Below are 57350 nucleotides of genomic sequence, written 5' to 3'. Positions count from 1 at the left end.
GTCTTGTCGCGGATGCGGTCGAGGTAGCCGCGGACCGTCCGGACGCCGATGCCGAGGATCAGCGCGATGTCGACGTCCCGCTCCCCGGCCGCCACCAGGCGCAGCACCTGCTCCTCGCGCGGGGACAGCTCGGCTTCGGCCGACACGGCGGGCCGGTCGGCGTTGTCCTTCATGATCATCCCGGCGACCACCGCCGAGACGTACGCGCCGCCGCCGGCGACCGTCTTGATCGCGATCAGCAGCTCGTCGGCGTCGACGTCCTTCGACAGGAACCCGCGCGCCCCCGCCGCGATCGCACCGAGCACGACCTCCGGTTCCGCCTGCGCGGAGACGACGAGCACGTGGTGCCCGAGCTCGCACACCTCCAGCACGGCCGCCGCCCCCGCGACGCCCGGCAGGCCCAGGTCGAGCAGGACCACGCTGCCCGGCGGCTGCCGGTGCACGTGGAACCGGGCGACCGAATCGACGACCGCGCCGAGCTCGACGAAGTCGGCTTCGGCCAGCACGCGTTCGACGGAGACGCGGTACAACGGGTGGTCTTCGATGACCGCGACCCGGACCCGCCCCTGGTCCAGCTCACCCTCGGTCGGACGCTCTTCTGTCATGTGCACGACTTTCACCCCGTTCCACCCGACGGAGCCGGCCGCCCGGCCGTGGCCGGGTCCAGCGCGGGGCCCGTCGGCACCAATGCCAGCAAACTACCTGTGACCGGCGGTTTGGCGACGCCTCCGTAGCCGAGCGAGGCCAAGGCCTGCGCATTCACCACCGGGTACTTCCGGCCCGTGTCGGTCACCAGGTACGCGGTGGCCGAACCGGCTTCGACGACGACGGCTCCCCCCGAAGGAGGTACGAAAACCTCGTCCGCCACCCTTGCTTCGGTCCGGGTGGCGACCTGGATGGCTTTGGCCCCAACAGGAAGCGGGAATTCGGCCGAAACGAGCAACCGGCTGCCCTGAACGCACAGCGCCACGGAGTTCCCGGTGATCGGCGCCTTGCCGGGGATGCGGTCGGGGTAGGCGGCCGGATCGGCCCCGCCGACCCGCGGCGCGCCGGCCTTCGCGACCGCGGCGACGTCGGCCGCGCGCACGTCGACCGGCTTCGGCGTCCCTTCGTAGGCGGACGCGTTCGCCTCGGTGGTGACCAGCAGGCTCGCCTCGGTCTGCCCGACCGGCTCGAGCCCGTCCCGGCGCACGAGGTAGTACGAAGTGGCGGCGCCGGGCGCGGCCATCGCGTCCACGACGGCGAGGACCTGGCCGACCCGGGTGTCCCGGCCGCCGACCCGCGGCCCCCGGTCGCCGGCGCCGTCGACGGGCAACGCCGTCAGGTCGCGCCCGGCCGGAACGGTGTCGATCCACCGCGACGACACCGCGATCGTCGGGTAGCTGTCGAACTGCAGCGCGGTCGCGGCCTCGTCGCTCAGCTGGTAGCGCCGCCCGCCGGCGAGCAGGAAGCGCTCCCCCTGCGGCAGCCGCACGATCACGCCCTGGTCCCGCGGCAGCTCGACACCGGATGCGGGTGCGGCGAGCAGGACGGCGGTGCGCGGCTCGGCCGACGCGGGCGCGTCCTGGGTGGTCCGGCTGCAGCTCGTCCAGGGGACGGTCACGAGCGCGTTCGACGACGGCAGCGAGTCGGGCGCGCCGGGGATGCCGATCTGGGTGCCGCGGCCGGCCTTGCCGAGGTTCTCCGGCGAGACGGACACGGTGGTGTCGCCGTTGCCGCCGGCCAGCAGCCGCGCGGAGGCGTAGTTGAGCACCGGGTGCAGGACGCCGTCGGCGCCGAGCACGAACCGCGCGCCGGTGCCTTCCTCGACGATCACCTTGCCGCCGGCCAGCCAGTCCTTGCCGCCGGAGGGGTTCAACAGCCCGATGATGCCGAAGACGGCGGTGACGAGGAGGGCGGCCACGACCCCGAGCACGGTGCCCAGCACGAGCCGTCGGCTGGGTGAGACGGGGTGGTTGGCGTCGGCGGCGACGAGCGCGGAAACGAGCCTGCGGCGGAGGAACTGGTACGCCTGGATCTGGTCCCGCTGCGTCCACACGCTGTTGTGCCCCCGGATGTGTGCGTCATCCTCCCGAGCAGCCGATGCTAGGCACCGGACCGGGGTGCGGCGAGGGTAATTTTTACGCCCACGCGCTATCCGGGCAGGCAGTAGCGTCGGGGCCGGGGAAAGGGGAGCCCGTGTCCGTCGATACCGCCGTCCACCTGGCACCGTCCCGGCCCGCGGCGACACCGCTGCCGTGGCTGCTGCCGATCCGCCCGCTCCAGGCGGCGCTGTGGGAGCTCGCGGCGATCGCCGTGCTGCTCGCCTGGCTGGTCGACGGCGTCGCCCAGCCGGTCAAGCTCGGGGTGAGCATCGGCGCGGGATTGCTGGTGCTGCTGACGTCGGTCCGCTTCGCGGGGCGGCACCTGGCGGGCTGGGCGGCAACGTGGACGGCGTTCCGGTTGCGCCGCCACGACACCCGCCGCGAAGGCCCGGACCCGCTGTTGAACGTGGCCGGACCGGTGAAGGTGCGCCAGCACGTGGACCGGGCGGGCAACCGGTTCGGCGTAGCGGAGATCGACGGCGGCTGGAGTGCCCTGGTCCGGTTGACGCCGGGCCCGGGAGCGCCGGGCCCGCTGGTCGAGGCCCTGCGTGCGGCCTACCGGCGAGCGGACATCCCCCTGGCGTCGGCCCAGCTGCTGACGTGGGCGATCCCCCGGGGGGACCAGGTGCTGAGGGTCCGCTGGCTGGCGGTCCGCTACCGCCCGGACCAGGCCCCGATAGCGGCCCTGGCCCGCGGAGGCGGCGAGCTGGGAGCACTGCGAAGCACCGCATCGGCGGCGTTGAGCTTGATGGGAACGCTGGCCGAGGCCGGGTACCAGAGCACAGTGCTCGAGGCAGGAGAGCTGGCGAAGGAGCTCCGGGTGGCCTTGGGCGTCCAGGGAGCGGCGACGGCAGCGCCGGACCGCTGGAAGTCCTGGGTGTGGGGTGATTCCACCCAGGTGTGCTTCACCCAGAGGTCACCGAGGGCACTGGATTTGGCGGTACCGGGGGCGGCCTTCACGGCGACGTCGTACACGCTGACCCGGACGGCGGGAGGCAAGGAAAAGGCGGAGGTGACGATCCGAGTGGGCGCGCGCCCGGGTGCTCCGGTTCCCGTGCCGTCCTCGGTGGTCCCGCTGCACGGGCGGCACGGGGCCGGGGTCCGGAAGACGCTGCCCCTCGCGCTGGACAGCTGACTCAGTTCACCACGAACGTCCTGATGCTCCGATCAGGCAGCTGAGCGGTGAAAGCCCCGTTCGACAGGGTCACGTCGGTGGACCGCGCCAGGGTCGCGCTGCCACTGGTCACCCAGCTCTGCGCGGTCCCGGAACCGATATCCCGCACCGTGAACGCAAGATCCACCGCAGCGGTGTTCTTGTTGATCGCCACGATGACAACCCGAGACCCGCTCTTGAACGCGGAAACATAGACATTCGCCTGCGGATTGGCGGTAGCCGTGACCCGCGAGTACCCGGGCCGGACCCACTTCGAGAAGTGCGCCATGCAGGCACCCCGCTTGCTGATCTGCCCATCCTCCCGCATCGGCCCGTACGACCGCCGGATGTACCACCAAACATAGGTCTGGAACCGCCCATCGACCAGCGCCCGATGCAGGTGCTCACCCACATCGAGAGCCTGCGGCCACAGATCGGCGGAGTCGGTGCTGTTCGGGTAGTAGACCTCCGTCATCCACAGCTCCTTACCGCCGCCCTTCTGCTGAAAAAGCGGATAGGGCAGATCGGCGAACCGGGTCCCGTAGAGGTGCGCACCGATGATGTCCACATTCGCCAGAGCGGAAGCATCATTCAAAACAGGATCGGACATGGCCTTCCGGTACTGGAACGACTCGGGCGCGATGACCCGGGTGCTCAAGGACCCGGCATTCTCCCGCAGGAACCGCACGATCTCCGCGGCGGTCCAAGCCGTCCAGTCGTGCGCATAATCCGGCTCGTTCTGCACCGAAATCCCGTACAGGGGCACCCCGTTGTTCGCCATGAACGCCGTGAAGTCGTTGAGGTGCTGCGCATAAGACCCATAGGCGTTGTACCGCAACCGCTTCCCCCCGGAGAAGCTCTCGGTCATGGAGGCGGGCGGGTTCCACGGCGAGGCGATCACCTTGGCCCCGAGCTGACTGGCCCGCTTGGCCGTGGCGACCTCGCGACTCCAGTTGTTCCGATCCTCGTGCACCGGGATGCGCAGCACGGTGAACCCCAGCTGCCCGGTCCCGTTCCCGAACGCGGTCTCCCGCTGAGCGGCGCTGAGATCACTGATCCAGAGGGTGTGGTTCATCCCGCCGAAGCCCAGGATCGTCTGCTGCACGTTCGCGGGCTCGACGACCACCGCACTGGCCGCCGCGGCCGGTGTCCGGCCCGCCAGCACCGGCAACGCGGCTCCCGCCGCCAGCACCGTCCGCCGCCGCAGCGGCGACCCCTCGATCCCGGCCCGGTCTCGACGTGAAGTCATGAGCATCTCCCTGAGTCGACTGCGTGAACAGTCTGGGAGCGCTCCCACCGATCAGTATTAACAGCGTTCACGCGCCGGCGTCAACCCCGGACGGCTTCGTACACCCCCGCGATCATCGCCACCACCGGCACGAGCGACAGCAGAACCAGGAACTCCGTCACGTCCAGCAGCCGTGACCAGTACGGCGAACGCAGCCCGCGCGCCACCCGGGTGGCGTACACCAGGCAGAGCACGGCGGCCAGGACGACCGCGCAGCCCGCCGCGAAGATCGCCGTGCGGTCGCCCGAAGCCACCAGCCACACCCCGGCGCACACCAGCGTGGGCACGCCGAAGCCGACCAGCACCAGCCGCTGCGCGCGGCCGGCGTACGACCGCGACCGCAGGATCCAGGCCACGCCCAGCAAGGCCGCCAGGCCCGCGTCCCACGGCCCGCCCGAAGAAAGCACCACCGACGCCGCCAGCACCACCAGCCCGAGGGCCACCAGCAACCCGGTCAGCACCGCCTGGGCCCGGGACGTCCGGCCGATCATCTCCGTGCCCAGCGACGGCTGTTCGTCCGCCCGGAACGCCTCCATGTCGTCCGGGACGCGCGGCAGCGGCAGCCGCGCCAAGCGCAGCGCCAGCATCGGGGCCACCGCCGCCAAGGCCGTGCACAGCACCGCGACCACGGCGGCGGCCGAACCCGCGGAGACGCCGGCCAGCAGCACGACCCCGGACGTCACCGCGCCGAAGCCCGCCGCGCCCGTGATCGCCACGAACCACGGCAGGCGGTCCGCCACCGAGACCGCCGCCAGCACGCCGTACACCGTCACGGCCGCGAAACCCGCGGCCAGGGGGCCCGCCGAGAGCGAGAACAACGGATGCGGTGGCAGCACCGACATCCCCGCCAGCAGCGCCACGCCGACGCCGGCCAGCGACCCGGCCGCGCCCGCTTCGGCGTCGCCGTACGCGCGGCTCAACGCGCCGCCGCCGAGCAGCAGCACCAAAGCCAGCAGCCCGGTCCCGATCGGGGCCAGGACGCTGCCGGACGCCGCCGCCTGGACCAGCAGGCCGCCCGCCAGCAACAGGACCACGGCGGCGACCAGCCCGGACCGCCGGGCCACCGACGGCCCCCAGCCCCCGGACGTGTCGGCGACGCTGGCGATCGAGTCGACGACGTCGTCGAACAGCAGCGGACCCCGCGGGCGCTCCCGCGGGGTCAGGTGCAGCACTTCGCCGTCCCGGATCTGGGCCGCGGCGACGCTCAGGCCCAGCGCCAGTGGTGCGCCGCCGAGCCGGGAAAGCACCCAGCCGGGGTGTTCGGCCGACGCCTGCCCGGACGCGCCGGCGAGCCGGACCAGCTGCGGCACCAGCTCGGCGAACGTCGACTGCTGCGGCAGGGCGACGTCGACGCGGGCCCGCGGCGTGACCACCGTGACCCGCCGGGTGGTGCCGGTCAGAGAAGCGGTCATCACACGTCTTTCGCGGCCGCGATGACCGGCGCGAACTTGGCGCTCGACGCCTCGGCCAGTTTCTGCAGCCCGGCGTTCACCGCTTCCAGGACGATCTCCGAGAGGTTGCGGGCGTCGTACTCGCGAATCGCGCGCGGGTCGATGTCGATCGAGGTGAAGCGGCCGTCGCCGCGGAGGGTGACGGTGACCTCGTTCTGCCGCGAGTGCGCCTTGATCTCCATCGCCTCGACCGTGCGCTGGATCCGCTGGACTTCCTCGGTCTGCTTGCGCACCTGGGAGAGGAGCTCGTCCATGTCGGGCACCGCGTACGGATCGGTCACTGTTGCTTCCCTTCGTGCTGGCGGACGTGGACGCTGGCCACGAACCGCTGGAAACCGGGTGAGAGCCGCCGGGCGGTCGCGGGCGCGGCCGTGCAGGCGAGCTCGAGCACGAGCCGCTCCGCCGGCGTGGCGCCGGGGACCGTCAGGTGCACCTGGGTCTGGATCAGCTCGGTGCCTTCGCCGGTGCGCAGCCGCAGCAGCTGCATGACGGCGGGAGCGGCCGGGTCGCCGACGTCGCGGCGGCTCAGCACCTCGAGCCCGGCCAGCGTCCGCGAAAGGCGTTCGACGGCTTCGTCCGCGATCGCGTCGATCGTCGTGTCGTCCGGCCGCTGTTGCACGCTCACCGTGATGTTCGGGACGAACTCGCCCGGTGCGGCGTCGTGCACGGCGACGAACACCGCGCCGGAGTCGCCCGGGTCGACGGCGGTCCAGCCGTCGGGGATGACGAAGTCGAGGGGAAGGGTCATCACAGCCCCACGTACGCGACCGCGTCGTCCCAAGCGGCACCGACGGCGTCGGCCGCGTCCGAAGCCGCGTGGCTGACGGCGTCGACCGCCGCGCCGCCGTATTCGCCGATCGTGTGGCCGAGTTTCGGCAGGTCGATGTCGATCTTCGCGCCGACCCCCAGGCCGAGGCCGAGCGCCGCGCCCGCCTTGAAGTTCACCTTGAGGTGCCCGGCGTCGTAGACGGCCTGGGCGTCGAGCTGCGCGCCGAGGCCGTACTGCAGCGTGCCGTTCGCGCCGACGCCGATGCCCGCGACGTCCGCGGCGACTTCGCCTTCGACCTTCCCGCCCACGAAAGCGTTCGCGTGCGCGCCGACGCCGTGGGCGCCGATCGTGCCGGACGCGCTCGCCTCGCCGCCGGCGAACACCGTGCCCTTGGCGTGGGCTTCGGCGACACCCCACGCCTTCTTGGCCTCGGCTTCCCCGTGCAGCGCCGCGAGTTCCGCGTGCCCGGACGCGGAGGCGTCCCAGCCCTTCGACGTGATCTTCCCGTCGTACTCCGGGGACCAGCCGTCCTGCTCGTGCTGGAACTTGTAGTAGGTGATCTCGGTGTTGCGGCCGATCTTCTCCTTCAGCCCGGAGGCTTCCGGCTGCCCGAACGGCGTGTCCGCCTTCTTCGGCGCCCGGGTGCCTTCGAGGCCGTCCCAGGTGAGCTTCTTCCAGCCGGAATTGCCGAACCACGACGGCACGGTCCGCGGCCGCTTCCGGCCGTCGAGGGGCTCGCCGTTGAGCCAGTGCAGCGGCCCGCGGGCCCACTTGCCGAGCTCGTGCTCCAGCCGGCCGACGCCTTCGGGCGGGAACAGCTCGGCGAGCGCGTCGGAGAATTCCTCGACGACCTCGCGGGCCGCGGCGACGCTCTGTTCCCCCAGCTGCCGCGCGGCCTGGATGAACGCGCCGACCGAGGCGGAGTTCACCGCGCGGGCCTGCGCCGTCAGCTGGGCGGCGTACTGATCGAACTGCGCGAGCACCGAGTCGATGGCGGCTTCCGCGGACTGCACGAGCCGGGCCGCGGTGGCGAGCCGGTTCGCCTGGTCGCCGAGTTTCGCGGCCGTGTCGGCGAGCTCCTTGCCGAGCTCGCCCGCGGCCGTCGCGAAAGCCGTGTAGGCGTCGCCGTCCCAGTCCGCGTGCAGGGCCTTCGCGGACTCGTCGATTTCCTTCGCCTGGCCGGAAACCGCCGACGCGCGGGTCGCGACTCGCTGCGAGGCCGCGCTCAGCGCCCCGGGGTCCCCGGTGACGCGCCGGCGGCATTCGACGAGCACGCGCCGGTAGCCGGACAGCACGGAGCTGACCACCCCGGACGCGTCGACCACCCCCGAGCCCGCCACCGGCTAGTTCCCGGCCGCGTCGTAGCCGACGTGCTGGCTGAAGTGCTTGCCGTTGAAGTCCAGGTCGATGTCGAGGTCGAAGTCCTGGCCGCCCGGAGCCTCCACAGTGGACTCACCGGTGGTCAGGTTGGTGTGGATGACGACCTCGTCGGCGTGCCCGGCCGCCGGGGCGGGGATCGACGGCGCGGGCGCGGGCGCGGGCACCGAAGGCGTCGTCGCCGGGTGGTCGACGGGGATCCAGCTGTTCGCGGGCGTGGCACCGGTGGCACCGGTGGCACCGGCGCCGCTGGAACCGCCGCCGGTGGCGAGCGCGGGCGGGGTGTAGTCGGTGAACGAAGGCTGCTGCGGGATCCCCCCGCCGCTCCCGCCCGCCACCGCCTGCTGCCCCGACGGGCTCGCCACCGGCGGCGGGGTCTGCGGCGCGGTGACCGGGGTGCTCCCGATCGACGGCGCCGTCGCACCCGAGCTGCCGGAGGAGTGGTGGAAGAGCTTCTCGATCTCGCCGATGACCTGCGCGAGCGTGGTGACCTGCTGGGCGAGGTCCACCGCGCCGAGCGCCTTGAGCAGCGCGCCGATCGCGGTGATGAACGCCCGCAGCGACGCACTCGTCGCGGTCGACAAAGCGACCGCCGCCCCGTAGGTCCACCAGTTCGACATCAGCGCGGCGACCGTGGGGTTCACCGCGGAGACGACCGCGCGGTAGGCCTCCTGCGCGGTCTTGATCAGCGTGCCGGAGACGCCGAGCAGCTCGGCGCCCTTCTGGACGACGTTGATGATCTTCGTCAGCTGGTCGAGCGAGTCGCTGATCTTCTTCAGCGCCGACTCGCTCGCCGCCCCCGACCAGATCTTGCCCAGCTGGTCGGCGGCCTTCGTCAGCTCGTTGTACATGCTGATGAACTGCTCGGCCTTGCGGACCAGGTCCACCACGTGCTTCGCGATCTGCTCCGGCTGCCCGGTGACGATCTGCGGCAGGATCGTGATCGGGCCGCCCGAAGACGCGGTCGCGTCCATCGCGCTGGAGTTCGGGAAAGTCAGCATCGGTCCTCACATCAGGTTCGAGGGGCGGACGATCAGACGACGGAGGCGGGCCGGTAGACGCTGACCTTCGCCAGCCCGCCGGTGCGGGCGTCGAGCAGCCCGTGGTTGTAGAGGCGGCCGCCGTCGCCGGCGACGCCGATGACCGGCTGGCGGTCGGAGAACAGCAGCGGCTCCACCACCACGACGTCGCCGCTGTGCACCCCGCCGGGCACGTCGGAGAACGTCCGCGCGGTGCCGGCGTAGACCTCGATCAGCCCGACCCGCGCCTGGTTGTCGGCGTCGCCGGCCAGCCAGTCGTTGAAATCGGCGACACCGTGGAAGCGCGTGTCGGTGATCGGGTGGTCGCCGAGCCGGCCCAGCCGCGCGTCTCCCAGGTAGCGCAGCACGTTCCCGACCGACGACGGCTCGCCGTGGGCGCCCGCGCTGTCGTTGATGGCCAGGGTGGCGAGCTCGGAAGCGTGCGAGCTGCCCCAGATCGACGACGCGGTGCTCGCCGGGGCGTGCCCGCCGCCGTAGCCGGAGGCGACGTCCTGGTCGGCCGCCTGGTAGGCGTCGGCGCTGGCCTTGACCAGCCCGTTGATCTGCTGCAGCAGCTGCAGCAGCGTGCGGACGGCGGTGATCTGGCCGGAGTGCAGGGCCGCGTTCGCGGCGGCGACCGCGCTGCCGAAGGTCGCGAACGACATCGGCTGCACGACGAGCCGTTCGAGGTCGGCCACCGCGTTGATGCCGTGCGCGATGATGCCCCCGACGTTGCCCACGGCGGAGCGCATCGCCTCGGGCTCAGCCCGGTACTCGCCGGCCATGGGTCTCCTTCCGGGGTGTGTGCTCGGCTGAGCGTAAGTTCGGCCCCGGAAGCGGGCGGACGGCAAAAGTACCCACCGCGGTGTGTCGGCAAGTGGCCAAAATACCGGTCAGAGCCGCCCCGATCCGCTGGAGCATTGCCGCATGAGCCTCATCCCCGAGCGCCCGTCCGAGATCGTGCTGCAGTCGCCGCCGATGCTCCCGAAGAGCTCGTCCGGCGGCATGGTCCAGCTGATGATGTTCCTGCCGATGATGCTCGGCATGGGCGCGATGTCGTTCGTCTACATCGGACGCGACGGCGGCGTGATGACGTGGATCTTCGGTGCCCTGTTCCTCTGCGCCATGGGCGGCATGGTGGTGATGTCGCTGGGCCGCGGCGGGATGGCGAAGAAGGCGCAGATCAACGACGAGCGCCGGGACTACCAGCGGTACCTCTCCGGGCTGCGCGCCCAGGTCCGCGAGATCGCCGACGGCCAGCGCGCGGCCATGGTCGCCGTCCAGCCCGACCCGGCCGACCTGTGGGCCTACGTCGAGACCGGGAAGCTGTGGGACCGGCGCCGCACCGAGCCGCAGTTCGCGCAGGTGCGCGCGGGCACCGGGCCGCAGCGGCTCGCGACGCCGCTGAAGGCGCCGCAGACCGTGCCGCTGGAAGACCTGGACCCGGTGTCCTCCACCAGCCTCAAGCACTTCATCCGCACCTACTCGACGGTGGACGGCCTGCCGGTCGCCCTGTCGCTGCGGTCGTTCGCCGCGGTCACCGTGGCCGGGCGGCGGCCGGCCGTGCTCGGCTTGGTGCGGGCGCTGCTGTGCCAGCTCGTCACCTTCCACTCCCCCGCGGACCTGCGGGTCGCGCTCTGCGTGTCGCCGGACCGGCAGCACGACTGGGAATGGGCGAAGTGGCTGCCGCACGCGACGGCGGCCGGGGCGGCCGACGCCGTCGGCTCGCGGCGGCTGGCCGCCGACACCGCGGCCGGGCTGGCCGAGCTGCTGGGCGCCGACCTGGGCGAACGGCCCGCGTTCAGCCGGCGCGCGGCGGCCGAGCTCGACCTGCCCCACCTCATCGTCCTGGTCGACGGCGGCAACGCCCACGGCGAGCCCCGGCTGATCGGCTCGGACGGGCGGCTCGGCGTCACGGTGATCGAGGTCGGGCAGGAGCACCCGCGGACGTCGTCGTCCGAGAAGCTGCTGAGCCTGCACACCGCACCGGAGTCCCTCGGCATGGTCGTCGGCGAAGGCGGCGAGCAGCGGCTCGGCTTCCTCGGCCGCCCGGACGTCCTCGACCGCGGCGCCGCGGAAGCCCTCGCGCGGATGCTGACGCCGTTGCACACGCCCGCCGCGGTCGTCGGCGAGAAACCGATGTCCGCGACGTTCGGGCTGGCCGGGCTGCTCGGCATCGGCGACCCGCGCGACACCGACACGGCCGTGACGTGGGCCCCGCGGGCGGCCCGCGACCGGCTGCGGATCCCGCTGGGCGTGAACCCCGAGGGCCGTCCGGTCGAGCTGGACCTCAAGGAGTCGGCCGAGGGCGGCATGGGCCCGCACGGCCTGGTCATCGGCGCGACCGGGTCGGGCAAGAGCGAGCTGCTGCGGACGCTGGTGACGGCGCTGGCCGTGATGCACTCGTCCGAGACGCTCAACCTGGCGCTCATCGACTTCAAGGGCGGCGCGACCTTCGCCGGGATGACCGGGCTGCCGCACACGTGCGCCGTCATCACCAACCTCTCCGACGACCTCGCGCTGGTCGACCGGATGGCGGACGCGTTGAACGGCGAGCTGCTGCGGCGGCAGGAACTGCTGCACGCGGCCGGGAACTACGCGTCGGTGCGCGACTACGAGAAGGCCCGCGCGGACGGCGCGCCCCTGGACCCGCTGCCGTCGCTGCTGGTGATCATCGACGAGTTCAGCGAGCTGCTGTCCTCCCGGCCGGAGTTCATCGACCTGTTCGTCGCGATCGGCCGGCTCGGGCGGTCGCTCGGGATTCACCTGCTGCTGGCTTCGCAACGGCTGGAGGAGGGCCGGCTGCGCGGGCTCGACTCGCACCTGTCCTACCGGATCGGCCTGCGGACGTTCTCCGCCGCGGAGAGCCGCGCGGTGCTGGGCGTCGCGGATGCCTACCACCTGCCGCCGGTGCCCGGGTCGGCGTACCTGAAGTCCGACACCGAAACGCTGATCCGGCTCAAGGCGGCCTACGTCTCCGGGGAACTGCCGCCGCGCAGCACGGTCGTGCGCGAGGACGGTCAGGAGCTCGGCGTGCTGCCGTTTTCCCTGGCGCCGGTGGAAATCCCGGTGACGACCGAGGTGTCCGCGGCTCCTGCGGAGGGCGGTACCGGCGAAACGATCATCGGCGCGATGCTGTCGCGCCTGGAGGGCCGCGGCCCGGCGGCGCACCAGATCTGGCTGCCGCCGCTGGCCGAACCCCCGACGCTGGACCAGCTGCTGCCACCGCTCGGCGAAGACGCGGCGCGCGGCCTGTGCCCGCTCGGCTGGGGCGGCAACGGCAAGCTGACGATCCCGGTGGCGCTGGTGGACAAGCCGTTCGAGCAGCGCCGCGACCTGCACTGGGCCGACTTCTCTGGCGCGGCCGGGCACGCGCTGATCGTCGGCGCGCCGCAGAGCGGGAAGTCGACGCTGATGAAGGACATCGCGGGCATGCTCGCGCTGACGCACACCCCGGCCGAGGTGCAGCTGTTCGTGCTGGACATGGGCGGTGGCGCGCTGGCGCCGATCGCCGGGCTGCCGCACGTGTCGGGGTACGCGACCCGCCGGGACGCGCAGCGCTGCCGCCGGGTGGTGGCCGAGCTGACGACGTTGCTGGAGCAGCGCGAGGAGTTCTTCGCGGCGCAGGGGATCGAGTCGATGGCGGCGTTCCGCGCCCGCCGGTCCGAGTTCACCGAGAGCACGGACGAGCGCGAGTTCGGCGACGTCTTCCTGTTCGTGGACAACTGGACGACGATCCGCCAGGAGTACGAGCAGCTGGAGGAGCAGATCACCGGCCTGGCCGCGCGCGGGCTCGGCTTCGGCATCCACGTGATCGTCTCGCTCAACCAGTGGATCGGCGTCCGCGCCCAGCTGCGCGACGCCATCGGCACCCGCTTCGAGCTGCGCCTGGGCGACCCGATGGACTCCTCGATCGACCGCAAGGTGGCGGCCAACGTCCCCGCGGACCGCCCGGGCCGCGGCATCACGGCGGAGAAGCTCCACTTCCTGGCGGCGTTGCCCCGCATCGACTCCGACCAGCGCCCGGACACGATCGGCGCCGGCGGCGTCGACCTGGTGCGGCGGATTTCCGAGGCGTGGCAGGGGCCGCGCGCGCCGCAGGTCCGGCTGCTGCCGCCGGAGGTGCCCCTGGACGGGTTGCCCGCGGCTCCGTCGCGCCAGGTCACGCTGGGGATCGCGGAATCGACGTTGCGCCCGGTGTACCTGGACTTCGCGGCGGACCCGCACTTCGTCGCGTTCGGCGATGTGGAGTCGGGCAAGTCGTCACTGCTGCGAGCGATCGCCACCGGAATCACGTCGGCGTACACGCCGGAGGAAGCGGCGATCATCGTGGCGGACTACCGCCGCGGTCTCCTCGGCGCGGTGGCCGAGCCGCACCTGCTCGGGTACGCGGGAGCGGAAGGCAAGCTCACGGACCTGATCGCGGAGTGCGCGCAGGCGATGCGCAACCGCCTGCCGGGGCCGTCCGTGACGCCGGAGCAGCTGCGGAACCGCTCGTGGTGGCGCGGGCCGGAGCTGTTCGTCCTGGTGGACGACTACGAGCTGGTGGCGACGGTGGGCCGCAACCCGTTGCAGCCGTTGCTGGAGTTCCTGCCGCAGGCCCGCGACATCGGCCTGCACCTGGTGATCGTGCGTGGGTCGGGCGGGGCCGGCAGGGCGTTGTTCGAGCCGGTGCTGCAACGGCTGCGCGAGCTGGGTTCGCCGGGGCTGATCATGTCGGGGACGAAGGACGAAGGCGCGTTGCTGGCGGACGTGAAGCCGTCACCCCAGCCGCCGGGCCGGGGAACGCTGGTATCGCGACGGCACGGGACCGGGCTGGTCCAGGTGGCGTGGACGAAACCGGCGGAGTCCTGAGCACCCGGGTGGAGCTCAGCGCGCGGGCCCGGTGGTCTCGGCGGCGAAGTGGTAGTAGCAGATCGCCCGGTGCTCGCCCGCGGCCCAGTTCGCCGACGTCGGCGTCATGACCTGCACGCGGACGTCGGGGACCGCGCGCGGGCGTCGGCTTCGCAGCGGGCCAGGGTGTCCCGGTAGAGCTCGAGGATGTCGGGCATCGGGCCCTCGCCCAGCGGGAGCACCTCGAACGCCTCACCGGTGTGCTTCTCCGCGCACGACAGCCGGAACACGTCGGCCGCACCCGAGGCCGCCGGGGCCCGGAAGCAGTCGCCGACGGCGAGGTCGAGGCCGTGCGCCACGCCCTCGGGCAGCCGTTCCTGAGTGGCCGGCCGCTGCTGCCACCACGCCGTCCCGGTGCCGATCCGGTACGCGAGCACGCCCATCCAGGCGGTGAAGGCGACCAGGCCGCAGACGACGAGCACGAGCCCCCGCTGCCGCTGCTTCCGGATGCGCGAGAGGGCGATGAGGCCGAAGACGGGCGCGAGGAGGCCGCCGAGGAGCCCGGAGACGAGCGTGGCGACGGCGTACCGGCTGATCGGCTGCTGCCGGAGTTCGGCACGCATCAGCTCGTCGAAGAGCTCGGGGTCGTGCTGTGGTGCTGTCATCACTCCGGGCCCGCAAGGGCAAGAATTGCGACACGCCGAAAAAGCGTGCGGAAATGAAATCGAACTCCCCTCTTCCCCGCCGCCGCAGCGACAGGCTTTCACACACTAACCCACCACACTGGCAAGCCGGAATGTGAGGCACATCACGGCCCATACCGGTAATATCCGGAGTTTGCTGTCGATGGGACCACGGGGCGGATGAACGCCCCATGGGGGCCTGACCTGCGCGGCTGCGACCACCGTCACGGCGGTTGCGACGTTCGGCGTCTGGACAGGCGGGGAGGGATCGACTAGGGGAGGAAACACCGGTCGGGGGGCCGGCTGGCGCGCGGGGAAATCCATTCCCCATGATGCGCCGTTTTTCCGCTGAGCGGGACACGTCTGAAACCACCGATTCGCCATTCCGCGAACCCATTCATCGAGGGCGCACCCCACCGGGGAGAAAGCCGCCCTGATCTGTTCCGCACACGAGGGGAGAACACCCGCATGTCCATCCGTCCCAGGGCCGTGGCCATCACCACGGCCTTGCTGGCCGCCGGGCTGCTGACCACCGGTCCCGCCGAAGCCGTTTCCGGCGGGACCGCCGCCGCGCCGGGGGCCTATCCGTACGCCGCGAAACTGACCGCCGACGGGCGCGCCTGCGGTGGGGCACTCGTCGCGCCCGACCTCGTCCTCACCGCCGCCGGCTGCTTCCCCGAGAACCCGCAGGGCGGGGTACCCGCCAAGGCGACCACCGCCACCATCGGGCGGACCAGCCTGAGCGGCACCGGCGGGCACGTCGTGGGAGTCACGAACGTCTTCGTCCGGGCCGACCGGGACGTCGCGCTCGCCCGGCTCGCCACGCCCCTCACCGACATCGCTCCCCTGCCGCTCAGCACCATCCCGGCCGGCTCCGGCGGCGGCGACGAAACGTTCAGCCTGGCCGGCTACGGCCGCACCGAAAGCGAATGGGTGCCCGACACGCTGCACGTCGGCACGTTCAAGGCCGCCTCGTCGACGGCGACCACCCTGACCCTGACCGGCACGAACGGCACCGACGCCTGCAAGGGCGACGCCGGCGCGCCCGTCTTCCGCGACGCCGGCGGCCGCACCGACGTCCTCGCGGTGACCAGCACGTCGTGGCAGCACGGCTGCTTCGGCGAAACCACCACCCGCCAGGGCACCGTGGCCGCCCGCATCGACGACATCGCCGGCTGGATCCGCCAGCAGACGCTGGCCCCGGTCGCCAAGGCCGTCGGCCACTCGATCACGCTGACCTGGCACGCGGTGGCCGGCAGCATCGGCTACCGCGTCTACGCCGCGGCCACCCCGGACGTGCCCGTGGACAGCGCGCACCTGCTCGGTAGCGTCGGCGGCACGTCGTACACGCACACCGGCCTGCCCGCCAAGCAGACCCGCTACTACCGGGTCGTCGTCGCGACGGCCGACGGCTGGACGAGCACGCCGACCGACGTCGTCTCGGCGACCACCCCGGTCTCGGCGGGCAACGACTTCACCGGCGACGGCAAGGACGACACCGGCGCGGGCTACGACCTCAAGAACGCGCGTACCGGCGTGTACGTCTGGCCGACGAGCGCGGACGGCGGCGTGGGTGCCCCGCAGCTGAAGTGGAACGCCGACGGCTGGGAGGCCGCCAAGGCCCGCTGGGTCACCGGCGACTTCAACGGCGACGGCCGCACCGACCTCGGCGCCTTCTACGACTACCTCGACGGCGGCTCGAACCTGTTCCTCTGGTACGCCAACGCTTCCGGCGGGTTCGACAGCCAGGGCATCAAGTGGAGCGGCGCCTTCCGGCCGCTCAACGCCCGGTTCACCACGGGCGACTTCGACGGCGACGGCCGCACGGACATCGCGGCCGCCTACGACAACGGCAGCGCCGACCTGAGCATGCTGACCTGGCACGCGACGGCGTCCGGCTTCGACGCCCCGGTCACGCAGTGGCGCACCGGGCCGGGCAACTGGAACCTCGCCCAGTCGAGCTGGCGGGGCGGCGACTTCAACGGTGACGGCCGGGCCGACCTGGCCGCCTTCTACGACTACCGCGACAACTCCGCGAACCTGTTCCTCTGGTACGGCAACGCTTCCGGCGGGTTCGACGCGCAGAACGTCAAGTGGAACGGCGGCATCCCGTCCGGCAAGGCGAAGTTCGTCTCCGGCGACTTCGACGGTGACGGGCGCACCGACCTCGGCGCCGCGATCGACCTCGGCGGCGCGAACCTGACGTTCCGCACCTGGCACGGCACCGCCACCGGCGTCGACGCGCCGGTCACGCAGTGGACGACCGGGACCGGGGTCTGGAACCTCGCCCAGTCGCAGTGGACCACCGCCGACCACGACGGGGACGGCCGCACGGACCTGGTCGCCTCCTACGACTACGGCGGCTCGAACACGAACCTGTTCCGCTGGCACGCCAACGCCTCCGGCGGGTTCGACTCCGAAGGCGTCAAGTGGAGCAGCAACGGCACGTTCAACGCCGCCCAGTCGACCTTGTTCTGACCGTGCCACCGGTGGCGGCGTCCCGCCGGGGCGCCGCCACCGCACCCACCGAGGGGAAACCGATGCACCCACGCGGCCGGACCCGGCTCACCGCGCTGTCCGTCACCCTGCTCGCCGGCGGTCTGCTGACCGCGACCCCCGCCGAGGCGCTGTCCGGCGGCACGGTGGTGCCCGTCGGCACCCACCCGTTCCTCGCCCGGATCGCCACCCCGGCGAAGGCCTGCTCGGGCGCGCTGATCGACCCGTCCTGGATCCTCACCTCCGCGACCTGCCTGACCGCGGGCAGCGCGGGCGCCCCGACCGAAGCCGCGACCGTCGTGGTCGGCGACGTCGACCTGGGCACCGGCGCCGGGTTCACCGCGAAGCTGACGAAGGTCGTGCGCCGCACCGACCGGGACGTCGTGCTGGCGAAGCTGGAGAAGCCGGCGACCGGCGTCCAGCCGATCGCCCTGGGCACCACCGCGCCGCAGGCCGGGGACACCCTGCAGGTGGCCGGGTTCGGCCGGACCGCCACCGAGTGGGTGCCCGCGCGGCCGCGTGTCGCGCCGTTCACCGTCTCGGGCGTCAACGGCGCCACCGTGACGGTGTCGTCGGCTGACGGCACCGACACGTGCAAGGGCGACGCCGGCGGTCCCGCGTTCCGCCTGGCGGGCGGCACCGCCCAGCTGGTGGCGCTGAGCAGCACGTCGTGGCAGCACGGCTGCCTGGACGTCACCGAAACCCGGTCCGGCGGCACCGAGACCCGCGTCGACGACCTCGCCGGGTGGATCCGCGACACCACCGTGCCGACGCCGGTTTCGTGCCCGGAGGGGGCGGCGATCTGGACCGCCCGCGCCGACGGCAGCCTCTGGCGCTACGTCCACCTCGGCCCGGCCGACGGCGCGGTCAGCTGGTCGCAGCCGAGCAGCGCGATCGGCTGGGGCTGGGACGGCCGCACCCTGGCCGGCAAGGGCGGCGTCATCTGGGACATCCACCGCAACCACGGCTCGGGCGACCAGTTCGCCTCCGGTGCCCTGAAGCGCTGGACGTACTCGACGGTCACCGGCTGGAGCGGCGGCGGCCAGGTCGGCAACGGCTGGGACCGCTACCTCACCGACGAGTACCAGCGCCGGATCACCGTCGACGAGAAGAACCGCATCTTCATGATCGACGACCAGGGCCGGCTGAAGTACTACCTCTGGAACGACACGACGGGCTCGTGGGTCAACGGCGCCGGCGACGTCCTGGACACCGGCTGGTCCCGCTTCGACTCGATCACCGCGGCCGGTGACGGCGTGCTGTACGCGCGCAAGCCGAGCGGTGAGATGTTCCGCTTCGAGTACGACTTCACGGCCTCGGCGTGGGCGGACAAGGACCGCGCGGTCGGCGTCGGCTGGCAGATGTTCAGCGAGGTCTTCTCGCCGGGCGGCGACATCCTGTACGGCCGCGGCAGCACCGGCACCAGCCCGTTCGACGGCCGGACCGGCCCGGTCCTGCGGTGGTACCGGTACTCGGCCAACACCGAAACGTGGGCGCCGTCCGGCCCCGACCACATGGGCGTGACGATCGGCTCGGGCTGGAACACCGAGATCCACGTGACCGCCGCCCCCGACTCCTGCAAGCTCGCCGGCTGACCGAGGAGAAGAGCCGATGAAGAGGATGACAGCGGTTTCGGCCGCCCTGCTCGCCGCGACCGCGGCCGGCATCGTCCCCGCGGCCGCGGTTCCCGGCCCCACGGCGGTGAACTTCGGCTTCGCGGCCAAGCTCACCGCCGAGGGCCGCGCCTGCAGCGGCGCGCTCGTCGAACCCACGCTCGTCCTCACGGCGGCGAGCTGCTTCCCCGAGAACCCGCCGGCGACGCCCGTCAGCGTCACCGTCGGGACGCACACCGCCAAGGTGCTCACGGTGCTCCCGCGCACCGACCGCGACGTCGCACTCGCCCGGATCGACACCACGATCACCGACGTCCCGACGCTCAAGCTCGCCGCGACGACCGGCGTGCCCGGTGCGTCGGACGAGCTCTCGCTGCTCGGCTGGGGCCGGACGGACACCGAGTGGGTGCCGAACGAGGCCCATGTCGGCAAGTTCACCGTCTCGGCGTCCACCGCGACGACCCTGTCGCTGACCGGAGCCGCCGACGCCTGCAAGGGCGACGCCGGTGCGCCGGTCTCCCGCGCGGACGGCACCCTCGCCGGGGTGGCCGGGACGTCCTGGCAGCACGGCTGCTTCGGCGAGACGGAAACCCGCCAGGGCACGACCGCCGCCCGCGCCGACGACCTGCGCGACTGGATCCGTGGCCAGGCCATCATCGGCACGGCCAAGGCGGCCGGCCACGGCGTCACGCTGTCCTGGACCCCGCTCACCGCTTCCGACGACGTGACGTACTCGATCTACGCCAGCTCGAACGGTCCCGTCGTGATCAGCGCCGAACAGCTCGTCGGCACCACCAAGGCGAGCACGTTCCTCCACTCGGCCACGGCCCGCAAGACGTGGAACTACCTGGTCGTCGCGAACGGCGCCGCGAGCCCGCAGTTCACCGCCACCACCCGCGGGCGCTCGGCCGGTGACTTCACCGGCGACGGCAAGGACGACATCGCCACCTTCACCCGGGCGAACGGCGCGGACGTCTTCGTGTCGGCGTCGGACGGCACCAGGTTCACCGGCACGTCGCAGCTGTGGCACGACTCGTTCGGCATCGGCTCGGAGATCCCGCTGAGCGGGGACTTCAACGGGGACGGCAAGGTCGACGTCGCCACATTCACCCGCGGCTCGCTCGGCGACGTCTACGTCGCGCTGTCGGACGGCACCAAGTTCACCGGCAACGGCGTCAAGTGGCACGACAACTTCGCCTACAACAACGAGGTTCCCGCGGTCGGGGATTTCAACGGCGACGGCAAGGACGACATCGCCGTGTTCACCCTCGGCGGCCCCGCGGACGTCTACGTCGCGCTCTCGGACGGCACCAAGTTCGTCGGCGACGGGGTCAAGTGGCACGACCACTTCGGCATCGACAGCGAACTGCCCGCCGTCGGGGACTTCAACGGCGACGGCAAGGACGACCTCGCCGTCTTCACCCGCGGCACGACCGGCGACGTCTACGTCGCGCTCTCGGACGGCACCAAGTTCGTCGGCAACAGCGTCAAGTGGCACGACAACTTCGCCTACAACAGCGAGGTCCCGGCGATCGGCGACTTCGACGGCGACGGCAAGGACGACCTCGCGGTGTTCACCCGCGGCAGCATCGCCGACGTCTACGTGGCGTTGTCGGACGGCACGAAGTTCACCGGCAACGGCGTCCGCTGGCACGACAACTTCGGCTACAACGACGAGATCCCCGGCGTCGGCGACTTCAACGGTGACGGCAAGGCCGACATCGTGGTCTTCACCCGCGCGAGCAGCGCCGACGTGTACGTCTCCCTCTCGAACGGCACCAAGTTCACCGGCAACAGCATCAAGTGGCACGACAACTTCGCCTACAACAGCGAAGTGCCCGTGCCACGGGCGATCACCATCCTGTAGGCGGCGGACCCGCCCCCGGCGTCCCGGGGGCGGGTTACCGACTTCGGTAGGTTCCGAAAATCCTTCACGGCTCTTACGTTGGGCCGGTCGTCCCGTTCGGGGCGGATATCCGGATCACCTGGGCCGAAGGGCATTTTCATGCGAATGTCGAGGGCTTTGGCCGCGGTCGGCGCGGCCGCCGCGGCGCTGGGCGTGGTCTCGGCGGGAGTCGCGGACGCACAGCAGGACATCATCGGCGGGACCACGGTCTCCTCCGCGCCGTGGGGCGCCCAGATCTACTGGAACAACGTCACCACCTACGGCGGTTTCGAGTGCTCGGGGACGATCATCGCCCCGCAGTGGGTGCTCACCGCCCGGCACTGCCTCAACTCGCCCGGCATGCACGTCAAGGTCGGCAACGTGGCCCTCCAGCAGGGCACGAACGCCGCCGTCGACCAGCAGAAGGCCTCCCCGAACGGGGATATCGCGCTGCTGCACCTGTCGACCGCGGTCAGCACGACGTACATGAAGCTCGGCACCGGCAATCCGCCGACCGGGTCGACCAACCAGATCTACGGCTGGGGCCGCACGCAGGGCAGCAGCCCGCCGTCGAGCACCCTGAAGACGGCCAACGTGCGCGTGACCGGCCTGAGCTCGGACGCCTACGGCGGCACGGCGATCGCGAGCCAGGGCGTCACCGGCTCGGCGTGGCACGGCGACTCGGGCGGCCCGCAGCTCTACAACGGCCTCCAGGTCGGCGTGTGCTCGACGGGCAGCAACTCCGGTTCCAACACCCAGGGCACGCAGAACTACGCGAGCATCGCCTCCAGCCGCAGCTGGATCCGCACGACGACCGGCGTCTGAGCCGGCGGACCGTGGGCCGGCCGTCCCGCCCGGGCGGCCGGCCCACGGCATACTCGGGGCATGAAGTTCCGCACCCGGGTCCTGCTCGGCGGCAAGACCGCGACCGGCCTGCCGGTTCCCGCCGACGTCGTCGAGGCGCTCGGCGCCGGCAAGAAGCCCGCGGTCACCGTGACGCTCGGCGGCCACACGTACCGCACCACCGTCGCCAGCCGCGGCGGGCAGTTCCTGGTGCCGCTGAGCGCGGAGAACCGGGGGCAGGCCGGGGTCGCCGCCGGGGACGACGTCGAGGTCGAAATCGCCCTCGACACCGCGCCCCGCGAACTCGAGATCCCCGCCGACCTGGCGGAGGCGCTCGCCGCCGACGAGGCCGCCCGGACCCGGTTCGAGAGCCTGTCCTACAGCGCGAAACAGCGGTTCGTGCTGCCGATCGGCCAGGCGAAGACCGAGGAGACCCGGCAGCGGCGGGTCGCCAAGGTCATCACGGACCTGCGCGCCGGGAAGTAGTCAGTCCGCAATGGACGCCCGCAGCGCCGCCTTGTCCGGCTTCCCGGACGGTGCCACGGGAACTTTCCCCACGAAGCTGAACCGCGCCGGCACCGCCGCCTCCCCCAGCTCGGCCGCCACCGCCTTGCGCACCTCGTCCAGGTCCGGCGAGCGGCCCGGCGCCGGGACCACGAACGCGTGCGCCGCCTCCCCGGTCAGCGCGTCCGGGACCGCGACCACGTACGCCTGATCGACGTCCGGGCACGCCGCGATCGCCCGCTCGATCGGACCGGTGTAGTGGATGATCGCGTTCACGATCACCACGTCCCGCGCGCGGCCGGACAGGTGCAGGTAGCCCTCGGCGTCCACGAACCCCAGGTCCTGGGTGCGCACCCAGCCGTCGCTCAGCACCTCGGCGGTGGTCACGTCGTCACGCCAGTACCCCGAGAAGGCCGACGGCGTCCGCACCCACACCTCGCCCTCCCGGACCGCGATTTCGACCGTGTCGCAGGCCTTCCCGACCGAACCGGCCCCCTCGTCCGCCCGGCAGATGGTCAGCATCCCGGTCTCGGTCTGACCGTAGGCGTGGTGCATCGCGGGCCCGATCCGCTCGGCCGCCTCGGCGAGCGTGTGCGGCGGCACCGGCGACCCGGCCACGATCAGCGTCCGCAGCGCGCTCAGGTCGACGTCTTCGGTCCGCAGCACGTCCAGCATCCGGTGCAGCCGCGGCACGGTCGTCAGCGCCGCCGTGATGCCCAGCCGCGGGAGCACCCCCGGGAAGTCGGGCAGCGCCTCGGGGATCACCGCCGTGCCGCCCGCGAACAGGCAGACCCCCAGCTGTTCGACCATCACCGCGCTGGCGAGGGATCCGAACAGCAGGTACCGGGCGAACCCCGTCCCCAGCCGCTCGTGCGCCGAGCCGGGCACCGGCGGCTGCCACACGCGGCCTTCGGTCAGGGCGCGGTAGCTGTAGGCCACCCCCTTCGGGAGGCCGGTGCTGCCGCTGGTGAACACGACCGTCGCGATGTCGTCCGGCCGCCCCTGCGGCACCGGCTCGACCGGGGACGTCCGCAGCAGCGATGCCACCGGCAGCATCGGAACCCCGGCCTCCCACGGATCGTCGGCGACCACCGCGGCGACGTCCCCGAGGATGTGCCGCAGCTGCGCCTCCGGCAGCCCGGCCCGCACGGCGACCGCGCGGGCGCCGAGGACGTGCACCGCGACCAGGGCCGCGAACCCCTCCGGGGTGACGGCGGTGGCCAGCCCGACGCCGTCGCCCGGCCCGAGCCCGGCCGCCCGCAGGCCCGCGGTGCACCGGCCGATCAGGTCCCGCAGCTCGCCCCGGGTGGTCACCCGCGGCCCGTGTTCGAACGCGGGGACCTCCGGAGCACGCTCCAGCTCGTCCAGCAGTGCCTGCGGGTGGACCATCGCGAACCGCCTCTCGCCCGGGTGTCCCGGTCTACCGGGCGGATCTCAGAATTTCGGCAGAGACGACCGCCTCCCGCGGGAGCGACCGCAGCGACAGCGTGCCCGCGACGGCGACCGCCGCGATCAGGCCGGTGGCCGCGGCCAGCGTCCAGAAGTCCGGGTGGACGATCGACTGGCCGCGCTCGGCCTGCCAGGTGAGCAGCCCGATCAGCCCCAGGTAGCCCGCGCCCGCGGTCCGGACCAGCCGGCGGCGGACGACGTCGGATTCGAGCACCCGGTACCGGCGGGCCAGCAGGAGCAGCCCGAACGCGGCCAGCGGCAGCACCTGCAGCGCGTGGATGCCGACGAAGTGCGGGATCCGCAGGTCCCCGCCGACCGTGCTCCAGCCGACCACCGGCAGCCCGGGGCCGCCGTCGTCGACACCGACCGAGTGGGCGCCGAACGTCGAGTACCTGCCGGTCGCCTCGAGCGTCGCCTGCTGCGCCGGCGTCGGCGAGAACATCAGCGTCGCGACGTACATCCCGACCACCGCCAGGCCGGTGCCCCAGCGCAGCGCCGAGCGCAGCGCGCGGTCCGGGATGCGCTGGAACAGCAGCAGGACGGCGACGGCGGCGGTCATCGACCACGCCGTGTAGGCGCCGCCCGCGACGACGTTGTTGATCGCGGCGTCCATCGGCGTGGACTGGTTGAAGTGCAGCGTCCGGCCGCGGACGACGATCTGCCACACCAGCAGCACGAAGTCGAGGCCGATGCCGACGGCGAACAGCGTGCCGAACCACCAGCCGGTCCGGCGGGCGCGGCGCACGTGCGTCAGCAGCCAGGCCAGCGTCAGCGCGTACAGCCCGATCGACACGGAGAACTTGAAGGGCTTGAGCCAGATCGGCGCGTTGACCAGCGTGCGATCATCGAAGAGGAGCCCGAGCAGCGAGACCGCGCACAGCACCCCCATCGCCCCGGCGAGCACCACCAGCGGGCGGTGCCACGAGCGGAGCGTGACCAGCGGATTTCCCTTGTCTGCCATGGTCTCGAGCGTGCCGCGGAAGCGGTGGGGAAACACTGGAGCGCACCACCGGACCGGGGTGGGGAGCGCCCTACCCCCACTCGCGTGGGTAATAGTGCCGTCACCGCGACCGGCAGTTGTGCCGTTTGACCACACTGGCCTCTTTTCTAGCGTGACTTTCACACCGCGCGGACCACCGCGCCAGGGGTATTCGCTTCAGGAAGGAGGTGGCCCGTCGATGTCCAGTCCGGGATTCCAGGCAGATTCCGCTGCCATGACGCGCGCCGTCCAGGGTTTCGAGGAAACCGCGACGAACGCCAAGTCCACGATGGCCAGCTTGGAGTCCGAGCTGACCGAGGCGCTGCGCAACTACAAGGGTGACCAGGCCGTGGCCTTCTGGGACCTCCAGCGCCGGCTGCAGGAAAAGATGTCCGCCGCGGTGAAGGAGCTCGACACGATGTCGCAGCTCGTGCACACCAGCCACGCGAACTACGGCCGCGGCGACGCCGACGTCCACCAGAGCTTCCAGGGGGTCGGCAACACCCTCGAGGGCTCGGGCGTGCTCCCCCGCCTCAACCCCTGACCGAGAGGACGCCCACCATGGCCGACGTCGTCGAAATCAACTTCGCCGCGCTGCAGCACAGCTCGGCATCCCTGGCCGCCAAGGCCAAGGCGCTCACCTCGCAGCTGGAGCAGCTGCACCAGAACCTGCAGCCGATCACCGCGACCTGGTACGCCTCCGGCAGCTCCGCCGGTGACGCCGCCCGCCAGGCGGAGACCCGCCTGCGCCAGGCCACCGCGGACATCGTCGCGATCATCGCGCAGTTCGGCGGGAAGGTCGGCGAGGCGCACGACCTCCAGCAGTCGCTGGAAAACCGCAACCAGGGACTGTTCGCGGGCTGACCCGCGCCCCAGACGTCGGTCGGCCGGTGCGGGAAACCCCCCGCTCGCACCGGCCGACCGGCTTTCCCCATGTCAGCCCCATCGCGCCAGAGAGCCGGGACCGATGCCAGACCAGTCGTACTACGTCCACCTGGAATCGCTGAAGGACTTCGTGCGGGAGCTGGAGACCCAGATCCACGCGATGTCGAAACCGAACGACTTCCTGCTGACCCTCGGCGAGGAACCGCTGCTGTTCGGCGAGTTCGGCGAGGCGGGGTCGCTGGCCGATGCCCACCGCGCCGCCGTCTCGGAGATGCAGGGCCTGCTCGACCAGGTCCGCAGCGCGATCGGGTTCGCCCAGGACGTCACCACCACGGTCGCCGACGGGTACCAGCACGCCGACCAGTCGGTCGCCGGGGACCTGCACGCTTCGGGTGCCGTCACCGGCCTGCTCGACCCGGTCCTGGGCCTGCTGGGCGGCGGAGACACGGACGGGAGCCGCAAGGGATGACGAACACCGCGCACACGAACTTCGCCGCGTACAGCCACCAGCAGCTGTACGCGATGCTGCAGGCCGGCGACCCCAACAGCGCGCGGCACGCCGCCGACAAGTGGAAGTCCGCCGCGCTGCACCTGCACGAGCAGGCCCACAACCTCAACGCGGAGCTCACCGAGTTCAAGGACCAGTGGACCGGTGGCGCGGCCGACCAGTACCAGCGGATGATCATCGACCTCGCGAACGGCATCTCGAAGGTGGCGCAGACCGCGGAGGCGATGAACGTGACGCTCGGGGACGCCGCCGACGCGCTGGTCAAGGCCAAGAAGGAGATGCCGCCGCCGGTTTCGGTGCCGGACGTCGCCCCGGCCGACGTCGCGCTCGCGGTGAACCCGCCGCTCCTGCCGCCGGACGCCTCCCCCGCGGTCGTGCAGGCCGCGGCGCAGCAGCGTCAGCAGGCCATCGCCAACGTCGAAGCGCAGCAGGCCGCCGCGAACGCCGCGGGCTCGGCCCACGGCCGGGCGATCGTCGTGATGACCCAGCTCGCCGGCGAGTACACCGCCGCGGAGGAGTCGATCCCGGCGTCGCCGAACGCCGTCCAGACGCCGCCGGTGCCGCCGGCCGGCGGGGGTGCGGGCAGCGCCGGTTCGCCGGGGCTCGTCGGCAACGGCATGACCGGGGGCGGCGTCGTCGTGACCCCCACCGACGGGCACCCGCTGCCCGGTGGCGGGACGACGACCCAGCCGGGGACGACCGTGCCGACGTCGAACCCGCTGTTCGGCGACATGTTCACCGCCGGGCTCGCCGCCGCTTCGGCGGCCGCGTTCGGCCGGTTCGGGTCGATCATGCCGAAGGTGCCGTCGTGGGCGAGCGGCAAGGACCCCAAGGACGGCAAGGAGGAACCACCGGGCACGAAGCTCGGCGGGGGCGGGGCCGGCGTCGAAGGCGGTGCCGGGGGCGGCATCCCGATCGGCGGCGGGGACGCGCCTTCGCTCGGCGGCGGCGGGGTCCCGGTCGGCGGCGGGCTCACCGGTCCCGGCGAAGTCCCGGCGGCGCACTCCGGCCTGGCCGGCGACGGCGGCGCGGGCAACGCGCTGAGCGGCCTCGCGGGTGGCGCGGCCGGGGCCGCGGCGGCGTCGGCGGCCAAGGGCGCGATGCCGATGATGCCCATGATGCCGATGGGCATGGGCGGCGGCGGGGACATGGGCTCCGGGCGCCGGATCCCGGCATGGCTGGTGGAGACGGAGAACGTCTGGGGCCAGTCGGCCCCGGTCGCGCCGCCGGTCATCGGCGAAGACAGCGTCTGATGGCGGCGGCGGGCTACCGCGTCGCCCCGGCGCGCCTCGACACCGAGGCGGGCGAGTCCGGCTCGCGTGCGGACGCGTTGGGTGCGGCGCAGGCGGCGGTGGCGGGCGAGAAGCTGCCCGCCGCCGCGTTCGGCCAGGTCAGCGAGTCGGCCGCCGCGGCCAAGACGTTCGAGAAGACCATGACCGAGCTGGGCGCGAAGCTCGAGTCGAGCGTGTCCCGGCTGCGGACGATCCAAAGTGGACTCACCGCGTGTGCCGCCGGCTACCGGCGCACCGACGCGCAGGTCGCCGCGATGTACCGGGCGCTCATGCCGGAGGATCCGTTGCCCCGCGCGGGAAATCCCGCCGGCATCGGCGGCTCGGCGGACACCGGGACGTGGGCGCACGCGATCGCGGACAACCGCGTCAAGGTCACCGACGCGCTGACGGCCGAGCGGTTGCGGCTGGCCGCGTCGACCGACGCCGGGGACATCGCGCGATCGCAGGCGCGGATCAAGCTGTACGAGGACATCCTGGCCAACAACCGGCAGATCCTCCGGTTCGACCCCTCGGGCAACGGCCGGATCGCCGAGCTCGTCGGGCACATCGAGCCGGGGACGCGGAACGTCGGGCTGTTCGTCCCCGGCGTCAACACGCAGATGGCGAACTTCGACGCCTACGCCGGTCTCGGCCGGAGCCTGGTGGCCGCGGACCCGTCCGGGCGCACGGCGGTCGTCGTCTGGGCGGACGGGGTGTTCCCGCAGGGCCCGGTGGCGCAGGGACCGGACGCTGCGTACGCCCAGGCGATGGCGCCGGACCTGAAGGGTTTCGCCGACGACCTGCGCGGCGAGATCGCGAGCCACGCGGGTTCCGGCGTCACGCTGACCGCGATCGGGCACAGCTACGGCGGCGCGACGGTCGGGCTGGCGGAGACGCACGGCCTCGACGTCGACCGCGTCCTGCACGTCGAGTCGGCGGGCATGGGCCACGGCGTGTGGTCGCCGGCCGACCTGCCGGCGAGCCAGGCGGGCGTCCAGCGGTTCTCGATGACGGCCCCGCTCGACCCGATCGTGGTGGCGCAGGGCAACGCGTGGGGCCTGGAGTGGACCGGCATCGGCCACGGCGCGGACCCCGACGTCTTCCCGGGCGTGACGGAGCTGCCGACCGGCAACGACGCGTCCGGTGCGGCACTCTGGGGCGTGTCATCCCACAACGACGTGCTGAAGCCGGGCTCCGATTCGTGGACGAACATGTACCGCGTGCTCACCTCGGGCGGTGACGTCCGATGACGCCGGAACTGACCCGCCTGGCGGCCGAGCTGACCACGGTGATCGACGACGTCGCGGCGGCCTTCGGCGGCCCCGCGGACCCGACGCTCTCGGGCGAGCTCGACTGCGACCCCACCACCCCGGGCCACCTGCTGTGCTGGCAGTACGGCGTCCGCGTCGACCACCCGGCCGCCCCGGAAACCACCCTGACGACGCTCCTCCCGGCGTTGCGCCGCGACGGCTGGGAATCCCACGACCGCAGCACCCCCCGCGAGCAGATCACCCGCTTCACCCGCGACGGCGCCGACTTCACCATCCACATCGCCGGCCCGGTGACGATCATCGGCTCCACCCGCCCAGTCCCCGCCTGACGCCGTGTCGTCCCTTCAATCACGCGAGTCGACCCTCCAATCACGCGAGTTGACCCTCCAATCACGCGAATCCCGGCCGCGGATCACGCCAGCCGACCGGCCAAGCCCGTGATCCGAGGGTCGACACGCGTGATTGAACAGTCGACACGTGTGATTGGGGGGTCGACACGGCCTACGGGGTGAAGCGGGTGGGGCGCCAGCCTCGGCGGCGGGCTCGGCGGACCGCCGCCACCGTCACGCCGGCGGCCGCGGCGAAGGCGACCCCGGCCAGGGCGATCGTGCCCGCCGGGACGTCGGAGCGGCGGGGGGCGGGGGCCGCGGCCGGGACCACCATCGGCGAGGAAGCGGACGGAAGAACCGAGCCCGGCGGCGGGACGTCGGCCGGCAGGGTCGAGGACACCGCCGCGTAGGCGTCCATGACTCCCCAGCCCAGCCGCGGATCGTGGCCACCGGACGGCGGCCGGTGGGCCGTCAGCGTCAGCCGGGTCACGACCTGGTCGCCCGACAGCGCCGGGTGGTACGCCCGCACCAGGGCCGCGACCCCGGCGACGTACGCCGCCGCGAGGCCCGGGTCGGTCACCGGCCAGCGGTGCGCCACCGCGCCGCCCGCCCCCGCCGACGTGCTCACCAGCTCCGCTCCCGGCGCCGCGACGCCGACGTAGTCCCCCGCTTCCGTCTGCACCGGCTCCCCCGCGGGGTTCACCGAGCCGACCGCCAGGACTCCGGACGTCGCCGTCGGGTACGTCCGCGCGCCCTGCTGGGTCGCCGACGCCGCCGAGACGACCACCGCGCCTTCCGCACGCGCCCGCGCGACCGCCCCCGACAACGCCGGGCTGTCGACCGCCGCGGGCACCGCGACCAGGATCACGCTCGCGCGCCGGTCCACGGCCCGGTCGATCGCGTCGGCCAGTTCGGCCGGGTCACCGCCGTCGCCGGTGGTGTAGCGGATCGGCAGCAGCCGCACGCCGGGGGCGACCCCCGCGAACGTCGTCGCCGGATCGGGCTGCGCGCCGACGATCCCGGCCGCGATCGTGCCGCGGCCGTCGCAGTCCGTGCGCTCGGTGCCGGGGCCGCCTTCGAGCTGGCCGGGCGCGAACTGCGTGTTCTGCCCGTCGACGCCGGTGCCGATCACGGCCACCAGCTGGCCGTCGCCGCGCGTCAGCGGCCACAGCCGCGCCGGGTCGACCAGGCGCAGGCCCCACGGGACGTCACCGGCGTAGGTGCCGGACGGGTTCGCGCACCCCTGCGCCGAGGCGGCCGGCGCACCGAAGACGCCCGACGCCGCCACAAGGCCCGCCACCGCAAGCACCGCCGGTAACCGCACCCGCACCCCCGAACCGAAAGACGGTGGCGGAAAAGGGATTCCGCCACCGCCAGTCTAGCCCGGACGACCGCCTCAGCGAAGGTCCATGCCGAGATCCAGTGCCGGCGAGGAATGGGTCAGCCCGCCCACCGACAGATAGTCCACACCGGACAGTGCGTAGGCCTTACCACGGTCGAGGGTCAGTCCACCAGAGGATTCCAGCCGCGTCTTCGGCGAAACTTCGTCGCGGCGCGCGACCGCCCGGCGGCACTGCTCGGGTGTGAAGTTGTCCAGCAGCACCTCGTCCGCCCCGGCGGCCAGCGCTTCCTCCAGCTGCGCGAGGGTGTCGACCTCGACCTCGCAGGCCAGTTCCGGGGCGTGCGCCCGGGCCGCGGCCAGCGCCGCCGTCACCGAACCCGCGGCGACGACGTGGTTGTCCTTGATCAGCACCGCGTCGCCGAGACCCAGCCGGTGGTTGACCCCGCCGCCGCAGCGGACGGCGTACTTCTGCAGCAGCCGCAGCCCCGGCAACGTCTTGCGGGAGTCCCGGATCGCGCACACCGTATCGTCCACTTCGGACACCCAGGCGGCGGTCGCGGTGGCGACGCCGGAGAGGTGGCACAGCAGGTTCAGCGCCGTGCGCTCGGCGGTGAGCAGCCCGCGCACCGGCCCGGCCAGCACGAGCGCCGGCTCCCCCGCGACCAGCCGGTCGCCGTCTTCGCGCCGAGCGAGCACCTCGTACCCGTCGCCCAGGACCATGTCGAACACGGCGAGCGCGACCGGCAGCCCGGCCACGACGCCGTCGACGCGCGGGGTCAGCTCGGCGACCGCGGTCGCGTCGGCCGGCACCGTCGACGCCGTCGTCGCGTCCGGCCCGTACCGCAGGTCTTCGCCCAGCGCCGTGGAAACCACGCGCTCGACGTCGTCGACGTCGAGCCCCGCGGCCGCGATCAGGCGGCGGACGGGTTCGGAGATCGGGAACGTCATGCCACGCCTTCCAGGGGGATCGGGTCGGCCAGCACGGGCTGGCCGGACGGGCTGAGCCGGATGAGCTGGCTGCGTCGCCGGCCGTCGTCGCGCGCCGGGAAGTCGGTGCGCACGTGACAGCCCCGCGACTCGGTGCGCCGGACGGCCGCGGCGAGCAGCGCCTGCGCCACCACGGTCAGCGCCGCGTCCTCGACCGCCGCGTGCGTCCACAACGGAGTGTCCGAAAGAGACAGATCGAGCACCGAACCGGCGGCCGCCAAGCCGTCGGCGTCCCGGCCGATCGCCGCGTACCGGCTCATCACGCGCTGCAGGGAGTCGCGGTCCGCGGCGGGCGCGGTCGTCCACGAAGGCAGCCGCCCCCGCGAAGGATCGGCCAGCAGCCCGGCCGCGAGGTCCGCCGCGACGGCCTCGGCGACCCGCTGCCCGACGACCAGGCCTTCGAGCAAGCTGTTGGACGCCAACCGGTTCGCGCCGTGCAGCCCGGTCCGCGCGACCTCGCCGGCCGCGTAGAGCCCGGCCACCGACGAGCGTCCGTCCACAGTGGTCACGATGCCGCCGCAGGAGAAGTGCGCCGCCGGGGTGACCGGGATCGGGTCCACGGCCGGGTCGAGACCCAGCGCCGCGCACGCCGCGAAGACGGTCGGGAACCGCTGCGCGAAGCCCGCGACGCCGGTCGCGTCGAGGAAGACGTGGTCGTCGACGCCGCCGGGCGCGGTCCCCATCCGCCGGGTGATCGCCGCCGAGACGACGTCCCGCGGCGCGAGGTCGCCGAGCGGGTGCACGCCCCGCATGACCGGCAGCCCGGCGCCGTCGACCAGCGTCGCACCCTCGCCGCGCACGGCCTCGGTGACCAGCGGGCAGCGGCCGCGCGCGCCCGGGGTGTAGAGCACCGTCGGGTGGAACTGCACGAACTCGATGTCCGCCACGGTCGCGCCGGCCCGCAGCGCGAGGGCGAGCCCGTCGCCGGTGGCGATCTCCGGGTTCGACGTCGCCTGGTAGAGCTGCCCGAGCCCGCCGCTGGCCACGAGCACGGCCGCGGCGCGGACGACGCCGGGCACGCCGTGGCGGTCGAGCACCGTCACCCCGGCGACCCGGCCGCCGGGCGTGCGCAGCGCGTCGACGGCGATGTGGTGCTCCAGCACCGGCACCCCGACCTGCCCGGCCTGCGCGACCAGCGCGCGTTCGACCTCGGCGCCGGTCGCGTCGCCGCCCGCGTGGATCACGCGGAACGCGCTGTGCCCGCCTTCGCGGCCTCGCGCGAGCAGCCCGGAGGCCGCGACGTCGAACCGCGCGCCGTCCGCCCGCAGCCGGGCGACCGCGGCCGGGCCGCCGTCGATGATCGAGCGCACCGCCGGCTCGTCGCACAGGTCGGCGCCCGCGGTCAGCGTGTCCTCGGCATGCTTGGCGGCCGAGTCGTCGAGGTCGTGCTGGTCTTCCAGGACGACGGCGACGCCGCCCTGGGCCCAGCGCGTGTTGCCGTCCGCGACGGCGGCCTTGGTGATCACCAGGACGTGCAGCCCGAGGGCCTGCGCGCGCAGCGCCGCGGTCAGCCCCGCGACACCGCTGCCGATCACGACCAGGTCGGCACGAGCTTCCCAAACCGGGGTTTTCGCCCGTGGGTCATTAACCGGCGTGGTCATTCGCCGCCGCCGGGCTGCCCGATCTCGATCATCCGCTGCACCGAAGCGCGGGCCTTGGCGGCGGTTTCGACGTCGACGTGCACCTCGTCGAGGCCGTCACGCAGGCACCGCAGCAGCGCGGCGGGCGTGATCATCTTCATGTACCGGCAGGACGCGCGGTCGTTCACCGCGCGGAAGTCGATGTCCGGCGCGGCCTTGCGGAGCTGGTGGATCATGCCGATCTCGGTGGCCACCAGGACGGTCTTGGCCTTGGTGTCGCGGGCCTCGTGGACCATGTCGCCGGTGGAGAGGATCTTGACCCGGTCCGGCGCCACGGCACCCTCGCCGGCCAGGTAGAGCGCCGAGGTCGCGCAGCCGCATTCGGGGTGGATGAACAGGTCGGCGTCCGGCTCCTCGGCCGCGCGCTCGGCCAGCTCGGCGCCGTTGATGCCGGCGTGGACGTGGCACTCGCCGGCCCAGACGTGCATGTTCTCCCGGCCGGTGACGCGCTTGACGTGCGCGCCGAGGAACTGGTCCGGCAGGAAGAGAACTTCCTGGTCAGCGGGGATGGAGGCGACGACGTCGACCGCGTTCGAGGACGTGCAGCAGATGTCGGTCTCGGCCTTGACCTCGGCCGTGGTGTTGACGTAGGACACGACCACCGCGCCCGGGTGCTCGGCCTTCCAGGCCCGCAGCTCGGCGCCGGTGATGGAGTCGGCCAGCGAGCAGCCGGCCCGCGCGTCCGGGATCAGGACGGTCTTTTCCGGCGAGAGGATCTTCGCGGTCTCGGCCATGAAGTGCACGCCGCAGAAGACGATGGTGGAGGCGTCGCTGCTCGCCGCGATGCGGCTGAGGGCGAGGGAGTCGCCGGTGTGGTCGGCGATGTCCTGGATCTCCGGAACCTGGTAGTTGTGCGCGAGCAGGACCGCGTCACGCTGCTTCGCCAGGCGCCGCACCTCCTCCGCCCAGGCCGCGTTCGCCTCGACCCCGCCGTAGGGGGTGAGGTCCTGTTCGAGCGTCGAAGTCATGGTTGGCCCTCCTGGACCTGTCTCCGGTTTTCGCCTTACAATCGAAAACCGTGCGAAGTCATCTTAACACCCAGGCCCCCCTGGCCCACGAGGTTTTGGGCGCAGTCCTTCAAGTGCGCTCGGACACACTGCGGGTGCTGCTGTGGCGCCGGGCGCTGGACCCGCACCTCGGCCGCTGGTCGCTGCCGGGCGGCCGGCTGCGGCCGGACGAGGACGTCGAGACGTCGATCCGGCGCCAGCTCGCCGAGAAGGTGGACGTCCGTCAGCTCAAGCACGTCGAGCAGCTCGCGGTGTTCAGCGCGCCGGACCGCGTCCCGGGGCCGCGCGTGGTGGCGACGGCGTTCCTCGGCCTGGTCCCGTCCGACGTCGACCCGGAGGTGCCGGAGGACACGGAGTGGCACGACGTCGCTTCGCTGCCGCGGACGGCGTTCGACCACGAGGCGATCGTGCTGCGCGCCCGCGACCGGCTGCGTTCGAAGCTGTCGTACACCAACCTCGGCTTCGCGCTGGCGCCCGACGAGTTCACGATTTCGGCGTTGCGCGGCCTGTATTCGGCGGCGCTGGGTTACCGCGTCTCGGCGACCAACCTGCAGCGGGTGCTGTCCCGCCGCGGCCTGCTGGTCCCGACCGGTCACACGGCGCCACCGGGCCGCTCGGGCGGACGGCCGGCGGCGCTGTTCTCCTTCGCCGGCAAGGGCATGCAGATCACGGATCCGTTCGCGGTGTTCAAGCCGCCGAACCGGTGACCATCCTGCGCCGGAAGCGTTCTGCCCTTACGGTGGACGCGTGACCGAGCCGGAATCGGAAAGTGACGCGACGACGACGATCCTGCCGTTGTTCCCGCTACAGACCGTGCTGCTGCCCGGCACCAAGCTTCCGCTGCACATCTTCGAACCGCGGTACCGGCAGCTCACGGCGGACCTGATGAGCGGAACGGTGCCGGGCCGCGAGTTCGGCGTGGTCGCCCTGCGCTCGTCGTTGACCCGCGAAGTCCGTGGTCTGGACCAGTTGCACGAGGTCGGCTGCAGCACGATCCTGCGCGAGGCCAAGCGCCTCCCGGACGGCCGGTTCGACGTGGTGACGCAGGCCCAGCGCCGCTTCCGCCTGCGCGAGCTGGACTGCGTGTCGGCCCCGTACCTGATCGCCTCGGTGGAGTGGCTCGACGACGACCCGGTCGCCCCGTCCGGAGACATGGCGGACCGCTTGGCGACGGTCGCCCGCGCGGCCCACCAGAGGTATTGCGAAACGGCCTGGCGCAGCGACGACTGGCACGCCCCGGAACCCGACACGACGATCGCCGAGCTGGCGTACGTGCTGGCGGCGGACTGCCTGCTGCCGCTGGAGGACCGCCAGAGGCTGCTGGAGGAACGCCACCCGCTGCGCCGGCTGCGGATCGCGTGCCGGCTTCTGACGCGGGAGGCCGGGTTCTTGAACACGCTGGGCGCGGTGCCGCTGCCGCCCGGGGAGCTGACGGATTTGAGCCGACCGGCCAGTTTGAACTGAGCCGGGTTCGGTCTTCGCGCAGGGTTTCGGCAAGTTCGGTCGGTGCTGCTGCGGTCGAAGCGGTTTGCTGGTCTCGGCCCGGAGCTGTAGCTGTCTGCGCGGTGCCCGCCACCCCGAAGCCGGGATTGTCACTACGGACGGTGGTACCGCGTGCTGGCTTCGGATCGGGGTGGCGGGGGAAGTCTGGGCGGGGTGCAAGCCCGGCGTCAACGTCCCGTTCCGGCCGGTGAGGTCCTGCTGGCTCCGGCTTCGCCGGAGCCAGCAGGAAAGGGTGCGGCTGCTCTCGGGCGGCGGGCGCGCCGGCGATGCCGCGAATGACTCATTCGAGACGTCCGAGGTCCCCAATGAGTCATTCGCGACCTTCGACGAGCGCCGGCAACCCGCACCAGCGGGCCTTGGCGGGCCCCACCCGCTCCGGCGAAGCCAGCCGCTGCTGCTGTGGTGGAAATGGGTCCGTTGACTGGTCCCTGCCCGGGAGGTGCAGCCGACTCGGGCGGTCCCCGGTGCCCACCACCCCGAAGCCACGATTGTCACCACGGCCGGTAGCACCGCGTCAAGGCGGGAAAGCGTGCCTTGACCCGGCACCACCGTCCGCGTGCTGGCTTCGGATCGGGGCGGCGGGGCAAGTCTGGGCGGGGTGCAAGTCCGTACGTCACCACGCGTTCCAGGCCGATGAGGCATCTGACAGAGCGCCCGCCTGACACGCCCCACCCGTCCCTGGGGGCTGACCCCGATCCAGTCTATCGGCCCCCACCCACGAAACCGGCGGAATTGCGGCAGACCGGCGCAGTTGTCCACACGCGAGCGGAGTTGAGGACAACCGTGCCGGAAGCGGTGGTCAGGAGCCGGAGCCGTTGCCGAACTTGTTCCACACCTTGCCCGCCGCGCCCGAAACCGCTTCGCCGACGTCGCTGAACACCTTCGTCAGGGGGTCCGTCGACGAGTTCCACGATTCCTTGTACGACTGGGCCGCCGACTTCAAGTCGTCCTTCCAGTCCGATGACGGGGTGTCGGCGTCGCGGCGTGCGTAGTCGCCCGCCAGGATTGCCCGGTAGTCCTCCGAGGCCGCCCACTTCTGCAGCTGCGCCGCGCGGACCACCGCGAACGGGTGCGACTCCGTCTCGACCGACTTGAGCTTGAGGAAACTGTCGCGGATGTCCTCGACCGACTCGTACTCCGCCGCCTGCTGCAGGAACGACGGGACGTCGATGCGGGCCGGGTCGATGCCGCCCGCCACCTGGATCTGGGCGCGCAGCGCCGCCGTCGGGTTCTGGCTGCACAGCAACCCCGCCCGGTCGCACGACAGCTCCGCCTTGCGGAACCACTCGCGCAGCGCCGCGATGATCGCGCGGATGCCGATCGCGCTGACCGGCGTCCACGACATCGCCAGCTGCAGCCCGATCAGGCGCACCATGATCGTGCGGTAGACCGCGTGCCCGGACAGCACGTGCCCCATCTCGTGGCCGATCACGAACCGCAGCGACTCCTGGTTCATCAGCTCGACGAGCCCGGTGCTGACGCGGAGGAACGGCTCGTCCATGCCGACCGTCTCCGCGCGGATCCGCGGATCCTGGAAGACGAACAGGTTCGGCACCGCGGGCAGGTCCAGCGTCTCGGCGCACTCGTGGCGCAGCCGGTCGAGCTCCGGGTACTGCTTCGGCCCGACGCGGATCGACGACGCCAGCGCCATCAGCCGCTCGCCGCGCTCGTTGTAGAAGCCCGAAACCGCCTTGACGACCTGGGCGAAGCCCGGCACCGCACGCAACGTGGCGAGCGCGCCGCGGTCCACCGGGTGCTCGTACGCGCGCGGGCTGATGCCGGGAAAACGGACGGCGTTGTGCCGCGAAACCTCGATGTCCTCGGTCACTGTTGGTTCCCCCCTGTAGGTGACGGACACCACCTTAGGGGAACCCGGTCAGCCGAGGCGGCGACCCAGGTCGTCGCGCCCGTTCCAGGTGGCGAGCAGGGTGTAGGCGATCGACACGCCGAGCGGGCCGGTCAGCAGCACCCACCACGACTCGAGGCGCGGCGCCAGCTCGATCACCGCGCCCAGCGCGGGCGGGGTGGTGATCGTGTAGTGGCCGTTGGCCATCCGGAGGCCGATCCACATCGCCAGCGCGCTCGTGACCGCGACGCCGAGCACCGCGGCGAGGAACACCACCGGCCCGCGCCGCTCGCGCAGCAGCCAGACGACGACGCCGGCGACGATCCCGAAGCCGAGCGTGAGGAACCCGAAGATCGCCAGGTCGTCGAAGCGGTGCCAGCTCTCGAGTTCGAGCGCGCCCTGGGCGCCGTCGGCCGAGATGATCCGGACACGTTCGGGCGGCGCGAGCCGGGACCACAGGAAGCCGATCGGGAAGCTGAACACGGTCAGCGCGAGCAGGACGCTAAGTGCGGGCAGCAGGTCCGCCTTGACCACGACCCGGGGCCGCCGCTCCCGGAACAGCACGGGCACCGACCACGGGCCGGGCACGGCCGACGGCCGGTGCGCGGGCCCCGACGACTCACTCACCCGGACTCCTTCCTGCGACAGTGCCACCGAGCGTAACCGGTCGATGCGTGAGCGCCGTGAGCCGCTCGCCCGTGTCGGGGCGGTGTTGTGAACGATCTGGTTAGTTACCCCCGACGGCCGTGGAGCCGTGAACGACCTGGTTCGTCACCGTGCGCCGCCCGGGCACAATGAACGATCTGGTTAGTTACGCAGGCCGCACCCCCGAAGGCAATGAACGAACCGGTTAGTTACGCATGTCGCCCGCTGCGGGGGCAATGAACGACCTGGTTAGTTACCTGCAGCCCACCCGAGCAAGCAATGAACGAACCGGTTCGTCCCCCGGGCCGCGTCAGCCGCTCGCTGTCTCGCCGTGGCGGCTGCAGCGGGCCGTCCAGCCGAGCGGGCTCACCTGGACCACCAGCCGGCGCGCGCAGAACGTGCAGTACCGCGGTGGCTCCAGCGCCGTCCGCGGGTTGTGGCACGCCGGGTGGTCCGCCCCACCCGGCGACTCCTGTCCACAGTGGACACAAAACAGTGCGTCAGAGGCTGTCACTGAGGGCCTTGATCGGCATCTTGAGCTCGTCCAGCATCTCCAGGTCCGCCGAAGCCGGCCGGCCCAGGTTGGTCAAGTAGTTGCCGACGATGATCGCGTTGATCCCGCCCAGCATGCCCTGCTCCGCGCCCAGGTCACCGAGCGTCAGCTCGCGGCCGCCGGCGAAGCGGAGCATCGTGCGCGGCATCGCGAGGCGGAACGCCGCCACCGTCCGGAGCGCGTCGCGGCCCTCGACGATTTCATAGTGCTCGTACGGGGTTCCCGGCTGCGGGATGAGGAAGTTCATCGGCACTTCGTGCGGGTTCAGCTCGGCCAGCTGCACGGCGAACTCCGCGCGCTGCTCGACCGTCTCCCCCATGCCGATGATGCCGCCGCAGCAGACCTCCATGCCCGCCTCGGCGACCATCCGCAGGGTGTCCCAGCGCTCTTCCCAGGTGTGCGTCGTGACCACCGAGGGGAAGTGCGAGCGCGCCGTCTCGAGGTTGTGGTTGTAGCGGTGGACGCCCATGTCGACGAGCTCGTCGACCTGCTCCTGCGTCAGCATGCCCAGCGAGCAGGCGATCTGGATGTCGTTGCCGTCTTCGCGGATGGCGCGGACGCCTTCGCGGACCTGCGAGAGCAGCCGCTTGTCCGGGCCGCGGACGGCGGCGACGATGCAGAACTCCGTCGCGCCGGTCTCGGCGGTCTGCCGGGCGGCCTTGACCAGGTTGGGGATGTCGAGCCACGCCGAGCGCACCGGCGTCGGGAAGCGGCCGGACTGGGAGCAGAAGTGGCAGTCCTCGGGGCAGCCGCCGGTCTTCAGGCTGATGATGCCCTCGACCTCGACCTCCGGCCCGCACCAGCGCATCCGCACCTCGTGTGCGAGGGCGAGGAGGTCGGGCAGCCGCTCGTCAGGCAGCCGGAGCACGTCCAGGACCTGCTGTTCGCCGAGGCCGACGCCGTTTTCGAGGACCTGCTCCCGCGCGAGGGCGAGGACATCGGTGTCCGGGACTGCGGTCACGGCGGCTCCTTGATCGAGGTGGTGCGGGAAAGCGTCCCTCATCGTGCACGAAGGGGCCGCGAGGGGACAGCGATGCAGGTCACTTCCCGGCCGAAGCGCAGCCCGCGAAGAGCTCCGGGTCGAATTCGCCGCCGAACCACGGCGACAGGCCGGCCCGTGCCGCGGCCAGGAAGTCCTCGCGGGACGCCTGGCCGATGCCGGCGGGCAGCACGCCGAGCAGCGGCGCCCCCGCCGCGACCGGCAGGTCTTCGAGGTTGGACAGCGCCGCCAGGTCCGGTTCGGCCGGCCAGGCGCCGATGATGACGCCGGCGACGGTCAGCCCGCGCTTGGTGGCCACCTCGGCGGTGAGCGCGGTGGCGTTCAGGGTCCCGAGGCCGGCTTCGGCCACGATGATCACCAGCGAGCCGAGCGACCAGGCGACGTCGGCGAGGCTCGCGCCGGTGCCGTCGAAGCGCACCAGCAGTCCGCCGGCGCCCTCGATGAGGGTGAGGTCGTGCGCGGTGTCGAGGTCGGACGCGGCCTGGGCGATCTCACCGGGGTCGAGCGTGGGCAGGCCGCTGCGCCGGGCGGCGGCCTCCGGGGAGAGCGGATCCGGGTAGCGGCGCAGCTCGCGCGTGGTGACGTCCGGCCCGGCGAGGCGCCGGACGTCCTGGAGGTCTCCGGGCTCGTCGGGCCGCACCCCGGTCTGGGCCGGCTTCAGCACGGCCACCCGCTGTCCCCCGGCCGCCGCCAGGGCCGCGATCGCCGCCGTGGTGATCGTCTTGCCGACCCCGGTCCCGGTCCCCGTCATCACCAGCATGGTCACGGACCATCAACATAGTGACTTCGTGCCCGGTCGCGCACGCGGGCCGTGGTCAGCGGGTCGCCGCGAGCCGGGCCCGCGCGCTGCGGACCCGGCTCGGACTCGGGCAACGGCGGTCAGGCGCCCGGCACCGCCACCGGGGCCCCGGCCGGGCGGAACGTCCGCCCGGCCGCGTCGAACAGGTACACCTGGGCGTCGCCGACGTGGAAGTACATGCCGGTCAGCTGCAGCTTCCCGGCCGACTCCGCCGCCGCCACGGACGGGTACTCACGCAGGTGTTCCAGCTGCTGGAGCACGTTGTGCAGCGCCAGGCGGTCACCCTCGCGGTCCGGGACCCCGCCGTCCAGCGTGGCCGAGCCCAGCCGGTGCGCGCTCGGCTCCGCGTGGCGCAGCCAGGCCGACAGCGGCCCCGGCGGCGGACCGTCGGCCAGCGCCGCCATCGCACCGCAGGAGGAATGGCCGCAGACGACGATCTCCGCCACCCCGAGGACGCCCACCGCGTACTCGATCGACGCGTTCATCGACGCGTCGGCCTGCCCGGGCGGGACCAGGTTGCCGATGTTGCGGATGGTGAACAGGTCGCCCGGCCCGCTCGTCGTGATCAGGTTCGGCACGATCCGCGAGTCGCCGCAGGTGATGAACAGCGTGCGCGGCCGCTGGCCGTCGGCCAGGCCCGACAGCGTGTCGCGCAGCAGCGGGGCCGCGCGGCGGTGGAACTCCGTGGCGCCGCGGCGGGTCTGCTGGGCCGGGATCTCGACCCCTTCCGCCGCCTGCCACTCCGACCACGGTGCCAGCCAGCGCGGCACCGCCCGGCTCGCGGCGATCCGGGACCGCGTCGGGCGGCCCGCCTTGCCTTCGCCGAACCACGGGTGGCCGACCTCGTCGACCTCCACCGTGCCGCCGGCGCGCTCGTGCGCCGTCTGCCAGGTGTGCAGGCTTTCGAACGCCGCGTGGTCCAGGTAGTCGACGACCAGCTCCAGCCGGACGATGACCCCGGCCGGGACGGTCCCGAGCACCTTCGACAGCCGCGGCACCGACAGGAACGTCAGGACGCCTTCGACGACGACGCGCCAGTCGTCGCCTTCGCGCTCGACGTGAATGCCCGACCACACCGTGCGGCGCAGCATCAGCACCAGCGCCAGCCCGATGCCCGCCAGCACGCCGGTCAGCAGGTCGAACACCACGACCCCGCCGAGGGTGAGCAGGTAGACGGGCAGATCACCGTGGGCGAGCACGGTTTTCATGTGCCCGGGGTTGACCAGCTTCGCGCCGACGTGCACCAGCAGCCCGGCCAAGGCGGCCAGCGGGATGCTCTGGATCAGCCCGGCGAGCAGGACGACGAACAGCAGCACCCAGACGCCGTGCAGCACCGCCGACGCCCGGGACTTCGCCCCGGCGGTGACGTTGGTGGAGCTGCGGACGATGACGCCGGTGACGGGCAGGCCGCCCAGCGCTCCGGAGATCATGTTGGCCGTGCCCTGCCCGACCAGCTCGCGGTCGAGGTTGGCGCGCGGCCCGGTGTGCATCTTGTCGACCGCGACCGCCGAGAGCAGGCTCTCCACGCTGGCGATCAGCGCGATCGTGACGACGGCGAGAGCGAACCCGCCCCAGCCGCCGTCCGGCAGCTGCGGGACGAGGTGGATGTTCAGCAGGTCACCGGGCAGTTCGACGCGCGGGAGCGTCATCCCGAACCCGACGGACACCACGGTGGCCACCGCGATCGCGGCGAGCGGGCCCGGCACCTTGCGGACGGCTTCCGGCAGCTTCGGCCAGATCAGCAGCAGCCCGATGGTGATCAGGCCGACGATGGTGGCCGAGTCGTGGTGGGCGACGATCTGGGCGGGCAGCTCGGCGATGTTCTCGATCGCGGAGCTCTGGGCCTTGCCGCCGAGGATGACGTGCAGCTGGCCGAGCACGATCGTGACGCCGATGCCGGCCAGCATGCCGTGCACGATCGCCGGCGAGATGGCCAGCGCCGCACGCGCGATGCGGCTCAGCCCCAGCAGGATCTGGCACGCGCCGGCGGCGACGGTGATCGCGCAGGTGACGACCCACCCGAAGGTCTGGATGGTTTCGGCCATGACCACGGTCAGGCCGGCAGCAGGCCCGCTCACCTGCAGGGCCGAGCCGCCGAGCGCGCCGGCGACGATGCCACCGACGACGGCGGCGACCAGCCCGGCCGCGACCGGGGCGCCGGAAGCGAGGGCGATGCCGAGGGACAGGGGAACAGCTACGAGGAAGACGACCAGTGAGGCCGGCAGGTCGTGTCGGAGCACGGCGAGGGGTCTCATGATCGCCATGCAACCGGAAATCGAGTGAAATGTCCGCTATGCACCACCCGATCGAGTGAAGGATTGGCGATATTTCACCCTTTTGTCACAAATCGGACATTTCGTTAACGCGGCCGTAACAAGATCAACCTGTCGGGCGACAGTTGAATCCCGTACCACACAACGGTTTCACGTCGACCCGAGAGCGGGCACGGCGAAGGCCGCCTCCGGAGCACGGGGTGCCCGGAAGCGGCCTTCGCGGTCAGTGCTCCAGTGCCCCCGCCGGGACGAACCCGCGGGCGGCATCGTCCAAAAGGGACACTTGCGCGGCGCCGACGTCGAAGTACATCCCGGTCAGCCGCAGCGCGCCGCGCTCCAGGGCGGCCGCGACCACCGGGTAGCCACGCAGGGTTTCCAGCTGCTGCACGACGTTCTGCAGCGCCAGCTGGTCGGCCTCGGCCGCCGGCCGTTCGCCGCCGAGCAGGAGCGGTGCCTCGCGGCTGCGGCGCCGGAGCGTCGCCTGACCGTGGCGCAGCCAGCTGCCGAGCTGGTCGAGGCCGTCCGGGGCCCGGCCGAGCAGCGCCTTCATCGCGCCGCAGGAGGAATGCCCGCAGACCACGATCTCGGCGACCTCCAGGACGCCGACGGCGTACTCGATCGCCGCGCCGACCGACGAGTCGGTGCCGTCGGCCGGCGGCACCAGGTTGCCGATGTTCCGCACGGTGAACAGGTCGCCCGGCCCGCTGGTGGTGATCAGGTTGGGCACGATCCGCGCGTCGCCGCAGGTGATGAACAGCGTGTGCGGCTGCTGGCCGTGCGCCAGGCCGTCCCACGTCTCGCGCAGCAGGGGCGCGGTGCGGCGCTGGAACTCCGAGGCGCCGCGGCACAGCAGGGAGCTGGCCGTGCGCTGGGCGGGCAGCACCACGTGCTCGGCCTGCCACTGCGACCACGGCGCCAGCCACCGCGGCACGACCCGCGCGGCGACGCTGCGGCGCACGGTCGGCTCCCCCGCGCGGCCGCGCTCGAACCACGGGTGCCCGATCTCGTCGACGGTGACCCGCCCCGGGTGGGCCTGCTGCCAGCCGCGCAGGCAGTCGAACGCGGCGTGGTCGAGGTAGTCGACGAGCAGTTCGAGGGTGACGTCGGCGTGCGGGGGCAGCTCGGCGAGCACGCGGGTCAGCCGGGGCACGGACAGGAAGGTCAGCGCCCCTTCGATGACGACGCGGTGGCGCTCGCCGTCGGTTTCGACGTGGATGCCGGAGAAGATCATCCGCCGCAGCATCATCGCGAGCGCGAGCAGGATCCCCGCCGCGACCCCGGTGAGCAGGTTGACGGCCACCGCACCGGCCAGCGTCACGACGTACACCGGCAGGTCGCCGTGGCGGCGGACCTCCTTGAGCCCGTTGAGGTTCACGAGTTTCAAGCCGACGTAGACCAGCAGCGCGGCCAGCGCGGCGAGGGGGATCAGCCGCAGCACGCCGGTGAGCAGGAGGCAGGCGGCGAGGATCCAGACGCAGTGCAGGATCGACGACGCCCGGGTGCGCGCGCCGGCCTCGTAGTTGGTCATGCTGCGCACGATGACGCCGGTGACGGGGAACCCGCCGAGCGCGCCGGCGGCGACGTTCGCCGCGCCCTGCCCCACGAGTTCGCGGTCGAGGTCGGTGCGCGGGCCGCCGCGGAGCTTGTCCACCGAGACGGCGGACAGCAGGCTCTCCAGGCCGGCGATGAGCGCGATGGTGACCGCGGCGACGGCGAAGCCGCCCCAGCCGCCGTCCGGCAGCCGCGGCACGACGTGCAGCGCGGGCAGCCCGGCCGGGAGGTCGACGCGCGGCAGGGTCATCCCGGTCAAGACGGACAGGCCGGTGGCCAGCGTGACGGCGGCCAGCGGCGCGGGCACGCGGCGGACGGCCTTCGGCAGCCGCGGCCAGGCCAGCAGGACGCCGAGGGTGACGACGCCGATCAGCACGGCCTGGTCGTGGTGCGCGGCGACCTGTCCCGGCAGCGCCAGGACGTTGGCGAGCGCGGAACCCTGTGCCGAGCCGCCGAGGACGACGTGCAGCTGGCCGAGGACCAGCGTGACGCCGATGCCGGCGAGCAGGCCGTGCACGATCGCCGGCGAGACGGCGAGCGCGGCGCGGGCGGCCCGGGTGAGGCCGAAGAGGATCTGGAGCAGGCCCGCGGCGACGGTGATCGCGCAGGTGACGGGCCAGCCGTGGGTGGCGATCGTGTCGGCCAGCACCACGGTGAGGGCGGCGGAGGGGCCGCTGACCTGCAGCGGCGATCCGCCGAAGAGGCTCGCGACCAGCCCGCCGACGACGGCGGAGATCAGGCCGGAGAGCAGCGGCGCCCCGGCGGCGAAGGCCACGCCGAGGGACAGGGGGACGGCGACGAGGAAGACGACGATCGACGCGAGGACGTCGTGCCTGAGGTTCTCCAGGTGGGCGGAAGGCTTCGGGGGTCCGGTGTCGTGTTCGCCACGAACGATCTCGATCATGGGGGCAGGATCGCCGAAACCGCGCGAAAAGTCCGCTACGCAAGCATTTCTCGCGTTCGTCCGGGCACAGGACGGACCGGGTTCGGCGGCTGTTTCACACTTACCGTCTCGACCGTTCGCGTGGTTTCGATCTTGGTCTGCCACGCAGCGCGACGATGAGGGACCTTCGGGTCTCGGTGTGCCGGTGGTCACACCCGATGTGCTGAATTCAGGCCTTTTCGGCGACCGCGAGCATCGCCCGGGTGATCACGGCGAGGTCGTCGTCAGTCGAAACGTAGGGCGGCATGGCGTAGACGAGGTCCCGGAACGGCCGCAGCCAAGCCCCGTTCGCGGTGACGACGTCGGTGGCGACGGCCATGTCGACGGGGTGGTCGAGCTGCAGCACCCCGATCCCGCCCAGCACCCGCACGTCGGTGACGGCGGGCAGGTCGCGCGCCGGGGCGAGGCCGTCGAGCAGGGCCTTCTCGATCCGGGTGACGTCGCTGCGCCAGCGGCCGTCGGCGAGCAGGCCGAGGGAGGCGTTGGCGACGGCGGACGCGAGCGGGTTGCCCATGAAGGTGGGCCCGTGCGCGAGGACGGGCAGTTCGCCTTGCGCGATCCCGGCGGCGACTTCCGGGGTGCACAGGGCGGCGGCCATGCTCAGGTAGCCACCGGTGAGCGCCTTGCCGACGCACATGACGTCGGGCGTGACACCGGCGTGCTCGGCGGCGAACAGCGCACCGGTGCGGCCGAAGCCGGTCGCGATCTCGTCGAAGATGAGAAGGACGTCGTGCGCTTCGGTGATTTCCCGGAGGGCGCGCAGGTAGGCGGGGTGGTGGAACCGCATCCCGCCGGCCCCCTGCACGACGGGTTCGACGATCACCGCGGCGAGTTCGCCTTGGTACCGCTCGATCGCGGCGGCCAGGACGTCCACATAGGACGGATCGGGCGGGGTGTCGAAACCGGACGGTGGCGCGGGCACGAAGATCTGTTCGGGCAGGACGCCGCGCCAGAGCGAGTGCATGCCGCCTTCGGGGTCGCAGACGCTCATCGGCGTGAAGGTGTCGCCGTGGTAGCCGCCGCGCCAGGTGAGCAGCTTGTGCTTCCCGGTGCGGCCGCGGGAGCGCTGGTACTGCAGGCACATCTTGACGGCGACTTCGACGGAGACGGAACCGGAGTCGCAGAGGAAGACGTGCTCGAGCCCGTCGGGGCTGAGGTCGGCGAGGGTCTTGGCGAGGGTGATGGCGGGTTCGTGGGTGAGGCCGCCGAACATGACGTGGCTCATCCGCCCGGCCTGGGCGGCGAGGGCGGCGTCCAGCACGGGGTGCCGGTAGCCGTGGACGGCCGACCACCACGAGGACATGCCGTCGACCAGCTCGCGGCCGTCGGCGAGGGTGAGCCGGACGCCGCTCGCTTCGGTGACCAGCAGCGACGGCACCTTGGCCGGCATCGGCGCGTACGGGTGCCAGACGTGCTGGGCGTCCAGGGCGAGCAGGTCGGCGGAGTCCATTCGGCGACCCTACGACACTGGTCCGGCCGGATCTCGGCGCCTCGGTGGCGGTTGTTGTGCCCACCACCCCGAAGCTCGATCGTGACTACGGCCGGGATTCCGGGGCCCGGGCCTCCTCACAGGCGGACCGGCAGGGTCTCCAGTCCGTGGACCAGTGAGCTGGTGCGGTACAGCAGCTCGTCCGGCTTGGCGTCCAGGGCGATGTTCGGGAACCTGTCCAGCAAGCCACCCAACGCGATCTCGGCCTCCAAGCGGGCCAGCGGTGCCCCGACGCAGTAGTGAATTCCGTGGCCGAACGCCAAGTGGCCGCCCGCCGCTCGGGTGATGTCCAGCTTGTCCGGCTCCGGGTACCGCTCCGCGTCGCGGTTCGCGCCCAGCAAGGACACCAGCACGAACTCGCCCTCCGGGATCGTCACCCCGGCCACCTCCACCGGCTCCGCCGTGAACCTCAGCGTGGCCAGGTGGATCGGGCCGTCGAAGCGCAGGAACTCCTCCACCGCTCCCGGCAGCAGCTCCGGCTCCGCGCGCAGGCGGGCCAGCTGCTCCGGCTCGCGCAGCAACGCCAGCACGCCGTTCGCGATCAGGTTGACCGTTGTCTCGTGGCCCGCCACCAGCAGCAGGAAGGCCATCGACACCAGCTCGGGCTCGGACAGCGAATCGCCGTCGTCGCTGGCGTGGACCAGGTCCGACAGCAGGTCCTCGGCCGGCTCGGCGCGCTTCTGGGCGATCAGGTCCGTCAAGTACCCGAACATGCTCGCCGCCGCGGCCTGGACCTGTTGCGGGTGCACCGCCGCGCCCAGCAGGGTCTTGGACCAGCCCGAAAACTCCGAGCGGTCCTCCTCGCGCACGCCCAGCAGCTCGCAGATCACCGTGATCGGCAGCGGCGCGGCGAACGACGCCACCAGGTCCGCCCGCTCCTGCCCGGCCAGCGCGTCGAGCAGCTCCGCGGTGATCTCCTCCACCCGCGGCCGCAGCCGGGCCACCGTGCGCGCGGTGAACGCCTTGTTCACCAGCTTCCTCAGCCGGGTGTGGTCCGGCGGGTCCGAGTTCAGCATGTGCCAGTTCAGGTCCTGCCCCAGCCCGTTCAGCAGGGCCTCCGGCGGCAGCTTGGCTTCGGACACCCGGCGGATGCCCTGGCTGTTCTTCTGCAGCCGTGGATCGGCCAGCAGCGCCCGCGCCTCCGCGAACCCGGTGACCAGGTAGCACGGCAGCCCCCGCGGTGGCAGCCGCACGTGGCGCACCGGGCCGCCCCCGCGCAGCAGCTCCGAGAACACGTGCGCGTCCTGGGCGAAGTCCTGCGGCACCTCGAGGATCTCGTCGCTCGTCATGTCAGCCCCCATGCTCCACGGCGTCAGCGTTCGGCGAGTGCCGTCACGACGCGCTCGGTCACGTCCTGCCAGTATGCCCGCTGTTCCTCGCGCTCTTCCGCGCCCGCAAGCCATTCCTGGTGGAATCGCAGCGTCGTCTTCGCCCCCGAGCCGCTCAGCCGCACCTGCACGGTCGAGTCGTGGTCCCAGTCGCTCGGCCGCCACGTCAGCCGCACCCGGTCGCCGTCGACGAAGCTGCGGATCTCGCCCACCGTGCCGTTCGCCGTTTCGTACTCCGCGCCCGCTTCCGTGGGCAGCTCGACCCCCGGGCCGAGCCAGATCGCGACCCCGTCCCGGCTGACCAGGAAGTCCCACACCGCCCCGGCCGGGTACGGCAGGGTGCGCGAAACGCCGATGTTCCACCCGGCACCGGCCGTCTTCCCCACTGAAGAAGTCATGACCTCATCCTCGCACCGGGGTACGACAAAACCGGCGGGCGGCCCGGGTGGAGGATGGGAACCCGTGCGCTATCGCCCGATCTCCCCCGCCGTCCTCGCCGCCGAACTCACCGATCGCATCGACGCGCTCGCCGGGCCGCGGCTCGCGGTGGCCGTCGACGGCGCGGCGGGCGCGACCGGGACCGCGGACCTCGCCGACGCCCTGGTCGATCCGCTGCGCCTGCGCGGCCGCGCGACCCTGCGCGTGTCGGCGCGCGACTTCCTGCGGCCCGCGTCCCTGCGCTTCGAACACGGCCGCACGAACCCCGACGCCCGCTACACCGACTGGCTCGACCTCGGCGCGCTCCGCCGCGAAGTCCTGGAGCCGCTGAAGGGGTCCGGCGAGGTCCTGCCGTCGCTGTGGGACGCCGAACGCGACCGCGCGACCCGCGCCGAACGGGTGCCGCTGCCCGAAGGCGCCGTCGTGCTCCTCGACGGCGAACTGCTGCTCGGCGCCGGGCTGGCCTTCGACCTGGCCGTGCACCTGTGGCTCTCCCCCGCCGCCCTGCGCCGCCGCGTGCCGGACGCCTGGGCCGTCCCGGCCTACGAACGCTACGAGGAAGAAGTGGACCCGGGTTCGCTCGCCGACGTCGTCGTGCGCGTCGACGATCCCCGGCACCCGGCGCTCTACACGCCTTAGCGGACCACGGCCACCGGATCGCCGTCCAGCAGGCCGGACAGCCGCCGCGCCATGACGTCCCAGCGCCAGTTCGCCGTCACCCACTCGCGGCCGGCCTGGCCCATCCGGCGCGCCCGCACCGGGTCGGCCAGGAGGCTGGCCAGGGTCTCGCTCAGCTGCACGACGTCCCGGCCCTCCACGACGTGCCCGGTGACCTCGTCGAGCACCGCCTCGGGCGCCCCGCCGGAGTTGCCCGCCACCACCGGCAGCCCGGTCGCCGAGGCCTCCAGGTAGACGATGCCGAGCCCTTCGACGTCGAGGCCCTTGCCGCGGGTGCGCGCCGGCATCGCGAAGACGTCACCCGCCGCGTAGTGCGCGGGCAGCTCGGCCCACGGCACCGACCCCGTGAGAACGACGTCGCGCTCCAGGCCCAGCCCGGTGACCAGTTCCGTGAGCTTCTTGCGGTACGGGCCGCCGCCGACGATCAGCAGCGCCGCGTCCGGGACGCGCTCGCGGATCGACGGCAGCGCGCGGATCAGCTGGTCCTGGCCCTTGCGCGGGACCAGCCGCGACACGCAGACGACGGTCGGCCGGTCGCCGAGGCCGTGCCGGGCCCGGATTTCCGCGCGCCCGGCCGGATCCGGCCGGTACACCTCGGTGTCCACCCCGGACGGCAGCAGCTCCAGCCCGGCCATCGCGCCGAACGCCGCGGCGAAGCGGCCGCGGGTGTACCGGCTGACGTAGGTGACGACGTCGGCGGTGTCGCCGATGCGCCGCAGCGCCTGCCGCGAAGCCGGGAGCATGGACCAGCCGACCTCGTGGCCGTGCGTCGACGCGACGACGCGGCGCGCTCCGGCCCGGCGCAGCGGGTGCCCCAGCAGCGCGAGCGGCGCGGCGGCGCCGAACCAGACGGCTTCGCAGTCCCGCGCCCGCATGATCTGCTTCGCCCGGCGGAGCACGTCCGGCGTCGGCAGCATCAGCGACGTCGGGTGCCGGACGACCTCGAACGGCGCTTCGGCGTCGAACTCCTCGTGCGACCCCGTGCGCGACTCCCACGACGGCGCGTAGACGACCAGGTCGTCCGCCGGCAGCCGGGTGGCGAGGGAATTCAGGTAGTTCTGGATCCCCCCGGGCCGCGGCGGGAAGTCGTTGGTCACGAGCAGGGTCTTGAGCACGCCCCAGAGGCTAACGGCGAAGGGGCGGCACCGCGTGTGCGGTACCGCCCCTCCGGGGTGCTGCTTCGAGGGTCACGCCGTCGGGCGGCGCGCTCCCGAGTACTGGCTCTGCAGCGGCGAGATCTTCACGACGTCACCGGTGTCGGGCGCGTGCACCATCTGGTTGTTGCCGATGTACATGCCGACGTGCGAAACGGGCGAGTAGAAGAACACGAGGTCGCCCGGCTGGAGCTGGTCCCGCGGCACCGCGGTGCCGAAGGTCGACTGCTCGCGGCTGGTCCGCGGGATGGTCAGCCCGGCCTGCTTGTACGCCCACGACGTGAGGCCGGAGCAGTCGAAGTTGGTCGGGCCGGTGGCGCCGTAGACGTAGGCGCTGCCGAGCTTGCTCAGCGCGGCGTCCACGGCCGCCTGCGCGGCGGCGGTGGGGGCCTTGATGTTGCTGGGCGGCGTCCCGCCGCGGTCCTTCTGCGCGGCCTTGTCCGAGGCGCTGAGGTTCTTGTTGGCCGCCTTCAGCTGATCGATCTGGTCGTTCAGCGTCTTCTGCTTGGCCTTGATGTCCTCGGTCAGCTTGGCCGCGGCGTCCCGCGCGTCCTGCGCGCGCTTGGCGGCGTCGCTCGCCTTGGCGGCCGCGTCGGTGGCCTGCTGGACGGCGCCGGTGAGGTTGCCCATCGCGGCGTTCTTGCCGGTCGCGATGACCTCGAGCGCCGAGGAGCGGTCCAGGAAGTCCTGCGTGGACGTGCCCGCCAGCAGCGCCGACAGCTTGTTCAGCTGGACACCGCTGGTGAACGACGCACCGGCGAACTTGTCGACCTCGGTCTGGTACTTCTTCTGGCTCTCGGACGCCTTGGTGGCCTGTTCCTTGGCCGCGTTGACGTCGCCGGTGGCCTTGTCGAGCTCGCCCTGCTTCTTCTTCAGGTCGTCCTGGGCGGACAGCAGGTCTTCGTTGAGCTTCTCGGCCTGGGCCGCGAGGTCGCGGTACTGCGCGAGCGCGTCGGAGCCGGTGGGCGGGGTCTGGAGAACGGGGACGGGGGCGGCGGTGGCCGTCGGCTGGGCCACGGTGACGAGGGTGATCACCGAGGCCGCGGCGAGCGCACCTGAAACCACGCGCCTGAGGGAATGCGACTGCACGGTCGCGCGGGTCTCCTTTGGTCTCGGCCGCCGACGGGGACCGGGGCACGAAGAGGTCGGGGTGTTCCTCTTCACCGCTGTCCCACCCACCACGCACCCGGGCCGTGCGCTTTTGCCATGCACGAGCCGCAACAGGTGAAGCACGCGGTGGTGGTTCCGGTTCCCAGCTTCCCGACAAAGCTGCGTCCGGCGGCGATCCCGTGTCGCCGCCTCCACAGACGGCCGGGGGCCACGAGATCTCGGACAGGTTACGAAAAGACCGCCACCACGTCCACCACCTCTCCGCCAAAAACTGTGCGTGACGCCGCTGAACACCATCGGACCAGGGCGGGAGGAAACATGTGATGGGCGTTACACGCTGGGGTTTCTGCGGAGGGCTTTCCGACTACCGACCGTTCACCGATTCAATCGACCATTCGGCGCGCCGTCACGAAACGGTGGAAATCAGGCGGTGCGCCGGATCGGTTCCTCCACCAGCCGCAGGTGTGGCACCATCCCGGCCTCGGCCAGGGCGTCGATCGCGCGCCGCTCGTCGGCGTCCCACTCCACCGCGGGTGGCGCGCCGAGCAGCACGCTCACGACGCAGTCGTGGCACGAGATGCCGCGCACCACGCAGCGGTCGCAGTCGACCACCAGGTTCTCGATGTCCGAAACGGCGATGTGCGAGACGTCCACTTCGGACAGCTCCGGCTGGTCGCTCATGTGGTCCTCCTCACGTCGGAACTGACTGAGGACGACGGTAGGCGCCACCACCGACAATTTCTGTGTCGTGCCGGGGCTTCGCCCCGGGCCGGGGGCTTCGCCACCCGGAACCCCCAGGGTGTGGTCAAACCCTCGACAGGCGGCTGACCAGCACCGATGACGGCGTCGGATGGGCGCCGCGACCCCGCACGGAGTCGGCGACCGCCCGGTCGGACGTCGCGACGACCATCGGCCGCCCCGCGGGCTCGGCCGCGACGAGGTTGCGGATGACGTCGTCGGCCAGCACCCCGCGGTCGGAGAACAGCACCCGCACCCCGCGGGGCACCGAGGCGGGGACCGACAGCACGCCGGCGCCGTCGAACACCACGGTGACCTCGGCGGACGTGCGCGCGGCCAGCGCGGACAGCTGGTGGATCAGCCGGTCGCGCTGGTCGGCGAGGGCGAGTTCCGGGTAGCCGGTCTTGGTGACGTTGTAGCCGTCGACGATCAGGTGCACGTTGGGCAGCGCGAGGTAGCGGTCCAGGGTGGACACGTCGGCGATCTTGCCGCCCTGGCCGGTGCCGGTGCTGGCGCCGCGGACCATGTCCGCCGGGCGGGCGCCGCGCGCGCCGAGGGCGAGCTCGCGGCGGAGGCCGGTGACGGCACCGTCGATGGTGTCGATGAGCAGCGCGAGCCGCACCTCGTCGGCCTGCCGGGCTTCGCGCGCGGACTGGCGGGCGATCTCGGCGTCGGCGACCGCGCGTTCGGCACGGGCGCGTTCCCCGGCGACCCGCTGGCGTTCGCGCTCGAGCTGCGTGGTGAGGGCGGCGATCTCGTCGTTGCGGGCGGCGGAACCGCGCTCGGCGTCCGCGGACGCCGCTTCGGCCGCGTCCCTGGCCTGGCGCAGCTGGACGCCTTGCTCGCGAAGGCGCTTCAGGAGCTTCTCGACTTCGCCTTCGCGCTCGCCGCGGGCGTTTTCGGCGGCTTGTTTCGCTTCGGCGAGCTCGGCGCGGACCTGGGCGAGCTCGGCCTCCAGCCGCTGGCTGCGGGCGAGCGCGGCGTCGCGTTCGGCGCGCAGGGCGTTTTCCTCGGCGTTCCGGGCGACCAGCCGGACGCGCCCGGTCGCCCCGGACTCGCCGAGCAGGACGGCCGCGGCCGCGGCGGCGACGGACTCGGCGGCGTTCGGGTCGAGCGCGTCGGTGCGGTGCTCGCGCAGCCACTCGATGACGGCGGTCCGGAACTGGGACGAGTCGGCGAGGGCCGCGAGCAGGGCGGCGCCGCCGAGCTTGGCGCGCTTGGCCGGCGCGAACTTCGCGACCGGCCGCAGCTGGCGGGGCACGTCGGTGGCGGGCAGCTTGGCGACGGCGGCCGCGGCGAGCTCGGCGATGCGGTCGCGCACCGGTTCGGGCAGCGCCGGCCAGGTCGCGGGATCGGGGTGTCCGGCCTGGTCAGCGGGCTCTTCGGCCGCCTCGGGGCGCGACGCGACACCCGAGGGACCGACGGGGTCCCCGGGCGGCTCCGGCACGAGCGGCTGCGGGTGCATTGGTCCAGGGTAGGCCCCGCCTCCGCATCCCGCGCCGCGCACCACACGGACCGGCGGCGCGCGGAAACTGTCGGTGGTCGCCCTTAAAGTCCGGCCTATGCGTTCGGTCCAGGCTCAGCTCGCGTTCGACGAGCTCGGAACTCCCTTGCGGGACACCACCTTCGTCGTCTTCGACCTCGAAACGACGGGGGCGCCGCCGGGGCCGTCGGGGATCACCGAGATCGGCGCGGTGAAGGTGCGCGGGGGTGAGGTGCTGGGCGAATTCGCCACGCTGGTGAACCCGGGCACACCGATCCCGCCCCAGATCGTCTCACTGACCGGGATCACGCAGGCCATGGTCTACGACGCGCCGCCGATCGAGGAGGTGCTGCCGGCGTTCCTGGAGTTCATCGGGGGCGCGGTGCTGGTGGCGCACAACTCCGGCTTCGACACGTCCCACATGCGGGCGGCGTGCGAGGGGCACGGGTACGTGTGGCCGAAGCTGACGGTGGTGTGCACGGTCCGGCTGGCCCGGCGGGTGGTGCCGCGGGACGAGGTCGGGCGGTACAACCTGACGGCGCTGGCGCTGCTGTTCGGGGCGAGGACCCGCCCGACCCACCGCGCGCTGGACGACGCGCGGGCGACGGTCGACGTCCTGCACGGGCTGCTGGAACGGGTCGGCAACCTGGGCGTCCACTCGCTCGAGGAGCTGATGGGGTACCTGCCGGAGGTGACCGTCGCCCAGCGGGCGAAGCGGCACCTGGCGGCGGACCTGCCGTCGGCCCCGGGCGTCTACCTGTTCAAGGGGCCGAAGGAGGAGGTCCTGTACGTCGGCACGGCGAAGGACCTGCGGCGGCGGGTGCGGTCGTACTTCACGGGCTCGGAGAACCGCAGCCGGATCCGGGAGATGGTCGCGCTGGCCGAGCGCGTCGACCACGTGGTGTGCGCGCACGCGCTGGAGGCGGAGGTGCGCGAGCTCAGGCTGATCGCGGCGCACCGGCCCGCGTACAACCGCCGGTCGAAGAACCGGCACCAGGGCTGGTGGATCGGCTTGACGGAGGAGGCGTTCCCGAGGCTGTCGGTGGTCCGCCTGCCACGGCCGGGGGTACTGGGCCCGTTCCGCAACCAAGCGGACGCCCGCACCACGGCGGACACGCTGGCCGGGGCGTCGGGGCTGCGGACGTGCACGCAGCGGATCTCGCCGCGGTCGGCGAACGGGACCCCGTGCGTGCTGGCGGAGCTGGGCCGCTGCGGGGCACCGTGCGCCGGCCGCCAGAGCGTGGAGGCGTACGGCCCGGCGGTCGAGTCGGTATCGGGCCTGATCGCGGGCGTGGACGGAGGCCCCCTGCACACGGCGGCGGCCCACGTGGAGCGCCTGGCGGCGGGCCAGCACTACGAGCAGGCGGCCCGCCACCGCGACGAGCTGGCAGGGCTGATCCGCGCGCTCGGCCGGGCACACAGGCAGGCATCGCTGGCCTCGATCGGCGAGCTGATCGCGGCGGCCCCGGACGGCGGCCGAGGCTGGGAGCTGACGGTGATCCGCTACGGCCGCCTGGCCTCGGCGGGCGTGGCGCGGCGCGGCGTGCCACCGATGCCGGTGGTGGAGGCGCTGGTGGCATCGGCGGAGACGGTCCTGCCGGAGCCGGGGCCGTTGCACGGAGCACCGCCGGAGGAGGTGGGCGTGCTGCTGCGGTGGCTGGCGCGCCCGGGCGTCCGGCTGGTGCGGACGACCCGCCCGTGGGCGGAGCCGGCGGCGGTCGCGGGGTGGCGCGGGTGGCTGGATCTGGTCGCGGACGCGCACTCGCTGGAACACATCCACTGACCGGGCCGGGCGGGAATCGGCCCGCGTGACCGGGGTCGACACACGTGATTGAGGGGTCGACACACGTGATTGAAGGGTCGACACACGTGATTGAAGGGTCGACACACGTGATTGAAGGGTCGACACGTGATTGAGGGGTCGACACACGTGATCGGGAGGTCGACACGCGTGACTGAAGGGTCGACACGCAGGCGAGGGGCCGGCCGGGTGGGTCAGGCGGCTGAGGCGTTGAGCGCGTCCAGGAGCCATGTGTGGGCGAGGCCCATCGAGACCTCGCCCGTGACCTCCCCGGCCAGGTGCCAGTACCGGCGCAGGCGCGGGTGGCGGTCCGGGGCCGTGCGGTGGTTCAGGGACCGGCGGAATGCCGGGCTGTCCGCCTCCCCCACCGCCGCCGCGTGGGCCGCCACGAAACGGTCCAGCTCCGGTCCCGGTGCCGGCCCGGCCCCCGCCGCCAACAAGGCCCTCGCCGCGACGCACGCCTCCCCCACCTCGGCGTGCAACGCCCCCAGGTCCGCGATCCGGTCGTGGCCCGCCAACGTGCTCTCCGCCAGTGAGGACGCCAACCGGACGTCCGCCGCCAGCACCACCAGCGAGGCGTACGCCACCACCTGGGCCGTCGAGGGCTCCGATGGCGGCTCCGGGGCGCTCATCTCCAAGAACATCCGGGCCGTGGCCGGGGGAATCGGGCCCGTTGTCATCGGGCGCCACAGGCGGATCAGCGTCTCGCGCGCCGCGTAGCCGTCCTGGACCGCCGACAGGAGCTCCAGCCGGGCCGTGCGGTCGGCTGGGGCCGCCTCCGCGACCGCGCGGAGCACCGAACGCCGCCAGCTCAGCGTGGCCAGCTCGCGGTCGAGGGCCGACCTCTCGGCCGCCACCGCCTCGTCGAGGGACCTGCGGCCGGCCAGGACGTCCGTGATCGGGCGCAGGCCCAGCCCGAGCCCGCGCAGCCGGCGCACCAGCGTCAGCCGGTCGATCGCCGCGCTGTCGAACCGGCGGTGGCCGCCCGCGCTGCGGACCGGCTCCAGCACGCCCTCGTCGCAGTAGAACCGGATCGTGCGGACCGGCACGCCCGTCCGGTGCGCCAGCTCGCCGATGCCGAGTGTGTCTCCGGTCACCTTCCGTCGAACCTCCAGCCGGGTGGAATTCCTACGGTACGGCCATGGACAACGCCAGACTCGCCGCAGGGCTCCACCACCACACCGCCGGGTTCGCCGACGCCGTCGCGAACGCCGATCCGGACCGGACCGTGCCCACCTGCCCGGAGTGGCCGCTGCGGGTGCTCGTCGGCCACATCGGCCAGGCCCACCGCTGGGCCGCCGGCATCGTCCGGGACGGCCCGGCGCCGGTTCCCGACCCCTTCGACGCCGACCCCGGCTCCCCGGACAAGTGGTCCGCCTGGCTGCACCAAGGCGCCGAGGACCTCGAAGACGCCGTCCAGGCCGCCGGGGACACTCCGGTGTGGACCTTCTTCGGCCCGCAGCCGGCCCGGTTCTGGCTGCGCCGGATGCTGCACGACACCACCGTCCACCACGCCGACGCGGCCCTGGCCGCCGGCCAGGGCTTCACCGTGGCCCCGGACCTCGCCGCCGACGCGATCAGCGAGTGGCTGGACGTGCTGTCCGACCCCGTCACGGCGAGCCTCAACCCGGCCTTCGCCGAGCTCCGCGGCACCGGCCAGACCCTCCACGTCGACCCCGGCGACGGCCCCGGCTGGCTGATCACCCGCACCCCTGAAGGCGTCCGGTGGGCCCGGGACAGCCAACCCGCGGACGTCACGCTGACCGGCCCGGTCACCGACCTCCTGCTCGTGCTCTACCGCCGCCTGCCCCTGGACCGCGTCACCGTCACCGGCGATGAAGCACTCGCCGCGCACTGGCTGGCCCACGCCGCGGCGTAGCTAGGATCGCGAGCGACACCCGCAGACGAGTCTTGGAGGACCCAGGTGATCACCGCGATCGTGTTGATCCAGGCAGAGGCGGACGCGATCCCGGACGCGGCGCAGGCGATCGCCGACATCGAGGGTGTCGGCGAGGTCTACTCGTGCGCCGGGGACGTCGACCTCATCGCCACCGTGCAGGTGTCCACGCACGAAGGGCTGGCCGACCTGATCCCCGGCAAGATCGGGAAGGTGCCCGGCGTGCTGAGCACCGTCACGCACATCGCGTTCCGCTCCTACAGCCGCGCCGACACCGAATCGGCCTTCTCGATCGGCGTGGAGGACTAACGCCCCAATGTGGCGTTCGGTGCGTCCAACGCACCCAACGCCACATTGGGGCGTAGACGCTCACGCCGCTGCCGCAGCCGGTGGTGACCAGCGCGAGCGTCACGACCGCGGCGAGTTTGACGAGGGATTTCATTTCGGCTCCGCGA

50 protein-coding genes (1 of these 50 running past the window's edge) are annotated in these 57350 nt (G+C 72.5%); 19 read left to right on the top strand and 31 right to left on the bottom strand.

The genetic code is table 11. The annotated features are described in order from the left end of the window. On the bottom strand, window positions 1-605 hold the 5' portion of the coding sequence (locus ACWDN5_RS05990; protein ID WP_235190866.1) for a response regulator transcription factor. It extends 91 nt beyond the left edge of the window; 605 of the gene's 696 nt are visible here — the first part of the coding sequence; the start codon lies at window positions 603-605; the stop codon falls past the left edge of the window. Window positions 606-616: 11 nt separating this feature from the next. Continuing rightward, complete coding sequence (gene eccB, locus ACWDN5_RS05985) at window positions 617-2038, bottom strand: type VII secretion protein EccB (protein ID WP_449674872.1); 1422 nt, start codon at window positions 2036-2038, stop codon at window positions 617-619. A gap of 140 nt (window positions 2039-2178) precedes the next feature. Between eccB and ACWDN5_RS05980 the strand changes: the two genes are divergently transcribed. Continuing rightward, window positions 2179-3219, top strand: a complete 1041-nt coding sequence (locus ACWDN5_RS05980) for a type VII secretion protein EccE (RefSeq protein WP_449674871.1) — start codon at window positions 2179-2181, stop codon at window positions 3217-3219. Window position 3220: 1 nt separating this feature from the next. On the opposite strand, the gene ACWDN5_RS05975 is transcribed toward ACWDN5_RS05980, so the two are convergent. From ACWDN5_RS05975 to ACWDN5_RS05945, 7 genes are all read right to left on the bottom strand, one after another. Next, a complete protein-coding gene (locus ACWDN5_RS05975) occupies window positions 3221-4486 on the bottom strand; it encodes a glucuronoxylanase (RefSeq protein ID WP_449674869.1) in 1266 nt (421 codons plus the stop codon). A gap of 80 nt (window positions 4487-4566) precedes the next feature. Then, window positions 4567-5937, bottom strand: coding sequence for a type VII secretion integral membrane protein EccD (eccD, locus tag ACWDN5_RS05970; RefSeq protein ID WP_310977181.1), 1371 nt, complete (start codon window positions 5935-5937; stop codon window positions 4567-4569). Beyond that, a complete protein-coding gene (locus ACWDN5_RS05965) occupies window positions 5937-6257 on the bottom strand; it encodes a YbaB/EbfC family nucleoid-associated protein (RefSeq protein WP_310977180.1) in 321 nt (106 codons plus the stop codon). Before ACWDN5_RS05965 ends, eccD begins: the two co-directional genes overlap by 1 nt. Then, complete coding sequence (locus ACWDN5_RS05960; protein WP_310977179.1) at window positions 6254-6724, bottom strand: hypothetical protein; 471 nt, start codon at window positions 6722-6724, stop codon at window positions 6254-6256. The genes ACWDN5_RS05965 and ACWDN5_RS05960 overlap by 4 nt, the downstream gene beginning before the upstream one ends. Further along, a complete protein-coding gene (locus ACWDN5_RS05955; RefSeq protein ID WP_310977178.1) occupies window positions 6724-8085 on the bottom strand; it encodes a WXG100 family type VII secretion target in 1362 nt (453 codons plus the stop codon). The genes ACWDN5_RS05960 and ACWDN5_RS05955 overlap by 1 nt, the downstream gene beginning before the upstream one ends. A gap of 3 nt (window positions 8086-8088) precedes the next feature. After that, window positions 8089-9123 carry a WXG100 family type VII secretion target gene (locus tag ACWDN5_RS05950; RefSeq protein WP_449674866.1) on the bottom strand — a complete coding sequence of 345 codons (1035 nt, stop codon included), beginning with the start codon at window positions 9121-9123 and terminating at the stop codon, window positions 8089-8091. A gap of 32 nt (window positions 9124-9155) precedes the next feature. Continuing rightward, window positions 9156-9926 carry a WXG100 family type VII secretion target gene (locus tag ACWDN5_RS05945; RefSeq protein ID WP_310977176.1) on the bottom strand — a complete coding sequence of 257 codons (771 nt, stop codon included), beginning with the start codon at window positions 9924-9926 and terminating at the stop codon, window positions 9156-9158. Between the two features lie 142 nt (window positions 9927-10068). Between ACWDN5_RS05945 and eccCa the strand changes: the two genes are divergently transcribed. Then, window positions 10069-13995 (top strand): type VII secretion protein EccCa, encoded by a 3927-nt coding sequence (eccCa, locus tag ACWDN5_RS05940; RefSeq protein WP_449674864.1) that lies wholly within the window; start codon window positions 10069-10071, stop codon window positions 13993-13995. Window positions 13996-14099: 104 nt separating this feature from the next. On the opposite strand, the gene ACWDN5_RS05935 is transcribed toward eccCa, so the two are convergent. After that, complete coding sequence (locus tag ACWDN5_RS05935) at window positions 14100-14639, bottom strand: hypothetical protein (protein WP_449674862.1); 540 nt, start codon at window positions 14637-14639, stop codon at window positions 14100-14102. Between the two features lie 486 nt (window positions 14640-15125). Between ACWDN5_RS05935 and ACWDN5_RS05930 the strand changes: the two genes are divergently transcribed. The 5 genes from ACWDN5_RS05930 to ACWDN5_RS05910 all read left to right on the top strand — a co-directional run bounded on the left by ACWDN5_RS05930 (window position 15126) and on the right by ACWDN5_RS05910 (window position 21980). Next, a complete protein-coding gene (locus ACWDN5_RS05930) occupies window positions 15126-17135 on the top strand; it encodes a trypsin-like serine protease (protein WP_449674860.1) in 2010 nt (669 codons plus the stop codon). Between the two features lie 62 nt (window positions 17136-17197). Further along, window positions 17198-18748 carry a tachylectin-related carbohydrate-binding protein gene (locus ACWDN5_RS05925; RefSeq protein WP_449674858.1) on the top strand — a complete coding sequence of 517 codons (1551 nt, stop codon included), beginning with the start codon at window positions 17198-17200 and terminating at the stop codon, window positions 18746-18748. A gap of 16 nt (window positions 18749-18764) precedes the next feature. Then, window positions 18765-20633, top strand: coding sequence for an FG-GAP-like repeat-containing protein (locus ACWDN5_RS05920; protein WP_449674856.1), 1869 nt, complete (start codon window positions 18765-18767; stop codon window positions 20631-20633). A 138-nt stretch (window positions 20634-20771) separates the two neighbouring features. Further along, complete coding sequence (locus tag ACWDN5_RS05915; RefSeq protein WP_449674854.1) at window positions 20772-21476, top strand: S1 family peptidase; 705 nt, start codon at window positions 20772-20774, stop codon at window positions 21474-21476. Window positions 21477-21536: 60 nt separating this feature from the next. Then, complete coding sequence (locus ACWDN5_RS05910; RefSeq protein WP_310977169.1) at window positions 21537-21980, top strand: YdeI/OmpD-associated family protein; 444 nt, start codon at window positions 21537-21539, stop codon at window positions 21978-21980. Here the strand turns inward: ACWDN5_RS05910 and ACWDN5_RS05905 are convergent, their stop codons facing one another. Continuing rightward, the gene (locus ACWDN5_RS05905; RefSeq protein ID WP_449674852.1) at window positions 21981-23387 is read right to left on the bottom strand and encodes a class I adenylate-forming enzyme family protein; all 1407 of its coding nucleotides are present in this window, start codon (window positions 23385-23387) and stop codon (window positions 21981-21983) included. Window positions 23388-23418: 31 nt separating this feature from the next. Then, entirely contained in the window at window positions 23419-24408 is a 990-nt protein-coding gene (locus ACWDN5_RS05900; RefSeq protein ID WP_449674850.1) for a hypothetical protein, read from the bottom strand. 217 nt (window positions 24409-24625) lie between these two features. Here ACWDN5_RS05900 and ACWDN5_RS05895 point away from each other — a divergent pair, with 217 nt between their 5' ends. The 6 genes from ACWDN5_RS05895 to ACWDN5_RS05870 all read left to right on the top strand — a co-directional run bounded on the left by ACWDN5_RS05895 (window position 24626) and on the right by ACWDN5_RS05870 (window position 28690). After that, complete coding sequence (locus ACWDN5_RS05895) at window positions 24626-24970, top strand: WXG100 family type VII secretion target (protein ID WP_152603733.1); 345 nt, start codon at window positions 24626-24628, stop codon at window positions 24968-24970. 17 nt (window positions 24971-24987) lie between these two features. Further along, entirely contained in the window at window positions 24988-25290 is a 303-nt protein-coding gene (locus ACWDN5_RS05890; protein WP_003057455.1) for a hypothetical protein, read from the top strand. 103 nt (window positions 25291-25393) lie between these two features. Next, window positions 25394-25780, top strand: coding sequence for a hypothetical protein (locus ACWDN5_RS05885; protein WP_086847144.1), 387 nt, complete (start codon window positions 25394-25396; stop codon window positions 25778-25780). Continuing rightward, window positions 25777-27072, top strand: coding sequence for a WXG100 family type VII secretion target (locus ACWDN5_RS05880; RefSeq protein WP_449674848.1), 1296 nt, complete (start codon window positions 25777-25779; stop codon window positions 27070-27072). Before ACWDN5_RS05885 ends, ACWDN5_RS05880 begins: the two co-directional genes overlap by 4 nt. Further along, window positions 27072-28340 (top strand): alpha/beta hydrolase, encoded by a 1269-nt coding sequence (locus ACWDN5_RS05875; protein WP_310977165.1) that lies wholly within the window; start codon window positions 27072-27074, stop codon window positions 28338-28340. Before ACWDN5_RS05880 ends, ACWDN5_RS05875 begins: the two co-directional genes overlap by 1 nt. Then, window positions 28337-28690: a hypothetical protein gene (locus ACWDN5_RS05870; RefSeq protein ID WP_310977164.1), complete on the top strand. Its 354-nt coding sequence runs from the start codon at window positions 28337-28339 to the stop codon at window positions 28688-28690. The genes ACWDN5_RS05875 and ACWDN5_RS05870 overlap by 4 nt, the downstream gene beginning before the upstream one ends. A 172-nt stretch (window positions 28691-28862) precedes the next feature. On the opposite strand, the gene ACWDN5_RS05865 is transcribed toward ACWDN5_RS05870, so the two are convergent. The 4 genes from ACWDN5_RS05865 to nadA form a co-directional block, all read right to left on the bottom strand. After that, window positions 28863-29999, bottom strand: a complete 1137-nt coding sequence (locus tag ACWDN5_RS05865; protein ID WP_449674946.1) for a S8 family serine peptidase — start codon at window positions 29997-29999, stop codon at window positions 28863-28865. 87 nt (window positions 30000-30086) lie between these two features. Next, window positions 30087-30980 (bottom strand): carboxylating nicotinate-nucleotide diphosphorylase, encoded by an 894-nt coding sequence (nadC, locus tag ACWDN5_RS05860; protein ID WP_449674846.1) that lies wholly within the window; start codon window positions 30978-30980, stop codon window positions 30087-30089. Beyond that, on the bottom strand, window positions 30977-32620 hold the full coding sequence (locus tag ACWDN5_RS05855; protein WP_449674844.1) for an L-aspartate oxidase: 1644 nt from the start codon (window positions 32618-32620) through the stop codon (window positions 30977-30979). Before ACWDN5_RS05855 ends, nadC begins: the two co-directional genes overlap by 4 nt. Beyond that, window positions 32617-33627: a quinolinate synthase NadA gene (nadA, locus tag ACWDN5_RS05850; RefSeq protein WP_310977161.1), complete on the bottom strand. Its 1011-nt coding sequence runs from the start codon at window positions 33625-33627 to the stop codon at window positions 32617-32619. Before nadA ends, ACWDN5_RS05855 begins: the two co-directional genes overlap by 4 nt. 113 nt (window positions 33628-33740) lie before the next feature. Here nadA and ACWDN5_RS05845 point away from each other — a divergent pair, with 113 nt between their 5' ends. After that, window positions 33741-34373 (top strand): NUDIX hydrolase, encoded by a 633-nt coding sequence (locus ACWDN5_RS05845; protein ID WP_310977160.1) that lies wholly within the window; start codon window positions 33741-33743, stop codon window positions 34371-34373. A gap of 40 nt (window positions 34374-34413) precedes the next feature. Then, on the top strand, window positions 34414-35130 hold the full coding sequence (locus tag ACWDN5_RS05840; protein ID WP_449674842.1) for an LON peptidase substrate-binding domain-containing protein: 717 nt from the start codon (window positions 34414-34416) through the stop codon (window positions 35128-35130). Window positions 35131-35968: 838 nt separating this feature from the next. On the opposite strand, the gene ACWDN5_RS05835 is transcribed toward ACWDN5_RS05840, so the two are convergent. The 10 genes from ACWDN5_RS05835 to ACWDN5_RS05790 all read right to left on the bottom strand — a co-directional run bounded on the left by ACWDN5_RS05835 (window position 35969) and on the right by ACWDN5_RS05790 (window position 47994). Further along, the gene (locus ACWDN5_RS05835) at window positions 35969-36997 is read right to left on the bottom strand and encodes a M48 family metallopeptidase (RefSeq protein WP_449674840.1); all 1029 of its coding nucleotides are present in this window, start codon (window positions 36995-36997) and stop codon (window positions 35969-35971) included. 48 nt (window positions 36998-37045) lie between these two features. Next, window positions 37046-37642 (bottom strand): DUF2567 domain-containing protein, encoded by a 597-nt coding sequence (locus ACWDN5_RS05830; RefSeq protein ID WP_310977157.1) that lies wholly within the window; start codon window positions 37640-37642, stop codon window positions 37046-37048. A gap of 328 nt (window positions 37643-37970) precedes the next feature. Beyond that, the gene (gene bsaP, locus ACWDN5_RS05825; RefSeq protein ID WP_396137001.1) at window positions 37971-38174 is read right to left on the bottom strand and encodes a biotin synthase auxiliary protein BsaP; all 204 of its coding nucleotides are present in this window, start codon (window positions 38172-38174) and stop codon (window positions 37971-37973) included. Then, entirely contained in the window at window positions 38161-39174 is a 1014-nt protein-coding gene (bioB, locus tag ACWDN5_RS05820; RefSeq protein ID WP_396137000.1) for a biotin synthase BioB, read from the bottom strand. The genes bsaP and bioB overlap by 14 nt, the downstream gene beginning before the upstream one ends. Window positions 39175-39253: 79 nt before the next feature. Then, window positions 39254-39973: a dethiobiotin synthase gene (bioD, locus tag ACWDN5_RS05815; protein ID WP_310977207.1), complete on the bottom strand. Its 720-nt coding sequence runs from the start codon at window positions 39971-39973 to the stop codon at window positions 39254-39256. A gap of 119 nt (window positions 39974-40092) precedes the next feature. Then, on the bottom strand, window positions 40093-42276 hold the full coding sequence (locus ACWDN5_RS05810) for a SulP family inorganic anion transporter (RefSeq protein ID WP_449674837.1): 2184 nt from the start codon (window positions 42274-42276) through the stop codon (window positions 40093-40095). Between the two features lie 232 nt (window positions 42277-42508). Beyond that, window positions 42509-44740 (bottom strand): bifunctional SulP family inorganic anion transporter/carbonic anhydrase, encoded by a 2232-nt coding sequence (locus ACWDN5_RS05805; protein WP_449674835.1) that lies wholly within the window; start codon window positions 44738-44740, stop codon window positions 42509-42511. Window positions 44741-44948: 208 nt separating this feature from the next. Next, complete coding sequence (locus ACWDN5_RS05800; protein WP_449674833.1) at window positions 44949-46229, bottom strand: adenosylmethionine--8-amino-7-oxononanoate transaminase; 1281 nt, start codon at window positions 46227-46229, stop codon at window positions 44949-44951. A gap of 116 nt (window positions 46230-46345) precedes the next feature. After that, window positions 46346-47557 carry a cytochrome P450 family protein gene (locus tag ACWDN5_RS05795; protein WP_310977152.1) on the bottom strand — a complete coding sequence of 404 codons (1212 nt, stop codon included), beginning with the start codon at window positions 47555-47557 and terminating at the stop codon, window positions 46346-46348. 23 nt (window positions 47558-47580) lie between these two features. Then, entirely contained in the window at window positions 47581-47994 is a 414-nt protein-coding gene (locus ACWDN5_RS05790; RefSeq protein ID WP_449674830.1) for an SRPBCC family protein, read from the bottom strand. A gap of 64 nt (window positions 47995-48058) precedes the next feature. Between ACWDN5_RS05790 and ACWDN5_RS05785 the strand changes: the two genes are divergently transcribed. Next, a complete protein-coding gene (locus ACWDN5_RS05785) occupies window positions 48059-48673 on the top strand; it encodes a nucleoside/nucleotide kinase family protein (protein ID WP_310977150.1) in 615 nt (204 codons plus the stop codon). Here the strand turns inward: ACWDN5_RS05785 and ACWDN5_RS05780 are convergent. From ACWDN5_RS05780 to ACWDN5_RS05765, 4 genes are all read right to left on the bottom strand, one after another. Then, window positions 48670-49827, bottom strand: a complete 1158-nt coding sequence (locus ACWDN5_RS05780; protein ID WP_449674829.1) for a glycosyltransferase family 4 protein — start codon at window positions 49825-49827, stop codon at window positions 48670-48672. The genes ACWDN5_RS05785 and ACWDN5_RS05780 overlap by 4 nt on opposite strands. A 72-nt stretch (window positions 49828-49899) precedes the next feature. Next, window positions 49900-50955: a C40 family peptidase gene (locus ACWDN5_RS05775; protein ID WP_310977148.1), complete on the bottom strand. Its 1056-nt coding sequence runs from the start codon at window positions 50953-50955 to the stop codon at window positions 49900-49902. Window positions 50956-51399: 444 nt separating this feature from the next. Next, window positions 51400-51657, bottom strand: a complete 258-nt coding sequence (locus ACWDN5_RS05770; RefSeq protein ID WP_449674826.1) for a hypothetical protein — start codon at window positions 51655-51657, stop codon at window positions 51400-51402. A gap of 124 nt (window positions 51658-51781) precedes the next feature. Next, window positions 51782-53179, bottom strand: a complete 1398-nt coding sequence (locus ACWDN5_RS05765; protein WP_310977146.1) for an NYN domain-containing protein — start codon at window positions 53177-53179, stop codon at window positions 51782-51784. 97 nt (window positions 53180-53276) lie between these two features. Here ACWDN5_RS05765 and ACWDN5_RS05760 point away from each other — a divergent pair, with 97 nt between their 5' ends. Continuing rightward, window positions 53277-54980 carry a DEDD exonuclease domain-containing protein gene (locus tag ACWDN5_RS05760; RefSeq protein ID WP_449674824.1) on the top strand — a complete coding sequence of 568 codons (1704 nt, stop codon included), beginning with the start codon at window positions 53277-53279 and terminating at the stop codon, window positions 54978-54980. 212 nt (window positions 54981-55192) lie between these two features. On the opposite strand, the gene ACWDN5_RS05755 is transcribed toward ACWDN5_RS05760, so the two are convergent. Next, on the bottom strand, window positions 55193-56095 hold the full coding sequence (locus tag ACWDN5_RS05755) for a MerR family transcriptional regulator (protein ID WP_449674822.1): 903 nt from the start codon (window positions 56093-56095) through the stop codon (window positions 55193-55195). A gap of 44 nt (window positions 56096-56139) precedes the next feature. On the opposite strand from ACWDN5_RS05755, the gene ACWDN5_RS05750 reads away from it, so the two are divergent. Beyond that, window positions 56140-56877, top strand: a complete 738-nt coding sequence (locus ACWDN5_RS05750; RefSeq protein ID WP_449674820.1) for a maleylpyruvate isomerase family mycothiol-dependent enzyme — start codon at window positions 56140-56142, stop codon at window positions 56875-56877. A gap of 45 nt (window positions 56878-56922) precedes the next feature. After that, window positions 56923-57204, top strand: a complete 282-nt coding sequence (locus ACWDN5_RS05745; RefSeq protein WP_310977142.1) for an Lrp/AsnC family transcriptional regulator — start codon at window positions 56923-56925, stop codon at window positions 57202-57204. The last annotated feature ends 146 nt before the right edge of the window (window positions 57205-57350 follow it).

Source organism: Amycolatopsis sp. NPDC003731 (genome assembly GCF_053586895.1).
The sequence above is the reverse complement of the archived record's forward strand: the minus strand, read 5'-3'. Positions and strand labels throughout refer to the sequence as shown.

What these genes read in the sequence shown, in the direction of transcription:
- ACWDN5_RS05870 (WP_310977164.1), top strand. Translation starts at nt 28,337, where the DNA reads ATGACGCCGGAACTGACCCGCCTGGCGGCCGAGCTGACCACGGTGATC.
- ACWDN5_RS05900 (WP_449674850.1), bottom strand. Translation starts at nt 24,408, where the DNA reads ATGGCAGACAAGGGAAATCCGCTGGTCACGCTCCGCTCGTGGCACCGC.
- ACWDN5_RS05950 (WP_449674866.1), bottom strand. Translation starts at nt 9,123, where the DNA reads ATGCTGACTTTCCCGAACTCCAGCGCGATGGACGCGACCGCGTCTTCG.
- ACWDN5_RS05795 (WP_310977152.1), bottom strand. Translation starts at nt 47,557, where the DNA reads ATGACGAGCGACGAGATCCTCGAGGTGCCGCAGGACTTCGCCCAGGAC.
- ACWDN5_RS05790 (WP_449674830.1), bottom strand. Translation starts at nt 47,994, where the DNA reads ATGACTTCTTCAGTGGGGAAGACGGCCGGTGCCGGGTGGAACATCGGC.
- ACWDN5_RS05760 (WP_449674824.1), top strand. Translation starts at nt 53,277, where the DNA reads ATGCGTTCGGTCCAGGCTCAGCTCGCGTTCGACGAGCTCGGAACTCCC.
- nadA (WP_310977161.1), bottom strand. Translation starts at nt 33,627, where the DNA reads ATGACTTCGACGCTCGAACAGGACCTCACCCCCTACGGCGGGGTCGAG.
- ACWDN5_RS05805 (WP_449674835.1), bottom strand. Translation starts at nt 44,740, where the DNA reads ATGATCGAGATCGTTCGTGGCGAACACGACACCGGACCCCCGAAGCCT.
- eccCa (WP_449674864.1), top strand. Translation starts at nt 10,069, where the DNA reads ATGAGCCTCATCCCCGAGCGCCCGTCCGAGATCGTGCTGCAGTCGCCG.
- ACWDN5_RS05960 (WP_310977179.1), bottom strand. Translation starts at nt 6,724, where the DNA reads ATGACCCTTCCCCTCGACTTCGTCATCCCCGACGGCTGGACCGCCGTC.
- ACWDN5_RS05810 (WP_449674837.1), bottom strand. Translation starts at nt 42,276, where the DNA reads ATGGCGATCATGAGACCCCTCGCCGTGCTCCGACACGACCTGCCGGCC.
- ACWDN5_RS05770 (WP_449674826.1), bottom strand. Translation starts at nt 51,657, where the DNA reads ATGAGCGACCAGCCGGAGCTGTCCGAAGTGGACGTCTCGCACATCGCC.
- ACWDN5_RS05855 (WP_449674844.1), bottom strand. Translation starts at nt 32,620, where the DNA reads ATGACCACGCCGGTTAATGACCCACGGGCGAAAACCCCGGTTTGGGAA.
- ACWDN5_RS05920 (WP_449674856.1), top strand. Translation starts at nt 18,765, where the DNA reads ATGAAGAGGATGACAGCGGTTTCGGCCGCCCTGCTCGCCGCGACCGCG.
- ACWDN5_RS05890 (WP_003057455.1), top strand. Translation starts at nt 24,988, where the DNA reads ATGGCCGACGTCGTCGAAATCAACTTCGCCGCGCTGCAGCACAGCTCG.
- ACWDN5_RS05925 (WP_449674858.1), top strand. Translation starts at nt 17,198, where the DNA reads ATGCACCCACGCGGCCGGACCCGGCTCACCGCGCTGTCCGTCACCCTG.
- ACWDN5_RS05800 (WP_449674833.1), bottom strand. Translation starts at nt 46,229, where the DNA reads ATGGACTCCGCCGACCTGCTCGCCCTGGACGCCCAGCACGTCTGGCAC.
- ACWDN5_RS05915 (WP_449674854.1), top strand. Translation starts at nt 20,772, where the DNA reads ATGCGAATGTCGAGGGCTTTGGCCGCGGTCGGCGCGGCCGCCGCGGCG.
- ACWDN5_RS05975 (WP_449674869.1), bottom strand. Translation starts at nt 4,486, where the DNA reads ATGACTTCACGTCGAGACCGGGCCGGGATCGAGGGGTCGCCGCTGCGG.
- nadC (WP_449674846.1), bottom strand. Translation starts at nt 30,980, where the DNA reads ATGACGTTCCCGATCTCCGAACCCGTCCGCCGCCTGATCGCGGCCGCG.
- ACWDN5_RS05935 (WP_449674862.1), bottom strand. Translation starts at nt 14,639, where the DNA reads ATGACAGCACCACAGCACGACCCCGAGCTCTTCGACGAGCTGATGCGT.
- ACWDN5_RS05875 (WP_310977165.1), top strand. Translation starts at nt 27,072, where the DNA reads ATGGCGGCGGCGGGCTACCGCGTCGCCCCGGCGCGCCTCGACACCGAG.
- ACWDN5_RS05905 (WP_449674852.1), bottom strand. Translation starts at nt 23,387, where the DNA reads ATGGTCCACCCGCAGGCACTGCTGGACGAGCTGGAGCGTGCTCCGGAG.
- eccD (WP_310977181.1), bottom strand. Translation starts at nt 5,937, where the DNA reads ATGACCGCTTCTCTGACCGGCACCACCCGGCGGGTCACGGTGGTCACG.
- ACWDN5_RS05930 (WP_449674860.1), top strand. Translation starts at nt 15,126, where the DNA reads ATGTCCATCCGTCCCAGGGCCGTGGCCATCACCACGGCCTTGCTGGCC.
- ACWDN5_RS05895 (WP_152603733.1), top strand. Translation starts at nt 24,626, where the DNA reads ATGTCCAGTCCGGGATTCCAGGCAGATTCCGCTGCCATGACGCGCGCC.
- ACWDN5_RS05910 (WP_310977169.1), top strand. Translation starts at nt 21,537, where the DNA reads ATGAAGTTCCGCACCCGGGTCCTGCTCGGCGGCAAGACCGCGACCGGC.
- ACWDN5_RS05750 (WP_449674820.1), top strand. Translation starts at nt 56,140, where the DNA reads ATGGACAACGCCAGACTCGCCGCAGGGCTCCACCACCACACCGCCGGG.
- ACWDN5_RS05945 (WP_310977176.1), bottom strand. Translation starts at nt 9,926, where the DNA reads ATGGCCGGCGAGTACCGGGCTGAGCCCGAGGCGATGCGCTCCGCCGTG.
- ACWDN5_RS05885 (WP_086847144.1), top strand. Translation starts at nt 25,394, where the DNA reads ATGCCAGACCAGTCGTACTACGTCCACCTGGAATCGCTGAAGGACTTC.
- bioD (WP_310977207.1), bottom strand. Translation starts at nt 39,973, where the DNA reads ATGCTGGTGATGACGGGGACCGGGACCGGGGTCGGCAAGACGATCACC.
- ACWDN5_RS05765 (WP_310977146.1), bottom strand. Translation starts at nt 53,179, where the DNA reads ATGCACCCGCAGCCGCTCGTGCCGGAGCCGCCCGGGGACCCCGTCGGT.
- ACWDN5_RS05880 (WP_449674848.1), top strand. Translation starts at nt 25,777, where the DNA reads ATGACGAACACCGCGCACACGAACTTCGCCGCGTACAGCCACCAGCAG.